The organism is Phenylobacterium sp. P4_E10 (genome assembly GCF_056401675.1).
On the sequence record NZ_JBFUIW010000016.1, the window covers coordinates 1 to 53,951 of the forward strand.

The 53,951-nt window shown below is 68.1% G+C and carries 55 protein-coding genes and 2 pseudogenes (1 of these 57 running past the window's edge); 25 read left to right on the forward strand and 32 right to left on the reverse strand.

Annotation, left to right across the window (positions count from 1 at the left end):
• Positions 1-654, reverse strand: a 654-nt coding sequence (locus AC1DQJ_RS16965) for an Ig-like domain-containing protein (RefSeq protein WP_477605405.1), incomplete at its 3' end; no start/stop codon positions are given.
• 538 nt (positions 655-1,192) lie between these two features.
• Between AC1DQJ_RS16965 and AC1DQJ_RS16970 the strand changes: the two genes are divergently transcribed.
• Positions 1,193-4,246, forward strand: a complete 3,054-nt coding sequence (locus AC1DQJ_RS16970; RefSeq protein WP_477605407.1) for a hypothetical protein — start codon at positions 1,193-1,195, stop codon at positions 4,244-4,246.
• 97 nt (positions 4,247-4,343) lie between these two features.
• On the opposite strand, the gene AC1DQJ_RS16975 is transcribed toward AC1DQJ_RS16970, so the two are convergent.
• The 3 genes and pseudogenes from AC1DQJ_RS16975 to AC1DQJ_RS16985 all read right to left on the reverse strand — a co-directional run bounded on the left by AC1DQJ_RS16975 (position 4,344) and on the right by AC1DQJ_RS16985 (position 6,343).
• Positions 4,344-4,955: a DnaJ domain-containing protein gene (locus tag AC1DQJ_RS16975; protein ID WP_477605409.1), complete on the reverse strand. Its 612-nt coding sequence runs from the start codon at positions 4,953-4,955 to the stop codon at positions 4,344-4,346.
• A gap of 199 nt (positions 4,956-5,154) precedes the next feature.
• Positions 5,155-5,253 (reverse strand): annotated as a pseudogene (locus AC1DQJ_RS16980) (PEPxxWA-CTERM sorting domain-containing protein); the annotation flags it as partial.
• 715 nt (positions 5,254-5,968) lie between these two features.
• On the reverse strand, positions 5,969-6,343 hold the full coding sequence (locus tag AC1DQJ_RS16985; protein WP_477605411.1) for a VOC family protein: 375 nt from the start codon (positions 6,341-6,343) through the stop codon (positions 5,969-5,971).
• Between the two features lie 303 nt (positions 6,344-6,646).
• Between AC1DQJ_RS16985 and AC1DQJ_RS16990 the strand changes: the two genes are divergently transcribed.
• Entirely contained in the window at positions 6,647-7,561 is a 915-nt protein-coding gene (locus AC1DQJ_RS16990; RefSeq protein WP_477605413.1) for a LysR family transcriptional regulator, read from the forward strand.
• Positions 7,562-7,573: 12 nt separating this feature from the next.
• On the opposite strand, the gene AC1DQJ_RS16995 is transcribed toward AC1DQJ_RS16990, so the two are convergent.
• Positions 7,574-8,662 (reverse strand): phosphotransferase, encoded by a 1,089-nt coding sequence (locus AC1DQJ_RS16995; RefSeq protein ID WP_477605415.1) that lies wholly within the window; start codon positions 8,660-8,662, stop codon positions 7,574-7,576.
• Positions 8,663-8,859: 197 nt separating this feature from the next.
• On the opposite strand from AC1DQJ_RS16995, the gene AC1DQJ_RS17000 reads away from it, so the two are divergent.
• A complete protein-coding gene (locus tag AC1DQJ_RS17000; RefSeq protein WP_477605417.1) occupies positions 8,860-9,750 on the forward strand; it encodes a LysR family transcriptional regulator in 891 nt (296 codons plus the stop codon).
• 10 nt (positions 9,751-9,760) lie between these two features.
• Here AC1DQJ_RS17000 and AC1DQJ_RS17005 read toward each other — a convergent pair whose 3' ends face one another.
• Entirely contained in the window at positions 9,761-10,489 is a 729-nt protein-coding gene (locus AC1DQJ_RS17005) for a sensor histidine kinase (protein ID WP_477605419.1), read from the reverse strand.
• A 266-nt stretch (positions 10,490-10,755) separates the two neighbouring features.
• On the opposite strand from AC1DQJ_RS17005, the pseudogene AC1DQJ_RS17010 reads away from it, so the two are divergent.
• A pseudogene (locus AC1DQJ_RS17010) lies at positions 10,756-11,331 on the forward strand (terminase small subunit-like protein); the annotation flags it as partial.
• Positions 11,332-11,511: 180 nt separating this feature from the next.
• On the opposite strand, the gene AC1DQJ_RS17015 reads toward AC1DQJ_RS17010, so the two are convergent.
• The 4 genes from AC1DQJ_RS17015 to AC1DQJ_RS17030 form a co-directional block, all read right to left on the reverse strand.
• Positions 11,512-12,117: a peptidylprolyl isomerase gene (locus AC1DQJ_RS17015; protein WP_477605421.1), complete on the reverse strand. Its 606-nt coding sequence runs from the start codon at positions 12,115-12,117 to the stop codon at positions 11,512-11,514.
• A 64-nt stretch (positions 12,118-12,181) separates the two neighbouring features.
• Complete coding sequence (locus tag AC1DQJ_RS17020; RefSeq protein WP_477605572.1) at positions 12,182-12,601, reverse strand: c-type cytochrome; 420 nt, start codon at positions 12,599-12,601, stop codon at positions 12,182-12,184.
• Positions 12,602-12,678: 77 nt separating this feature from the next.
• Positions 12,679-13,275 carry a CAP domain-containing protein gene (locus AC1DQJ_RS17025; protein ID WP_477605423.1) on the reverse strand — a complete coding sequence of 199 codons (597 nt, stop codon included), beginning with the start codon at positions 13,273-13,275 and terminating at the stop codon, positions 12,679-12,681.
• Positions 13,276-13,362: 87 nt separating this feature from the next.
• On the reverse strand, positions 13,363-14,733 hold the full coding sequence (locus AC1DQJ_RS17030; RefSeq protein ID WP_477605425.1) for a sensor histidine kinase: 1,371 nt from the start codon (positions 14,731-14,733) through the stop codon (positions 13,363-13,365).
• Positions 14,734-14,972: 239 nt separating this feature from the next.
• Here AC1DQJ_RS17030 and AC1DQJ_RS17035 point away from each other — a divergent pair, with 239 nt between their 5' ends.
• Together AC1DQJ_RS17035 and AC1DQJ_RS17040 are read left to right on the forward strand one after the other, a co-directional pair.
• Entirely contained in the window at positions 14,973-15,614 is a 642-nt protein-coding gene (locus AC1DQJ_RS17035; RefSeq protein WP_477605427.1) for a PEPxxWA-CTERM sorting domain-containing protein, read from the forward strand.
• Positions 15,615-15,753: 139 nt separating this feature from the next.
• Positions 15,754-16,221, forward strand: a complete 468-nt coding sequence (locus AC1DQJ_RS17040; protein WP_477605429.1) for a hypothetical protein — start codon at positions 15,754-15,756, stop codon at positions 16,219-16,221.
• Positions 16,222-16,229: 8 nt separating this feature from the next.
• Here the strand turns inward: AC1DQJ_RS17040 and AC1DQJ_RS17045 are convergent, their stop codons facing one another.
• Positions 16,230-16,661 (reverse strand): hypothetical protein, encoded by a 432-nt coding sequence (locus AC1DQJ_RS17045; RefSeq protein ID WP_477605431.1) that lies wholly within the window; start codon positions 16,659-16,661, stop codon positions 16,230-16,232.
• Between the two features lie 172 nt (positions 16,662-16,833).
• Between AC1DQJ_RS17045 and AC1DQJ_RS17050 the strand changes: the two genes are divergently transcribed.
• The 3 genes from AC1DQJ_RS17050 (at position 16,834) to AC1DQJ_RS17060 (ending at position 17,961) form a co-directional block, all read left to right on the forward strand.
• Positions 16,834-17,247, forward strand: a complete 414-nt coding sequence (locus tag AC1DQJ_RS17050) for a hypothetical protein (protein WP_477605433.1) — start codon at positions 16,834-16,836, stop codon at positions 17,245-17,247.
• A 158-nt stretch (positions 17,248-17,405) separates the two neighbouring features.
• The gene (locus AC1DQJ_RS17055) at positions 17,406-17,777 is read left to right on the forward strand and encodes a hypothetical protein (RefSeq protein ID WP_477605435.1); all 372 of its coding nucleotides are present in this window, start codon (positions 17,406-17,408) and stop codon (positions 17,775-17,777) included.
• A gap of 10 nt (positions 17,778-17,787) precedes the next feature.
• Entirely contained in the window at positions 17,788-17,961 is a 174-nt protein-coding gene (locus AC1DQJ_RS17060) for a hypothetical protein (protein WP_477605437.1), read from the forward strand.
• Positions 17,962-18,084: 123 nt separating this feature from the next.
• Here the strand turns inward: AC1DQJ_RS17060 and AC1DQJ_RS17065 are convergent, their stop codons facing one another.
• Positions 18,085-21,324, reverse strand: a complete 3,240-nt coding sequence (locus AC1DQJ_RS17065; protein WP_477605439.1) for a metallophosphoesterase — start codon at positions 21,322-21,324, stop codon at positions 18,085-18,087.
• A 361-nt stretch (positions 21,325-21,685) separates the two neighbouring features.
• Here AC1DQJ_RS17065 and AC1DQJ_RS17070 point away from each other — a divergent pair, with 361 nt between their 5' ends.
• Entirely contained in the window at positions 21,686-23,224 is a 1,539-nt protein-coding gene (locus tag AC1DQJ_RS17070) for an acyl-CoA synthetase (protein WP_477605441.1), read from the forward strand.
• 9 nt (positions 23,225-23,233) lie between these two features.
• Here the strand turns inward: AC1DQJ_RS17070 and AC1DQJ_RS17075 are convergent, their stop codons facing one another.
• The 3 genes from AC1DQJ_RS17075 to AC1DQJ_RS17085 form a co-directional block, all read right to left on the reverse strand.
• Positions 23,234-26,086, reverse strand: a complete 2,853-nt coding sequence (locus AC1DQJ_RS17075) for a cation-translocating P-type ATPase (protein WP_477605443.1) — start codon at positions 26,084-26,086, stop codon at positions 23,234-23,236.
• A gap of 103 nt (positions 26,087-26,189) precedes the next feature.
• Positions 26,190-27,032 carry a bestrophin-like domain gene (locus AC1DQJ_RS17080; RefSeq protein ID WP_477605445.1) on the reverse strand — a complete coding sequence of 281 codons (843 nt, stop codon included), beginning with the start codon at positions 27,030-27,032 and terminating at the stop codon, positions 26,190-26,192.
• A 243-nt stretch (positions 27,033-27,275) separates the two neighbouring features.
• Positions 27,276-27,671 carry a DUF1801 domain-containing protein gene (locus AC1DQJ_RS17085; protein ID WP_477605447.1) on the reverse strand — a complete coding sequence of 132 codons (396 nt, stop codon included), beginning with the start codon at positions 27,669-27,671 and terminating at the stop codon, positions 27,276-27,278.
• Between the two features lie 131 nt (positions 27,672-27,802).
• Here AC1DQJ_RS17085 and AC1DQJ_RS17090 point away from each other — a divergent pair, with 131 nt between their 5' ends.
• From AC1DQJ_RS17090 to AC1DQJ_RS17100, 3 genes are read left to right on the forward strand one after another with little or no spacing between them, the layout of a single operon-like run.
• The gene (locus tag AC1DQJ_RS17090) at positions 27,803-28,126 is read left to right on the forward strand and encodes an ArsR/SmtB family transcription factor (protein WP_477605449.1); all 324 of its coding nucleotides are present in this window, start codon (positions 27,803-27,805) and stop codon (positions 28,124-28,126) included.
• Complete coding sequence (locus AC1DQJ_RS17095) at positions 28,123-28,533, forward strand: SRPBCC family protein (protein ID WP_477605451.1); 411 nt, start codon at positions 28,123-28,125, stop codon at positions 28,531-28,533. Before AC1DQJ_RS17090 ends, AC1DQJ_RS17095 begins: the two co-directional genes overlap by 4 nt.
• Before the next feature lie 12 nt (positions 28,534-28,545).
• The gene (locus AC1DQJ_RS17100) at positions 28,546-28,947 is read left to right on the forward strand and encodes a DUF1801 domain-containing protein (protein ID WP_477605453.1); all 402 of its coding nucleotides are present in this window, start codon (positions 28,546-28,548) and stop codon (positions 28,945-28,947) included.
• 34 nt (positions 28,948-28,981) lie between these two features.
• On the opposite strand, the gene AC1DQJ_RS17105 is transcribed toward AC1DQJ_RS17100, so the two are convergent.
• The gene (locus AC1DQJ_RS17105; protein ID WP_477605455.1) at positions 28,982-29,641 is read right to left on the reverse strand and encodes a PEPxxWA-CTERM sorting domain-containing protein; all 660 of its coding nucleotides are present in this window, start codon (positions 29,639-29,641) and stop codon (positions 28,982-28,984) included.
• Positions 29,642-29,822: 181 nt separating this feature from the next.
• Positions 29,823-30,707: an aspartyl protease family protein gene (locus AC1DQJ_RS17110; protein ID WP_477605457.1), complete on the reverse strand. Its 885-nt coding sequence runs from the start codon at positions 30,705-30,707 to the stop codon at positions 29,823-29,825.
• A 230-nt stretch (positions 30,708-30,937) separates the two neighbouring features.
• Here AC1DQJ_RS17110 and AC1DQJ_RS17115 point away from each other — a divergent pair, with 230 nt between their 5' ends.
• The 3 genes from AC1DQJ_RS17115 to AC1DQJ_RS17125 are packed head-to-tail and all read left to right on the forward strand — an operon-like array spanning position 30,938 to position 33,179.
• Positions 30,938-32,050, forward strand: a complete 1,113-nt coding sequence (locus AC1DQJ_RS17115; RefSeq protein WP_477605459.1) for a sensor histidine kinase — start codon at positions 30,938-30,940, stop codon at positions 32,048-32,050.
• Between the two features lie 2 nt (positions 32,051-32,052).
• A complete protein-coding gene (locus AC1DQJ_RS17120) occupies positions 32,053-32,793 on the forward strand; it encodes a LytR/AlgR family response regulator transcription factor (protein WP_477605574.1) in 741 nt (246 codons plus the stop codon).
• A 2-nt stretch (positions 32,794-32,795) separates the two neighbouring features.
• On the forward strand, positions 32,796-33,179 hold the full coding sequence (locus AC1DQJ_RS17125) for a VOC family protein (protein WP_477605461.1): 384 nt from the start codon (positions 32,796-32,798) through the stop codon (positions 33,177-33,179).
• Here the strand turns inward: AC1DQJ_RS17125 and AC1DQJ_RS17130 are convergent.
• Both AC1DQJ_RS17130 and AC1DQJ_RS17135 read right to left on the reverse strand, forming a co-directional pair.
• Positions 33,176-33,955 (reverse strand): LytR/AlgR family response regulator transcription factor, encoded by a 780-nt coding sequence (locus AC1DQJ_RS17130; protein WP_477605463.1) that lies wholly within the window; start codon positions 33,953-33,955, stop codon positions 33,176-33,178. The two genes, AC1DQJ_RS17125 and AC1DQJ_RS17130, sit on opposite strands and share 4 nt — an antisense overlap.
• The gene (locus tag AC1DQJ_RS17135; protein ID WP_477605465.1) at positions 33,955-35,043 is read right to left on the reverse strand and encodes a sensor histidine kinase; all 1,089 of its coding nucleotides are present in this window, start codon (positions 35,041-35,043) and stop codon (positions 33,955-33,957) included. Before AC1DQJ_RS17135 ends, AC1DQJ_RS17130 begins: the two co-directional genes overlap by 1 nt.
• A 244-nt stretch (positions 35,044-35,287) precedes the next feature.
• Here AC1DQJ_RS17135 and AC1DQJ_RS17140 point away from each other — a divergent pair, with 244 nt between their 5' ends.
• A complete protein-coding gene (locus AC1DQJ_RS17140) occupies positions 35,288-37,381 on the forward strand; it encodes a catalase (protein WP_477605467.1) in 2,094 nt (697 codons plus the stop codon).
• Positions 37,382-37,387: 6 nt separating this feature from the next.
• On the opposite strand, the gene AC1DQJ_RS17145 is transcribed toward AC1DQJ_RS17140, so the two are convergent.
• The gene (locus AC1DQJ_RS17145; RefSeq protein ID WP_477605468.1) at positions 37,388-38,314 is read right to left on the reverse strand and encodes a LysR substrate-binding domain-containing protein; all 927 of its coding nucleotides are present in this window, start codon (positions 38,312-38,314) and stop codon (positions 37,388-37,390) included.
• A 98-nt stretch (positions 38,315-38,412) separates the two neighbouring features.
• On the opposite strand from AC1DQJ_RS17145, the gene AC1DQJ_RS17150 reads away from it, so the two are divergent.
• Positions 38,413-38,592: a hypothetical protein gene (locus tag AC1DQJ_RS17150; protein WP_477605470.1), complete on the forward strand. Its 180-nt coding sequence runs from the start codon at positions 38,413-38,415 to the stop codon at positions 38,590-38,592.
• Positions 38,593-38,677: 85 nt separating this feature from the next.
• Positions 38,678-39,082: a DUF6491 family protein gene (locus tag AC1DQJ_RS17155; RefSeq protein ID WP_477605472.1), complete on the forward strand. Its 405-nt coding sequence runs from the start codon at positions 38,678-38,680 to the stop codon at positions 39,080-39,082.
• Between the two features lie 10 nt (positions 39,083-39,092).
• Here the strand turns inward: AC1DQJ_RS17155 and AC1DQJ_RS17160 are convergent, their stop codons facing one another.
• Genes AC1DQJ_RS17160 through AC1DQJ_RS17170 form a run of 3 tightly spaced genes read right to left on the reverse strand, consistent with a single transcriptional unit; the run spans position 39,093 to position 40,657 of the window.
• A complete protein-coding gene (locus AC1DQJ_RS17160; RefSeq protein ID WP_477605474.1) occupies positions 39,093-39,350 on the reverse strand; it encodes a DUF3297 family protein in 258 nt (85 codons plus the stop codon).
• 56 nt (positions 39,351-39,406) lie between these two features.
• Positions 39,407-39,694, reverse strand: coding sequence for a hypothetical protein (locus AC1DQJ_RS17165; RefSeq protein ID WP_477605476.1), 288 nt, complete (start codon positions 39,692-39,694; stop codon positions 39,407-39,409).
• Positions 39,695-39,742: 48 nt separating this feature from the next.
• A complete protein-coding gene (locus AC1DQJ_RS17170; RefSeq protein WP_477605478.1) occupies positions 39,743-40,657 on the reverse strand; it encodes an HAD family hydrolase in 915 nt (304 codons plus the stop codon).
• Positions 40,658-40,818: 161 nt separating this feature from the next.
• On the opposite strand from AC1DQJ_RS17170, the gene AC1DQJ_RS17175 reads away from it, so the two are divergent.
• Positions 40,819-41,202, forward strand: a complete 384-nt coding sequence (locus AC1DQJ_RS17175; protein ID WP_477605480.1) for a hypothetical protein — start codon at positions 40,819-40,821, stop codon at positions 41,200-41,202.
• A gap of 145 nt (positions 41,203-41,347) precedes the next feature.
• Here the strand turns inward: AC1DQJ_RS17175 and AC1DQJ_RS17180 are convergent, their stop codons facing one another.
• Positions 41,348-42,709: an aminotransferase-like domain-containing protein gene (locus AC1DQJ_RS17180; protein WP_477605482.1), complete on the reverse strand. Its 1,362-nt coding sequence runs from the start codon at positions 42,707-42,709 to the stop codon at positions 41,348-41,350.
• A gap of 82 nt (positions 42,710-42,791) precedes the next feature.
• Between AC1DQJ_RS17180 and AC1DQJ_RS17185 the strand changes: the two genes are divergently transcribed.
• The gene (locus AC1DQJ_RS17185; RefSeq protein ID WP_477605484.1) at positions 42,792-43,226 is read left to right on the forward strand and encodes a DUF983 domain-containing protein; all 435 of its coding nucleotides are present in this window, start codon (positions 42,792-42,794) and stop codon (positions 43,224-43,226) included.
• 233 nt (positions 43,227-43,459) lie between these two features.
• On the opposite strand, the gene AC1DQJ_RS17190 is transcribed toward AC1DQJ_RS17185, so the two are convergent.
• Entirely contained in the window at positions 43,460-43,822 is a 363-nt protein-coding gene (locus AC1DQJ_RS17190) for an EthD domain-containing protein (RefSeq protein ID WP_477605486.1), read from the reverse strand.
• Between the two features lie 126 nt (positions 43,823-43,948).
• Here AC1DQJ_RS17190 and AC1DQJ_RS17195 point away from each other — a divergent pair, with 126 nt between their 5' ends.
• On the forward strand, positions 43,949-44,308 hold the full coding sequence (locus AC1DQJ_RS17195) for a nuclear transport factor 2 family protein (protein WP_477605488.1): 360 nt from the start codon (positions 43,949-43,951) through the stop codon (positions 44,306-44,308).
• A 189-nt stretch (positions 44,309-44,497) separates the two neighbouring features.
• Positions 44,498-44,707 carry a dodecin gene (locus AC1DQJ_RS17200; RefSeq protein ID WP_477605490.1) on the forward strand — a complete coding sequence of 70 codons (210 nt, stop codon included), beginning with the start codon at positions 44,498-44,500 and terminating at the stop codon, positions 44,705-44,707.
• Here the strand turns inward: AC1DQJ_RS17200 and AC1DQJ_RS17205 are convergent.
• Positions 44,694-45,347, reverse strand: coding sequence for a DsbA family protein (locus AC1DQJ_RS17205; RefSeq protein ID WP_477605492.1), 654 nt, complete (start codon positions 45,345-45,347; stop codon positions 44,694-44,696). The two genes, AC1DQJ_RS17200 and AC1DQJ_RS17205, sit on opposite strands and share 14 nt — an antisense overlap.
• Positions 45,348-45,415: 68 nt before the next feature.
• Between AC1DQJ_RS17205 and AC1DQJ_RS17210 the strand changes: the two genes are divergently transcribed.
• A complete protein-coding gene (locus tag AC1DQJ_RS17210; protein WP_477605494.1) occupies positions 45,416-45,916 on the forward strand; it encodes a GNAT family N-acetyltransferase in 501 nt (166 codons plus the stop codon).
• A 6-nt stretch (positions 45,917-45,922) separates the two neighbouring features.
• Here the strand turns inward: AC1DQJ_RS17210 and AC1DQJ_RS17215 are convergent, their stop codons facing one another.
• Entirely contained in the window at positions 45,923-46,456 is a 534-nt protein-coding gene (locus tag AC1DQJ_RS17215) for a 2TM domain-containing protein (RefSeq protein WP_477605496.1), read from the reverse strand.
• Positions 46,457-46,597: 141 nt separating this feature from the next.
• A complete protein-coding gene (locus AC1DQJ_RS17220) occupies positions 46,598-47,203 on the reverse strand; it encodes an FMN-dependent NADH-azoreductase (RefSeq protein WP_477605498.1) in 606 nt (201 codons plus the stop codon).
• A gap of 109 nt (positions 47,204-47,312) precedes the next feature.
• Between AC1DQJ_RS17220 and AC1DQJ_RS17225 the strand changes: the two genes are divergently transcribed.
• On the forward strand, positions 47,313-48,248 hold the full coding sequence (locus tag AC1DQJ_RS17225; protein ID WP_477605500.1) for a LysR family transcriptional regulator: 936 nt from the start codon (positions 47,313-47,315) through the stop codon (positions 48,246-48,248).
• A gap of 52 nt (positions 48,249-48,300) precedes the next feature.
• On the opposite strand, the gene AC1DQJ_RS17230 is transcribed toward AC1DQJ_RS17225, so the two are convergent.
• The 4 genes from AC1DQJ_RS17230 to AC1DQJ_RS17245 form a co-directional block, all read right to left on the reverse strand.
• Entirely contained in the window at positions 48,301-51,198 is a 2,898-nt protein-coding gene (locus tag AC1DQJ_RS17230) for a TonB-dependent receptor (protein ID WP_477605502.1), read from the reverse strand.
• A 402-nt stretch (positions 51,199-51,600) separates the two neighbouring features.
• Positions 51,601-52,284 carry a nucleotide-binding protein gene (locus AC1DQJ_RS17235; RefSeq protein ID WP_477605504.1) on the reverse strand — a complete coding sequence of 228 codons (684 nt, stop codon included), beginning with the start codon at positions 52,282-52,284 and terminating at the stop codon, positions 51,601-51,603.
• A gap of 150 nt (positions 52,285-52,434) precedes the next feature.
• Complete coding sequence (locus tag AC1DQJ_RS17240; RefSeq protein WP_477605506.1) at positions 52,435-53,049, reverse strand: hypothetical protein; 615 nt, start codon at positions 53,047-53,049, stop codon at positions 52,435-52,437.
• Positions 53,050-53,070: 21 nt separating this feature from the next.
• Positions 53,071-53,951, reverse strand: the final stretch of a protein-coding gene (locus AC1DQJ_RS17245) for a hydantoinase B/oxoprolinase family protein (RefSeq protein WP_477605508.1). Its footprint extends 2,764 nt past the window's final position; only the last 881 of its 3,645 coding nucleotides appear in the window; the start codon falls outside the window, past its right edge; its stop codon occupies positions 53,071-53,073.

Consider the following 53,951-nt stretch of genomic DNA (forward strand, 5'->3'; position numbering starts at 1 on the left):
GGTCCCCAGCGCGCCGTTCGGGGCCGTCAGGTCGGTCTTGTCGAAGTCGCTGACCGCCTCCGAGAAGGTCACGGTCACCGTCGAGGTCTCGCCGATCTTCAGCGCGCTGTCGCTGAGCAGGATCGTGGCGGTCGGCGGCGTGTAGTCCGTGTTGCCGAACTGGTTGCGGATCTCGACGCTCTCCACCTGGCCGATCTTCAGGTTTAGCGTCTGAAACTGATAGACCTCGTTCCCCGCCTGGCCCGTGTTGCGGTTCAGCTGGGCCGGCAGCCAAGTCTTCTGCACATAGGCGATTTCATCCATTATCGCCTTGTTCGCCAGTTCCGCCGGGCTGAGCCAAATCTGGACCGAGTCCTTGGCGACCGATTGCGCCACGGCGCCGGAGTCTCCGTCATAGACGTCGTAACCGGCGAAATTCTTGATGGTCGACTGAACACCGCTGAAGGTGGTCCCGGTGAGGTTCTCGAAGGCCTTGAAGATCAGGACATCGGCGCCCGAGCCGCCGGACAACTGATCGAAGCCCGCGCCGCCGTCCATCGTGTCCGCGCCGGACCCTCCCTGCAGGTTGTCCGCGCCAGCCATGCCGTTCAGGCTGTCGTCGCCAGAACCGCCCACCAAGTTGTCGATACCATTCGTGCCCGTCGTGATCGGCATTTGAATTACCCCGCCCTGATGTTTTGCCGGTCCCGGAGCGTCATGCGCCAAATCGGGACAGACACGGTCTTGTTTAGACATGCCTCATGCACAAGTTATGCCGTATCAATTGCTGATATTGGTTGTGCATTAAAGGTTGTTAAAGGTAATACTGGCAGTCTTACGATTGGTAGAACAATCTCTTCATCTGCGCGGCGACTATTCAGTCGCGCAATGCGCGAGCGTCAGGCACCGCGATGAGGGGGATTACTTGTGTTAGCTTTAAGCGCCGGGCCACTTTGGCCGGCGGCTTTCTCTGCTAGACGTTTTGGCGTCGCTCAGCATCTCTGAGGCCGCGTCGGCGAAACCCGCCTGAATCTCGCAGGGGATTGGCTAGTTGCCGCCGCCATGGCAGCGGAGCTGGACTAGCACGATGCTTCGACCGCGTAGCGAACGCGGCCGTCCTCATCCCGGCCACGACCGTCCTCGTCGCGCTCCCGTCGCGCCGCCGGCCAATGGGTGATTGACCCTCCCGCGCAGTTGCGAGGGCAGGGCCATTTTGAAGCTTATCCACATTCTCCGTCCGGTGCTCGGACTGGGGCTTGGCTTGCTGATGTGCGCGCTGGGCGCCACGCCGGCCGCCGCCTGGAAGCCGAAGACCCATATCTATCTGGCCGAGCAGGCGCGGATGGACGCGGTCGACGACGGCAAGGTGACGATCTACGAGACGGATTACGCGACAGGGAAGATCCTGGCGCCGCTCGGGACGTTCGAGGTCAATCCTGCGGTGCTGGCCGCACTGCGCCAGAAGCCGGAGCAGTTTCGCGCAGGCGTCGTCGGTCCCGACGCATACCCGGACATTCTAACCGGCCAGCAGCTCATCCACCCGGGCACCAACAAGAACCTGCTCGGTGATCCCGCGAAAGGAGAATTGCCGAGCGCCGGCGGCTCGGACGCCTGGCTGACCCACCTCTGGCGCAAGGCTTACGGCCCCAAGAGCGAAGCCCAAAGACAACTTGAGCAGAGCCAGGCCGCCGTGCTCCTGGGACTGCGCCCGAGCGACACGCCCGAGATCCGCGCATTCGTCGCAGGCTACGTCACGCACGCCGCCGGCGACATGTTCATGCACACCTTCGTGAACCACTATACGGGCGGCGACTTCGCAATCAGTCCGGATCCTCGCAACGCGCTCAAACACATCATCCTGGAAGGGTACGTCGGCAAGCGCACGCCGAGCTTCTCGGCCCGCGCCAGCATCGATGGCGTCGACGGCTTCATCTATCGCGAGATGGTGCGCGGATCGCCCGACTCGGCTCTGGACCAGCGGCTGTTGCAGGGGGCGGGCGACAAGGCGTCAATCCCGGCGATCTACTCCCAACTGCGCAATGGACTACAGCGGGATGTCGACGCCTATGAACGCGAGCGGATGTCGCGGTCGGGCCCCTCGCGGCTCACCTACGCTGCGACCAACGGGCCGGAGGCCGAGTACAAGAAGGCCTGGATCGAGGATATCGACGAGGGCCTGAGGGCCTGGCCACAGGTCTCCCACCAGATCGCCCTGGCGATCGTCTATAACGACGCCGACCCCAAGCAGGCCAAAGCGGTCGCCACGAAGTACCTGGAAGATCACCTGATCAGCATGTCCGGCGCGCCGGACTTCGCTGTGGCCACGGTCGTCTTCATCCGGAAGGTCACGGCGAGCATCCTGCCTAAGGTGCTGACTGACGCGATCAGCGAGCTCACCAAGGCCCCCCTGGATTGGATGATCAAGCAATCCACCGGCCGTTCGCTCGACGAATGGTCGGCCTACATCAATGCGCCCGAGGTGAACTTCGACCCGGTCATGAACGCGCCGGGGGGCGGCTACGGCGGCCAGCGGGAGACCCTGGTCAGCCTCGGGGACTTCAATCGCAAGGTGCTGAAGATTGATGATCCAGCCAATCAGTTTCCCGATCGACGCTTCAAGATCGATGACTTCCCGCCGGCGTTCAACACCGTCCAGATGACCAAGATTGCGTTCCTGAGCGAGCAGGGAGCCAAGGACTTGCTGGCGGCGCTAAAGGCCAAGGGCGTGAACGTGCCGGCCATGCCGACCGCGCCTGGAAAGTACGAAAGCGCGATGCTGGGCTTCCTCACGTCAATGGACGGCGGCAACCGCTGGCAGGGCGTGAGCGAGTCCGGAGCCAAGTCCGGCGCGGCCTTCTTCCTGGCGCGAGGCGACGCCGGGGGCTGGCGCCGCCTGTTTCTCAAGCAGATCGGTGAAAGCGAGAACTGGACCAAGGACGCCGCCCCTGAAAAGGACGAGACGGCGCTGTTGGACGACACCGGCTTCAACCCCGTCCAGATGTGGGCCGTGCGGTTGGACGACGTCGCCTATGGCGCGGCGGACGGCAAGAGCCGCAATGTGGTCATCACCGCGACCTTCCGAAACGACACCGCTCAGAACCTCCCGTTCAACGAGAAGACGGCGCGGGCGCTTGTCGAACGAAAGGACGGTTCCCCGATCGCTTCGCTGCGTGTTGGATATGTCCACCAGACGCAGGACGCGTTGCCGCCCTGGCATTACCTGCCCGATACGCCGATTCCGCCCAAGGGTCGGATCACGGTCCGCTATGTGTACGAGGTCGGCGACAAGGCCGCCCAGCAGCAGCTCCAGATGTGGAATGTCATCGAGCAGACGCCCAAGGTGGAGGGGCTGAAGATCAAGTTTGTCGATGGGAAGTCGATCCGGATCCCGTTGACGCCGCTGGGCAAGGACGCGCGGGGAGACGCTCCGGCGGAGGCCTTGCCGCAGACGACTGGCGGCGTCGCCAGCACCGCATTCACTCGGGCTGGGGCATTGTCCTACCGGGTCGATGCGGCCGGGCGCCGTGGCGGTCCGACGGCGCCCATCGAGGTGGCCCTGACGGCTCGCAACGACGCCGACAAACGGATGAGTCTGCAGACGGCGTACAATACCTTCGTCCTGATTGGATCCGACGGGGCCGAGTACCGCACCGACGGCAACGACTATGGTCGTTCTGGCGCCGAGCGCATGAAGTACGGCCGACGGCTACAAAAGGGAGAGCAGGCGGTTCTGACCTTGGTCTTTCCCAAGCCGCCGGCCAGCGTGAGCGCCGCTCGGCTGCTGGTGAAGAGCGACACGGGGACGGCGGAGTTCTACATCTCCGGCGCGCCACCGACCCGGCCGACCTACGCGCCCCTGCCTCAGCCGACAGGTGTGCCTGCGGGACAGCCTGTGAAGCTGAACAAGTTCAACGCCCGCCTCATCTCGATGAACCAAGGGGACGATGGGGACTGGGAAGCCGTCGTGGGCTTCAAGATCGACTCCGGCATGATGAGGCGGCTGGTGGTGGCCGATCTCGATATCTCGATCGCCGATGCGAGCGGGGAAACCCGACATGCCGCCGGCAACTTCTATCTGGCTGCCGATCTGAGCCGAAAGCCAGGTCCGGCGACCATGATGCTTATGCCGCAGCCGGAAATGCCCATCCGCTTCTGGTTTCCGGAATCGAGCGGCCTGAGGCCAGATCGCTACAGGATCTACGAGAGCTATGGGACTGCCAATGGCGGGCCGATCTCTGACGGAATCTTGAGCGGAAACGCTCGCTAGGCGGAGAAGCTGGAGCGCGGGCCTAGCTCCGCCCCGCGCGGGCCGAAGGGCGACCTTGGCAACGTCGGCTCCTCCGCAGAGGGCTCAGAGTGAGTTTTCAGCTTTGATCGACGATGAGTTTTCGGGCGTTTTCGCCTTGGTATATGAGAGCTGCGTGATCGACCCCAGCTACAGTGATGGCTAGCAGGCCGTCTTCTCCGGTGGCGATCCAACCCTTTGCTTTCAGATACCAAAGATGAAACTCGAGATGCTCGTGCGGGCACCCTGACAGGCGTTCCAGCTCGGCGTTGCCAAGTCCCGGCTCTCTAATGTTCCTTCGGCGCTGGAAATACAGCATCGTCAGAAGATTATTTTGGATAGCGACGTCTCTGTCGACGCCTATGCCGTCTATGAATTGATCGTCATCGGAAAGTGTATTTTCGTTCGCACTGTCCACCACATCCGGTCCATTCCCCGCGTCGTCGAACGAATGCGATAGCGGAGGGAGGTGATCCCGATTTTCCTCGTGGTAGCGTTCACGTTTGATCGCATCTTTGAGGATGTCGTGGGCCTCCAAGACCAACTCAAATTTAGATCGATCGCCTGTGGCCTGGTTGTCTGGGTGGTACCGACTGGCGAGGTCGCGGAATTTGCGCGCTATCGTCTTGGGGTGGGCGCTCGGGCCTAGCTCCAAGACCTGATAGTAGCTGATGAAGCTGTTGGCCTTCATTGACGCCCCCCGTTCATGCGCGCCCGTATAGTGGGAGCTGCAAGGTAAACAGTTGCGGCGACCGCCCCCCTCGTCAACCCATGCTCGTTGGCTTGGAGACAAGCTCTGGAGATCCCGGGGCGGTGAGAGCGGCGAGGCGGCAAAAAGAAAGCCGCCCCGCATGGCGGGACGGCTTCCAATATCAGAGACTGGACGTGTCTTAGGCGACCGCCAGAGCCCCGCGGCGGCGACGGATCGAAACGCCAGCCAGGCCGAAGCCGGCGATCATCATCGCCCAGGTGGCCGGTTCCGGCACGCCGCTCTGCAGACCCGGAATGTCCTGCGAGAACAGGTCGCCGACCTTGCGATCCGCGGTCCCGTCGTTGGACCACAGGATTTTCAGGTGCGGGCCGGTGTCAGCGAAATTGAAGGTCCCGCTGGTCGCGACCAGGTCAAACGTCAGGTTGGTCTTGCCCGCGGTCGCGATGTTGGGGCCGTAGTCGAAGCAGACGAAGCCCGCGCCGGCGCCGCTGCAGCCGCCGGCGGAAAGACCGCCGCTGACCGAATTCACGCTGGGGCCGCCACCGGTAAGGGTCGAGGTCAGCGCGCTGGCGCCAATACCCTTGAACGAGAAAGCGCCGAGGTACTTCGCGCCGGCCCAGTCGCCGGTCAGCGCATTGACGCCCGCGATATTGAACGTGGCGCTCGTGGAGCTGTTCTGAGTGACCGTGAAGGTCGCGCCCTGGAACGTCGTCTCAAACACAGTGGCCGCATCCGCCGCAGCGGCGGACAGGAAAAGCGCGGCGCCTGCGCAAACCGCACTAACAAACTTCTTCATACCCACTCCTTCATGGCCGTCCCGGGCGCCGAAGCTGCGCGAGAACGGCGCCTCCCACCGAATCCGTTAACTTGCGTGCAATAGTGGCGCCAACTGCAAGGAGCAATGGCGCTCAACCCGAGAGGGAACTCAATTACGTTCGCGCAGTGATCGAAAAGCTCAAAACAACTCAGTCATGCATGCGGGGAAGTTGGCCCTAGGCCCGCGTCAGGCTGAGCACGTTGCCGTCGGGGTCGGGGAACCAGGCGACCTTTATGCCGCCGCCGGGGGCGGTCCAGACGCCGTCGGGGTCCTGGCCCATGCCTTCGTAGATCGTGAAGGTGACGCCTCGGGCGCGCAGGTCGGCGAATGCGGCGGCGAAGTCCTCGACGTTCCAGCCGAACACCGGGTGTGGGTGGGGCTGGTAGTCGGGGATCACGGTGACGCGCAGCAGGGCGCCGGCGGTCTCCAGGGTGTCGCCGAAGTCATTGCTGTCGCGCAGCTTCAGGCCGAGCTGGTCGCAGTAGAAGGCCAGGGCGCGGTCGCGGTCGTGGACGTGAATGAAGGCGACGGGGGTGGAGGGCGAGGTCATTTGGGCGCGAGCTCCGGTTTCGTTGACTGAAACACGGCTTTGGACGCGCTGCGAGAGGTTCTCGCTCGGCGTGACGGTCTCCAGACCGAGGATTTGCGCAGGCGCCGGCGCTGAGACGGACGGGGGCGATGTCGGGCCTCGACGCCGGCGCCTACGCGAGCCGCAACATGGGGGGTGCGGCGCGGTCGCGCTATATAGCGAACGCTGGTATCTGGAATCGCATGGAGGGGCCCCGACCGGAATGGCCGGCTTAGTGGGTGGCGCTATACCTTCCTGGAATAGCAGTCGCCGAGAGCCGTGGGCATGGACATCCGAAGCCTCCAACAGGTGATCGCCATCCGGAAGCACGGCAGCTTCGCCAAGGCCGCCGACGCGCTCGGGGTGTCCCAGCCGAACCTTTCCAAGAGCGTGGCCCGGCTCGAGGATGAACTGAAGCTCAAGCTCTTCGACCGCACGGCCAAGGGATCGGCGCTGACGCCGATCGGGGAGCTCATCGTCGAGCGGGCGGACGCGGTCATCGCGGAGACCCGGGACCTGGCGCGCGACGCCGCCCTGCTGGCCGGCGGCGAGACGGGGATCGTCCGGATCGGCTGCACCACGGCGCTCAGTTTGCCGCTGCTGCAGCCGTTGGTGCAGAGGGTCGTCCATCGCCATCCGGGTCTTCGGGTACATGCCGAGGTCGCTGCGAGCGCCCGGCTGTTGCCGCTTCTGGAGGAGCGCGAACTCGATGTGGTGATCACCGGCCAATACCCGCCTGAAGCCCACATCCGCGACACCATCCTCGAGACGCCCGCCATTCTCGTCGCCAGCCCGTCGCATCCGCTGGCGCACGAGCAGGACATCTCCATCGCGCGACTGGCGGAATTCAGGTGCGGCGGCTCTCAATCACCGGGATCGAGCAACGCAAGGCTGCTCGGGATGGAGAGCGAGAATCTGGCGATGTATACGGCCAGCCACTACGAACTCCTGCTGCCCCTCGTGCTGAGCGGCGACACGGTTCTCCTGGCGCCGACATTCGTCGTGCAGCCCTATCTGGAGGCCCAGGAAATGGTGATCCTGGACGTCCAATGGCGATTTGACGCGAAGTACCATTTCGTCACGACGCGGGCGGCGAGCTTTTCGCCGATCGTCGCGGAACTCCGCGAGCACGCCCGCGCGATCGGCGACCAGCTTCGAGACGATTGGCGCGGCGTGGCGAGCCGGCTCACCGAGCGGTAGCCGACCGGCCGTTCAGTTCACGAACTCGCCCAGGCCGTGGTCCTGCACGGCCGCGTCCACGCGACGGACGGCGCTGTCGAACAGGGCCTCCGCGCCCGGGTGCGTGAGGTCGGCGGCGGCGCCCCCCTGGACGACATAGGTGAAGCCGATCAGCAGCCCGCGGCGATAGTCGTGGTGGAACTGGTCATAGGCGTAGTCCTCCACCCCGCCGGCCGCCAGCCGGTCGTGATAACCGTGCAACAGGTCCGCCTCATGGGCGCGCCGCAGGTCCGTCGTCAGGCTCATCGACATCAGGTAGCCGACGTCGAAGGCGCCGCGCGCCTGCAGCGGAGCCTGCCAGTCGACCGTGATCAGGCCGCCCTCGCCGGGCGCGAACATCAGGTTGTCGGCGCGAAAGTCGCCGTGGCAGAGGGTCCGCGAACCCTTGGCGATATCGACCATCATCGGCTCGACGGCGGCGGCCATTCGCTCGGCGACCCGGCGGAACTCCGGCGAGGCTCGGCTGGCGAGGAACGTCTCGAATGCGGGCCAGGCGGCGGCGTGACGCGCGCCAGCTCCGGCCCAGGGACCCTCTCCAAAGGGCTGGATGCTCGCTTCCAGGGCCGCCAACTCGGGCCGGTTCCACCAGCTCGCGTGCAAGGTGGCGATCTCGTTCAGCGCCAGGCGTGCGTGGTCCAGGGACAGTCCCGCGACCTGGTTGCCGTCGGTGGCGGGAGAAAGGTCCGCCATCACCAGCACGAACCGCTGGGTCTCCGGGTCGAACTCAGCCACGTAGGCCCTCGGCGTTCGCATGGCGACGGTCGCGGCGATGTCGCGATAGAACAGCACCTCGCGCTGATATTGGCCCCAGCCGCGGGCCATATCCCGCACCTCAGGAATGGACGAGGGCAGCTTGGCGATCAGGGTCGCTGGCCCCGGCGGCGCACCTGGCCCATAGCCGAGGCGCAGGCGATGGAGGTCCGACGCCATGCCGACGCCCTCGCCAAGCCGTTCGGCCCTGACCGTGGTCAGGCTTGCGAAGGCCGCCGCGTCCGGCGGCCGCACCGAGGCGCGCAGCCAGGCGGCGTCTATGTCGCCAGCGGAGTGCGGGATCGCAACCATGTCAGCCCCCTGGGACAATATTCGACTTTCGCGGGTCAATATAAAGCAAAGGCGGCGCGGCGACAGCGGGCGGGGGCGGCCCGCCGATCGGCTTTTCTCTAGGCAGGCAGACGGCTGGCGTGCTGTTCTTGCACAAACGCCTGTCGAAGACGCGCCTTGGTAGGCATCGACAGTATTCCGCGACAGTCGACAGGCCCATGGACATCCGTCACCTCCGGCAGATCCTCGCCATCCGCGATCACGGCAGCTTCGCCAAGGCGGCCGAGGCGTTGCACATCGCCCAGCCGGCGCTGTCGAAGAGCATGGCCAAGGTCGAGGACGAATTACGCCTGACGATCTTCACGCGCACCTCGACGGGGTCGGAACTCACACCGATGGGCGAGATGATCGCCGAGCGCGCCGAACGGGTGATGGCGGCGACGCAGGACCTGGCACGGGACGCGGCGCTAGTGGCAGGCGGCGACGCGGGCGCTGTCCGGCTGGGGGTGGGAACCCTGCTGAAGGACACGCTGCTGCCTCGGCTTCTGTTGAGGATCGTGGAGGCGCATCCTCGTTTGCGGCTCCAGATCGAGCTCGGCGCCGGCAATCGGCTGCTGCCGCTGATCCAGACCCGCGAACTCGACCTGGTGCTTTGCTCGGCCGACGCGAGCAACAGCTCGCTGGCCTATGTCGAAGCGCTGCAGGCCGAGCTGATGTTCGTGGCCTCGCCCGGCCATCCGCTGGCCTCCGAGCGGGCGATCTCGATCGAACGCCTCGCCGAATTTCCGTGCGCGGGGCCAAGCTTCGCGGGCTACACGGCCTCGACGTTCCTGGGATGGCCGTCGGCCAACCTCGACGCCTATACGGCCAACGACTTCGAGGCGCTCATGCCGCTGGTGCTCGCCGGGCACGCCGCGCTGATCGCCCCCGCCTTCTTCGTTCGGGAGGCGCTTCAGAGTGGGACGTTGGTCCGGCTGGACGTGAGGTGGACGGGCGCGATCAGCTACGGCTGCTACACCACCCAGGCGGCCAGCTTCTCGCCCATCCTGGCCAAGATCACCAACTATGTCGTCGAGCTTGGCGAGGCGATGCGGCAGGGACGCGAGTAGCCCCGGCAGCTCAGGCCAACGGCAGCGCCGCTACGACGCGGGTTCCGGACTCATCGCTCGAGATCGTCAGATGGCCGGAGAACTGCCGGGCGCGGGCGTGCATGCCGGGGATGCCGACGCCGACGCGAGGCTGGCCCTGATCGGCCTGCATGCCGCGGCCGTCATCGGCGACGGACACGGTCAGCTGTGCATGGCTCACGGTGAGCTCGACGAAGACGCGGCGCGCCCGCGCGTGCCGATGGGCGTTCATCAGCGCCTCCTGGACGATCCGCAGCGCGGCGTGCTGCAGCGAAGGGGGAAGGCCATCCACCGCGCCCTCCACCTCCAGTCTGACCTCCAGTCCGGTGCGCTGCGCGAACCCCAGCAGGAACTGGTGGACTGTCGCCGCCAGTCCATTGAGCTCGAGGTCGCGCGGCTTCATGAGATACGAAAGGACGCGCGTCTCCTTGAGGGCCTCGTTCAGCGAGATCGCGATATCGTCGATGATCGTGGTCGTGACCTGGTGCGGCGCGACCAGCCGGAGCTTGGCCAGACCCAGGCTGATGGCGACCAGATGCTGGCAGGTCGAGTCGTGCAGTTCGATGGCGATGCGCTGGCGCTCTTCGTCACGCGCGGCGAGGAGCTGCTCGGAGGTCGCCCGGAAGGCCTCGGGGACAAGATCCGGGCGTTCTGCGAAGGACCGCGGCTCGAGCGGCGCTCGGCCCGGCCGCTCATCTGGGCTGAGGCCCCTCAGATGCATCGTGCTTGCCCTCCGAACTCGATCTCGTCTCTGGCGAGGTTGTCGCCTTCACAGCTGTGGCGCGACCTCGGCGATTTGTGAAATGCGGCTAATAGGCCGCCGCTATTCCTCAAGGTTATGGCTCGTGCGGGGAGCCGTTGCGCAGGAGCCGACGATGGCGGCGAGCGGCGGCGTGGTGGATCGTCGCAATGTTCGTGATTTGTTCTTGACCGGGCGGGGTGTCAGTGAGAGTATGTTCGCTTCTCATTTGCTGATGTGGGGGCGGGATGCCCGAGGAGTTGAGTCCGGCGCTGAGCGCTGGGGGCAAGGCCGCTTGCGTGCGGTTCACGGCGGAGCTTGGGCGGGAGATCTGTGCGCGGCTGGCGGCGGGCGAGAGCGCGCATGCGCTGGCGCGCGAGCCGGGGATGCCGTCGCGGCGGACGTTCGGCGACTGGGCGGCGCGCGATCCGGTGTTCGCCGCGCAGCTGGCGGCGGCCAAGCTGCAGGGGCGGCGGGTGCGGATCGCCGCGACGCGGGCGGCTGACGAGGGCCGGATCTGGCGTGCCAGGCTGCACAAGGCCGGTGGGCGGCGGGGCGGCAGCGCCTCGATGCTGACCCCGGAGCTGGCCGAGGAGATCTGCGCGCGGATCGCGGCCGGGGAGACGGTTCTGGCGATCTGTTCGGAGCCGCATATGCCCTGCACCGGCACGCTGCATAGCTGGGTGCGGCTCGACGACGAGTTTCGCGAGCAGTACCTGCGGGCCAAGGAACTGTCCGCCGACCTGTTTCACGAACTGACCCTGGACGTGGCGTTGGATACGACCGAGGCGACGGTGCGGTCCGACCGGCTGCGCATCGCCACCCTTCAATCGCTATGCGGCGCGGATCGAGCCGAAGAAGTACGGCCTGCGGCGGCTGTTGGGGCCGATGCCCGAGAGCGGGGAGGGCGAGGGCGAGGGCGGGCCGCAGCCCTTCGCCATCGAGGTGGTCAACTTCGTGACCGGCGACCAGGCGGCGGCCATCGCGCGGCTGACCGGCGGCGACTAGGCGCGGCGCATGGTGACGATCGGGACCGGAGGCTTCAGCCACTGGCCGCGCTGGTCCTTGAACTTGGTGTCGCCGTTGGTCGGCAAGGAGAGGATCTTCTCGACCACGGCCATGCCCTCGACCACCTGGCCGAAGGCGGCGTAGCCGAGGTTGTCGCCCTTGGCGGCGGGGTTGGCGTCCAGATAGGGCTGGTCGCCGACGCAGATGAAGAAGTTGCTGGTCGCGGTGCCGGTGGCGAAGCGGCCGAGCGAGATCGTGCCGTTGAGGTGCTTGAGGCCCGTCTTGGCCGTGCTCTCGTGGGCGATCGGCGGGAACGGGCGGACCTTGGCGTCCGGGGCGCCGACAATGGTGCCGTCCTTGGCCACGCCCGGCGTGCGGGCGGCGCGGAAGAATGTCCCGCCGTCATAGGACTTGGCGTCGACATAGCGCAGGAAGTTGGCGGTGGTGATCGGGGCGCGGCGCGGCTCGAGCTCGACGATGATCGACCCGCGGCCGGTCTTGATGACCACGCGCGGCTTGCCGGGCGCGGCCATGGCCAGGCGCGGCGCGGCGAGGGCGAGGCCTGCGCCGACGATCAGGCTCCGACGTTCGAGGTGGCTCATCTGCGGGTCTCCGTCCGGGCTGCTGGCGAGATCGTCTGCTTTCGCCGCGTACGCAAGTGCTGAGTCAGCCGTTCGGCCAGGCCTTGGTCACGCCGGATTCGCGCACCGGGCCGCGGCCGTCGGAGCCGTGCCAGATCTGCATGCGGATGTCCTCGGGCCCGGCGACATAGCGGAACTGGCGGCGGGAGAGGTCGGGGGTTCCGAGCATGTCTGCGCCTTCTCCGCCGAGGCCGTGGCAGGACGCGCAGTGGATCTGGTAGAGCGGCACGGCGCGGATCACGGCGGCCGGGTCGCGCGGGGTCCCGGCTAGGGCCAGGACGTACTCGGTGAGGTCGGCGATCTCCGAGGGGCCGAGCTCGGCCTTGTCGCCGAAGGCCGGCATGTTCCCGGGTTGCGGCCAGATGGTGAGGCGGGCCTGGTCCTGAGGCGGCGGGGCGCTGCAGGCGGCGAGGACGAGGGCAAGCAGTACTGAGAGGCGAAGCATCGCCACGCAGTCTAGGGCGCTCGATCGGGCCGCGCCTAGACGGGCGTCAAATGTAGGGGCGAGGGGCGCTGGTTTGCTCAGCGCTGCACCATCGCCCCGGCGAAGTCGATGACGCACATGGCGCCATAGGCGCTGTGCGGGCCGCAGGCGACGCCGGCCGCCTGCCAGGCGCGGCCGAACAGGGTCTTGCGATGGCCGCGGCCTGCGACCCGGCTGTCGACGATCAGCTGAGCGACCACCTCGCGCGGGTCGGCGTAGCCGTAGGAGATCGCCTCGGCGGTGAGGCCGGCGTAGACGCTCTGGCCCTGCAGCCGGGCCGAGAGCCCGCCGCCGCCGCCGCCGTGGCCCTCCAGGCCGCGGCGCGACTGGGCGCGGACATGGGCGCCGGCCGAGGCGGCCAGGCCCTGGTGCGGGGCGAGCTTGGGCAGCGGCGGCTGGCCGCGGAGGAAGTCGATGGCTTCGGCGACCACCCGCGGGTCCTCGTCGCGCAGCAGGCCGTAGCGGCCGTCCTGGGCGGCGCTGGCCAGTTCGCGGGCGTAGCGGGCGGGGTTGGCGCGGGCGTAGTTGAGCTCGGCCAGCACATGGTCCTCCAGCGCGCCGGCGTGGGCGGCGGCGGGGCTGAGCAGGGCGAGGACGAGAGTTGCGGCAAGCGCGCGCAGGGGCGAGGCGGCCATGTGGCCTCCGTGATGACGCGTCCCCTCGGGCCAAGCTTTAGCGGCGAGTCGGGCGTGGCGGCGCTGCGACAAATTCGGCGGGGCCGCTCAGCCTTCGAACAGCGGCGCGTCCTCGGGCGGCGGCAGATGGGCGGTCATCACGCAGACGAAGCCGGCCGGGGCGTAGGTCATCGCCGCCGTCCCGCGCAGCTCGCCGCGCAGGCCGCGCTCGATCAGCCGGGTGCCGAAGCCCTTGCGGGTCGGCGGGGCGACCGGGGGGCCGCCGCTTTCGGCCCAGGTCAGGGTCAGGGTCTCGTCGGCCTCGCCCAGGGTCCAGGAGATGTCGACGCGGCCGGTCTCGGCCGACAGCGCGCCGTACTTCACGGCGTTGGTGGCCAACTCGTGGAAGATCAGCGCCATCGACAGCGCCGCACCGGGCGCGAGCCAGACGGTCGGGCCGGTCATCGCCACCTGCCCGGAGGCGGCGCTGGTGAACGGGCCGAGCGCGCGCTCGGCCACCTCGCACAGGTCCGCGCCGTGCCAGCGCTCGCGGGTCAGGACGTCGTGGGCCAGGGACAGGCCCAGCAACCGGGCCTCGAACTTTTCGTAGACCACGCTGGGATCGGGCTCGCCGCGCAGGGTCTGGGAGGCCATCGACTGCACGGTGGCCAGGGTGTTTTTCACCCTGTGGTTCAGCTCGTTGATCATCAGCCGCAGCTGGCCCTGGTAGCGCTTCTGCTCGACCTCGGCCTGCTTGCGCGAGCCGATGTCGTCGATGATCGAGACGAAGTAGTCGGGCGCGCCGTCGGCGTCGCGGACCAGCGAGACGGTGAGGTTGTTCCAGATCTCGCCGCCGGCCTTGGTGATGTAGCGCTTCTCCAGCGAATAGGTCTCGATCTCGCCGGCGAGCAGGGCCTGGGTGAGCACCAGGTTGTTGCCCAGGTCGTCGGGGTGGGTGATTTGCTGGAAGGTCATCTGGCTCAGCTCGTCGGGCCCGTAGCCGAGCATGGCGCAGAAGCGGTCGTTGACCTCCAGGAAGCGGCCCTCGGGCGAGACGCGGGCCACGCCCATCGCCGCCTGGTCGAACACCGCGCGGTAGCGGGCCTCGGCGGCGACCAGCCGGGCCCTGGCCTCGACGCTGGGGGTGACGAACTCGGTGTAGAGCACCAGGCCGCCGATCTCGCCGGCGTCGTCGCGCCAGGGCTTCAGCGACCAGCGGATCCAGTCGATCGTGCCATCGGCGCGGGGGAAGGGGTCGGCGTCGTGGCTGAGCTCGGCCCCCTGCTCGAGCGACTGGGCGTGCAGCTCGCGCCAGCGCGCCGGCACCTCGGGGAAGACGTCGTAGTGCAGCCGCCCGACCAGCGGCAGGTCGCCCGGCAGCCCCTGCTCGGTCAGGTAGCGGCTGGACGCGGCCAGGTAGCGCATCTGGCGGTCGAAGATGGCGATGCCGAGCGGCGCCTGCTTGAGCGCGGTGAGCACCGGCCCCGCCGTCCGCCACGCCGCCTCGGCCTCACGCGCTGATGTCTGCGGTCCCGTCACAATCCTTCAGCCACGCTGCGCCCGACACAACCGAGAGGATAGGGCCGCGGCTGGCGGGTCAAGCGACTTAGGCCCGGGTTGGCCCGCAGATTGCGCGCCAGGCCAGGGTGTACCTCGAGTTGTGTGATTTTGACACAGGTTCTAACGCGGCCTTAGCGGGCCAATGGAGGGGTAAGCTTATGAACACCACTATTAAGGCGACCTTGGTCGCCGCCCTGGCCGCGCTCGCCACCGCTGGCGCCGCCCAGGCGGCCGTCTCGGTCAGCGCGAGCAACGACGACCTGCCGCTTCCGGCGGGCCAGACCCTGGTCTGGGACTTCGACGGCCTTCAGGCCTCGGGCTACGGCCTGACCCTGTCGGGCGGCGCGGGCATCTATGACGGCGCGGACGGCCTGATTTCGGGCATCTCGGCGCCGCCGCCCGGCACCACCAGCAACTACCTGGCCGTCCTCGGCGGCGGCAAGGCGGTCCTGACCACCCCGGAAATCGAAAAGCTGAGCATCTTCATGGGCTCGCCGGACGACTACAACCAGATCCGGTTCAACTACGTCGGCGGCGGCTTCGACATCCTCAGCGGTGTCCAGCTGGCGCAGGGCGCGTTCAACGGCAACCAATCGGTCGGCCGTCGGATGACCTATTACTTCAACGGCGCGCGCGTCTCGTCGGTGGAGTTCACCTCGTCGCAGAACTCGTTCGAGCTCGACAACATCGCCACCGGCGTGCCGGAACCGGCGACCTGGGCGATGATGATCGTGGGCTTTGGCCTGGCCGGTTCGTCCGTGCGCAGCAGCCGTCGCAAGGCGGCGCTCGCGCTCGCCTAAGGCCTGATCGCTGACTGAAGGCGCCGTCGGCCCCGGCCGGCGGCGCTTTTCTTTGGCTAGCGCCGCTCCTGAACCATCCTCGGGATGAGGGCGTTTAGTGTCCCACTACGACGGGTCCAGCTCGCCGGAGGGCTGTGGGATGAAGTCCAAGATGATGCGAGCGGCCGCACTGGCCGCCGTAATGATCTGGGCGGCGGAAGAGGCGCACGGCGCGCCGTTCGAACCGATCAGCTTCAAGAAGGGCGAGAGCGCCCTGGTCTATGACGTCGGCAGCGTGACCCGGAAGGGGATCGACGCGCAGGCCTGGGTCTATCTGATCGTCGCCCATCCGATGGACGGGGCGACCATGGTCGCCACCTACCGCGAGTTCGGCTGCGGCATGGGCCGCACCCGCGACCTCTCCCGCCGCTTCGTCTCGGCCCAGGGCGCGACCCTGCGCGCCGTCGAGAACCCCGGCCCCTGGCAGCAGGTCAATCCGGGCGACGAGCGCTTCGAGCTGCTGGAGCGCGTCTGCGCCGGCAAGCCGTTGCGCGTCTCCGGCCAGCAGATGTCGGTCTTCGACTTCCAGGCGGTGGTGCGCGAGGCCCTGACCTCAGGACCCCGCTAGCACCCGCCTCAGCAAGCGTACTGGCGCTGAACGACCACGCGGCGGCCGCTATAGGGATCGTAGACCGGCTGGCTCGTGGTGCACACCCGCGGCTGGGCGTAGCCGTAGGCCGGGGCGTAGGCTTGCGCCGCGGGGTAGTAGTCATTCCCGTAATAGGGCTGCGCGGCGTAGGGCTGCGCGGCGTAGGGCTGGGAGGCGTAGTAGCCGCCTCCACTATAGGGTTGGCCGCCATAGTAGGGCTGGGAGTAGTTGTTGCCGAGGTAGCGGCTGCCCAGGGCGCCGAGAGCGAGGCCGACCACGCCGCCGACGATCGCCGCGACGACCTCGTCGTCATCGTCGTCGTCGTAGCCGTAGACTTGGGCCTGGGCCGGGGTGGTCGCGGAGGCCATGGCGCCGGCGAGCGTCAAAGCCGCCACGGCTGCTGTGAAGATCTTACGCATTTTGCGCCTCCTTCCGGCCTTTTGGCCGGTCTGAGCAGCACATTCCCAGAACGCGGCTGAATGCAGGCTGAATGGCGCAAAACCCGTCGTCACGCGGGCGCCATGTTCATGGTCATAAGGCTTGCGTCCCTGCGCCCGCAGGTTCCCGGGCGCGCGTTGAACGGAGCAGACGGTGACGAAACTTCCCATGGCGATGCTGGTCGCGGCGCTAGGTCTGGCGGCCTGCCAGGGCGGCGAAAAGGCCGCTGGCGCGCAAGGAGGCGACAAGTACGCCGGTCTCGACGGCGCGATCCGCGGCTGGCACGCCCAGATCAAGGACGGCGACGCGCAGTGCAAGGGCAGGGCGGAGGGCCAGCAGTGCCGGGCCTTCGAGATCGCTTGCAAGGGCGAGCGCGACATCGCCCCGGACGAAGCGGCCAAGGGCGTCTCGGCCAAGGTGGCGGTGGCCATGGGCTGGGAAGGCTGGGACGCAGGCCGCGCCGAATACCGCCCGGCCTCGGCCACGGCCGAGTTCCAGAAAGTCGGCGGCGAGTGGAAGCGGCTGCCGACCGGCCCGGTGAACCTGTCGACCTGCGTGGCGTCTTAGGGAGCGGGGGTCCGGCCGGGCGCAGGTCTGCTCTGCAGGAGCAGCTCTCCGGCGGCTGCGCCCGCCCCCATCGGGGTTTTGCCCGATCGAACACCGCGTGGCGCAGTCGTAGAGCGGTGGTGGCAAGCACGCGCCATCGCTCGAAGAAGGAACCGCGTATGGGTCGCCGCTTCCCCCTGATCGTCGCCGTCGCACTCCTGGCGGCCTGGCCCGCCGCCGCGCAGCCGATCCTCACCCACCTCGCCGACGGTAACGACTGGAACCGCTCCTCGATCGAACAGCAACGGGCCTATTTGGCCGGCGTCTCCAACATGATCTCCGTCGGCGCCGCCTGGGACGCCAAGAACCTGCCGGGCTCCGAGAATACGTTCTCGCGGACCGCGCAGCGCGCCCTCAAGCATTCCGATGTCGAGGAAGCCATCCGTCTGGTCGATGGCTGGTACCGCGCCAACCCGACCCAGTTGAACAAGCCCGTACTGTCCGTGGTCTGGCGAGAGATCGCCAAGCCCCAACTTCCTCCGGCCAAGTAGGACCGCCGACATGAAGAAGATCGGTTTCACCTTCGCCGCGATCGCATTGAGCGCCCTACTCGTCGCCTGCGCCACCGCCACGGGCGTCGTTGTCGGGGCCGGAATTGGAAGCCTGTCAGGCAACGCCGGAAAGGGCGCGGCCATCGGCGGCGCGGTCGGCGCTGTCGTCGATATCGTCGACTAGTCTGTCGAGGAGGCCCGCATCGGGGCGCCGAATTGCGGTGGCGACGTCTGGCCGCATGCTCCCGGGCTGCTAGTCAGGAGCACTGCCTGCCGGGGGGCAGCCGTCTGCGCGGCCTGGGCAAGCTCAGGCGTTCACCACCACTCCGCCGCCAGCGCCGCCGCCGAACTCCGGCAAAGCGCGGCGATATTTCAGGACGATCTCGATGATCTGGTTGTCGCGCGACCGGTAGACGACGTGCCTTGTGTTCGAGGACGCCACGAAGAACGCCGCGGGCCGGCCCGACGCAAGCGGGGCGTTCGCTTGGGCCGTGAGATCCAGATGCTCCGGCGGCTGCCCAGGCGTCCAGCGGACTTCGTGAACATGGCCGTCAGCCGACGCGTAGACGACGTGCTTCTTCTGGCTCTCGGAGTTGTAGTAGGCGGCCGGGTCACTGGCGGCCGGTGGCGCGCCGATGGAGCCGTTGACGCTCCACCCCTGGACAGGCGCCGCTCCGACCCACCAGAGCTCGATGACCTGACCGTCCACCGCGCGGTAGGTGACTTGGTTCACGGAGTCCGCGCCCGAAGCGTAGTGGTAGGCGACCGGATCGCCCGCGGCGTGAGGCATCTGGGCCACGGCCGACAGTGCGTCGTGCGCGGCTGCCCCGGCGCCGCTCCAGTACAGGCTGTGAATCTCTCCGTCCGCGCCGCGGTAGGCGATGATGTTGGCGCCGCCGCCGGAATAGGGGGCCGGATCGCCGGTCGCCGGCGGGAAGCTGGACCAGAACAGGTCCTCGTGGGCGGCGGCGTTGTTTCCCTGCCAGTAAATGGCGTGCAGGTGCCCGTCGCTGGTCCGGTAGATGACGTGGTGCAGGTCGGTTTCAGCCGTGTAGAAGCCCACCGGATCGCCCGCGGCCTTGGGCGCGTTGGCGACGCCGCCCAGGTCGTCATGCCCGGTCCCGCCCGGGACTGAGTAGACGGAATGAAGTCCGCCGTCGGCGGCGCGATAGGGCACGATCAGCTGGTTGGCGTTGGTGTTCATGTACGGGATCGGCGAGCCGATCGCGGGCGGGGCCTGCGCGACTTCGGTCAGGTTTCCGGCTCCGGAAGCGCCGTTCTTCGTGTCCTTCCAGAGCTCGAGCAGGCGATTTCGATCGTCCCGATAGATGATGTCGTACACGCCCTCGGCCATCACGCAGGCGGTGGGATCGCCAGCCGCCGCAGGCAGGCCGTACTGTTCGGATCGCCCGACGAAGGCCTGGGAGCTTGGCGGGTCGGTCTTGACCGCATCTTCCCATGTCAGCTGATAGTTCGCCTGCTGCAGGCGGTCAGACGAGATGAAGTTGATCTTGGCGATGACGTTGTTCTCGACCGTGACGATCCGGAAGCCGCTGAAGCTGACGCTGGAATTCTCGTTCGGTCCGAGCGCGCCGGTCTGCAGGATCAGGGGGCGGTGGAGCGCCCACCAGTCGGCGGCGTTGGGGCTGTCGTTCAGCGGGGTAGGGTAGGGCGGCGTCTCCAGGACCTTGGCGTATGCGCGGCCTGTCGGCGCGCTCCAGGGCCTGAACTCCGGCGAACTCCCCGGGACGACCTCGACATAGGTGACGTCAGTGGCGGGGGCCTCGCCGTTCTTCCAAGATTTCATGTAGCGCGTCGGATAATAGGCCCCCGGATTCTGGGTGTAGAAATCCATGTAGAAGGCCAACTGGCCGCCCTCGTCATGTCGGACGACGAACTCGTTGTGGCGGTGCGTGTGGCCGGCGAGGACGAGGTTGGCCGGCCGTGGCGCGTCAACCCCCGCCAGCAGTTTGATCAGGTCTTCGCCGCGTCCACGCGCAACGCCGAAATCCAGCTTGTCGGCGGCGTCCACGCGCTTCACCCACCGGGTGTCACGATGATCGTTCGGCGGGCGGAACCAGGTCGGATGCGAGGATCGGATATCGTCCCGCTCGGCATCGTCTTCCCCCGCCAGGAACGCTTCGGTCTGATCGGGCTGAGACGGCCGCATCGTCTCGCGCAGGAAGTACGGATATGCGGTCGGATTGAGCAGCGGCGCATGCAGGCCGACGATGAACAGCGCGTCGTTCGAGACCTGGCCCAGCGCAGCGCGCGTAAGGTCGTACTCGGCGTCCTCGATCCCATGCGAGTTCGGTGATCCGCCGATGAAGGTTCGCTCGTCCTCGCTGGTCTGGCCCAGGACGTGCCGGATGCCGTCGCTGAGGCTTTCCATGACGCCCTCGTCCCACTCGGTGTCGAGCATCGCGATCTTGTGGGGGCCCAGCGCCACGACATATGAGCCCCTTGGCCCCAGGTGCGCCTCGTACGCGGGGTTCTCGTGGTCGATCGCCACCATCCGGCCGGCGTCGCTGGCGGAGTAGTTCGGGATGTCGGTTCCGGCGCCGCCTTCCAGGCGGTTGGCCAACTCCTGCGCTTCGTCGCTTCGAAGCAGGTATCCCGAGTAGTTCCTGACGCGCTCGATGTCCTTCAGTCCAATGTCTGTGAATTGAAGCACGAGGCTGAGGTCGAAGATCAGACGGTAGGGATGCTTGCGGTAGTCGTGATTGCCGGGAACGCCATAGATGGGAACCCGGAGCGGCTCGACGTCAGGGAAGTCGGGACCCGGCGCGCTGCCCAGGATCAGCTGGCGCAGGAACTCGGCGTTGCCGCCCCCGGCCGGGTCGTCGTCATCCTCGTGGATGTAGTCGAAGAGGTCGCCGGTCGCGAGGATCAGGTCCAGCTTGCCCTGGTCGTGGAGAGAGTTCGCGAATTTGACGAAGCCGCGGAAGCGGTCGTTCCAGTTGAGCATCCGGTCGGCGGCCTCATCCAGGCCGGCCTGCCTCAACAGCCCCCGGAACCGGTCGATGCGCCGCGCCACATGCATGTCGGTGATGTGCGCGATGGCGAAGTTCGACCAGTCGTCGCGGTAGTACAGGGCGTTGGGCGCCACGACCTGGTCGATCCCGTCGTCCGTGCGGATCACGACGTCGTAGATTTGCCTGTGCGCCAGGATTCCGTCGCCTTCGACCTGGAAGGCCGAGCCTCCTCCCGCCTGCAAGGGCGCGGCGTCGGCCAATCTCAGCGCAGCCGCCGGGGAGGTCTGGCCTTTCTGGCGGAGGAACATGCGGCCCTCGAGCAGGCCAGTGAGCGCCGGCCTCAATGGGTCGAGCTGGCCGGCCGCATGCCTCACATGAACGCCGGACCGGAAGACCGGCGGCCGGTCGCCCCCGGTGTGGATCATGGGCCGGAGCAAGCTCGGAAAATTGTAGAGGAGCGTCGTCTCGCCGAGCGAGCTTGTGAGCGAGATTCCCCGCTCGAACATCCGGGCTTCAGCGCCAGCGACAGCGATCGCGCCGGGACGTGCAGCGCCAAGCAACGAGTCAGGCATTTCGAGCCTCCCGCCAAATTTTCAAGTTGGATCCGGACGCAATCGGTCGCTCTGCGTACGCGTGCAGCCGCAACGCAGCGCAGAGGCGCTGCAACTCAAACGTCGTGGGAACGAGCAGAACTTGGGACGTGACCCGGCCCCACCTTGGGGACCGCAGCACGCTCACTGAACAGCGCAGATATACTACTTAAAAATGAGCATTCTTGGAATAACGCCATATGGCGAATCACATGGCTGTGAAATCTGTGCTGGCCGTCCCTGCGGGCGAGGCGACGCCTCAAGCGCTTTACGGCCCGCCGGCTTGCGATAACGTGTTCTCCAAGCACAGACGGCCTTGAAGGGCCGCTAGGGAGGGGAAGCAATGTATCTCGCCGATCATGCGCGGCTGACGCCCGACAAGCCGGCCATCGTTTCGGCCGACACCGGCCAGGCTGTGACCTATGCCGAGCTGGACGCGCGGTCGAACCGGTTCGCGCAGTACCTCTACGCCCAGGGCCTGCGGCGCGGGGACCACATCGCGGTGCTGATGGAGAACAACCTCTCCTTCATGGAGCCGGTCTGGGCGGCGTTCCGCTCGGGCCTCTATGTCACGACGATCAACCGCTACCTGCCGCCGGACGAGGCGGCCTATATCGCCAGCGATTGCGGGGCCAAGGCGCTGGTCACCTCCTATGCCAAGCGCGAAACGGCCGCGGCGCTGGCGGACCTGATCCCCGACTGCCCGATCCGCCTGATGGTCGGCGGGACGATCCCCGGCTGGGCGTCCTACGAGGAGGCGGTGGCGTCGGGCTCGCCGGAGCCGCTGGCGCAGGAGTGGATGGGCGACTCCATGCTCTATTCGTCGGGGACCACCGGTCGGCCCAAGGGCATCCTGCGGCCGCTGCCGGAGATCACGCCTTCGGTCGGGTTCGACACCCGCCAGGCGGTCAACCGCTACGGCCTGACGCCGCAATCCGTCTATCTGTCGCCGGCGCCGCTCTATCACGCCGCCCCGCTGGCCTACGTGCTGTCGGTCCAGTCGTTCGGCGGAACGGTGGTGATGATGGAGCGGTTCGACGCCGAGCAGGCGCTGCAGCTGATCGAAAAATACGGCGTCACCCACAGCCAGTGGGTGCCGACCATGTTCGTGCGGATGATGAAGCTGCCGGAAGAGGTGCGAGCCCGCTACGACCTTTCCAACCACCAGGTCGCCATCCACGCCGCCGCCCCGTGCCCGGTGGAGGTGAAGCGCCAGATGATCGAGTGGTGGGGGCCGATCCTCTATGAATACTACGCCGGGACGGAAGGCTCGGGCTCGACGTTCATCACCAGCGAGGACTGGCTGGAGCATCCCGGCTCGGTGGGGCGCGCGGCGCTGGGGGTGCTGCACATCTGTGACGAGGACGGGAACGAGCTGCCGGTCGGCGAGACCGGTCTGGTCTATTTCGAGCGCGAGGTCCCGACCTTCGAGTACCACAACGACCCGGCCAAGACGGCTGCGGCGCGCCACCCGCAGCACCCGAGCTGGAATGCGCTGGGCGACGTCGGCTACCTGGACCAGGACGGCTATCTCTACCTGACCGACCGCAAGGCGTTCATGATCATCTCCGGCGGGGTGAACATCTATCCGCAGGCCATCGAGGACGCGCTGGTCACCCATCCGAAGGTTGCCGACGTGGCGGTGTTCGGCATTCCGGACGCTGAGATGGGCGAGGCGGTGAAGGCAGTGATCGAGCCGGCGCCCGGCCAGGCCCCTAGCGACGCGCTGGCCGCCGAGCTGATGGCCTACGCCCGCGAGAAGGTGGCCCACTACATGGCGCCTCGGTCGATCGACTTCATCGCCGAGATGCCGCGGCTGCCGACCGGCAAGCTCTACAAGCGGGTGCTGCGCGACGCCTACTGGCAGGACCGCAAAATCTGACGGCGGCGATCAACGTCTCCACATGCGGGGCGCGAGGATCTCGGTCCTTGGCGGCCTGGCGGCGTGGAAGCCGCCGCCGCTGCCCCCGTCGTCGCGCAGGAACTTGCTGAGCTCGCGCAGCCACAGGACCGAACTGGCCGCGGCCACGCAGACCAGCCAGTCGGAGAGGTCGAGGCTGACCGTCGAGAAGGCCGCCTGCAGGAAGGGGACATGGACAACGGCGACCTGCAGGCCGAGCGACAGGGCAATGGCCGCCCACAGCCAGCGGTTGGCGAAGAGGCCGTCGAAGGCGCTGCGATCGTCGGACCGCGCGTTGAGGGCGTTGAACAGCTGGAACAGGGTGAGGGTGGTGAAGGCCATGGTCTGGCCGTAGGCGACCGTTCCGCTGCCTTCGATCAGCCCGCCCGGAAGCGCGGCGTCGAACACCAGCAGGGTCCCGGCCGCCATGATCAGGCCGACGAAGACGATGCCGGCCCACATCCGCCCTGTGATCACGCCCTCGCCGGTCGGCCGCGGCGGCGCCTGCATGGTCCCGTCGTCGGCGGGGTCGACGCCGAGCGCCAGGGCCGGCGCGCCATCGGTGACCAGGTTGATCCAGAGAATCTGGGTCGCCAGCAGCGGCAGCACCAGTTCTCCGCCCCCGCCGAGCCCGATGACGTCGGCCAGCACCACGCCGAGGAACATGGTCAGCACCTCGCCGATGTTCGACGAGAGCAGGTAGCGCAGGAACTTGCGGATGTTGGCGAAGATCGCCCGGCCTTCCTCGACGGCGGCGACGATGGTGGCGAAGTTGTCGTCGGCCAGGATCATGTCGGCGGCCTGCTTGGACACGTCGGTGCCGGTGATCCCCATGGCCACGCCGATGTCGGCGGTCTTGAGGGCGGGCGCGTCATTGACCCCGTCGCCGGTCATGGCGACGATCAGGCCGTCCTTCTGCAGCGCCTGCACGATCCGCAGCTTGTGGTCGGGATTGACGCGGGCATAGACCGAGACCTCGCGCACGGTCTGTTCCAGCTCCGCCTGGGAGAGCTGCGCCAGCTCCGTCCCGGTGACGACGCGACCATCGGCGGTGATCTGAAGCTCGGAGGCGATGACGGCGGCGGTGCGCGGGTGGTCGCCGGTGATCATCATCACCCGGATGCCCGCGGCCCGCGCCTGCGCGATGGCGATACGGGCCTCGGCGCGGGGCGGATCGATCATGCCGATCAGCCCGAGGAACACCAGCTCGTGCTCGACACCCTCGTCGACCGCTGCGGCCGAGCCTTGCGGCAGCGGGCGGAACGCGACGCCGAGCGTGCGCAGGGCCTGGCCGGCGAGCTCCTCATTGGCGGCGAGGATGGCGGCGCGGCGCGCGGCGTCCAGCGGCCGGAAGGCGTCGCCGACCTGCTCTTGGGTGCAGCGGCTGAGCAGGACGTCGGGCGCGCCCTTGGTGCAGACCAGCAGCCGCCCGCCTCGCTCGGCGTCGGCGTCGACGGTGCTCATCAGCTTGCGGTCGGAGGAGAACGGCACCTCGGCCACGCGCTCGAACCGCGCCTCCAGCGCCTCCTCCTCCAGCCCGGCCTTATGCGCGGCCACGATCAGCGCGCCCTCGGTCGGATCGCCCTGCACCGACCAGCCCCCGTCGTGGGACTGCAGGACGGCGTTGTTGGCGCGGTCGGCGGCGGCGAGGGCGCGGACCAGCTCGCTGCGCAAAGGGCCTTCGATCTGCCCGCCGCCGCGCCGGGTGACGGCTCCTTGCGGCGAATAGCCGGCGCCTTCCAGGTCGACGACGCCGCTGGCGGTGACGATGTGGCGGACCGTCATCTCGTTGCGGGTGAGCGTGCCGGTCTTGTCCGAGGCGATGACGTCGGCCGAGCCAAGGGTCTCGACGGCGGCCAGGTGGCGGATGATGGCCTTGCGCGCAGCCATGCGCTGGACGCCGAGCGACAGCACTGCGGTGACCACTGCCGGCAGCCCCTCGGGCACCGCCGCGACCGCCAGGGCCACACCGAGGATCAGCACTTCGAAGATCGCGCCCAGGCCCTGCACGTCCTTGAAGATCAGGATCGCGCCGATCATCAGCACGGCGATGATCACCACGACCAGGCCGAGCCGGCGTCCCGTGCGATCGAGCTCTTCCTGCAGCGGCGTAGTCTCGGCGCCCGTGGTCTTCAGAGCGCCGGCGATGCGCCCCATCGCCGTTTCCATGCCGGTGGCGGTGACCACCGCGGTGGCGCGCCCGTAGGTCGCCGCAGTTCCGCTGAAGACCATGTTGTGGCGGTCGCCCAGCATGGCCTCGCCGGGCAGCACGGCGGCGTCCTTGGAGACGGGCAGGCTCTCGCCGGTGAGGGCGGCCTCGGCGGTCTGCAGCGAGGCCGAGCGGATGATCCGCGCGTCGGCCGGCACTGTGTCGCCTTCCTCGATCAAAATGACGTCGCCCAGCACGATCTCCGACGCGGGGACCTTCTGCCGCTCGGCGTCGCGCAGGACGCTGGCGTGCGCGGCCGACATGCGCCGCAGGGCGGCCACCGCCTGCTCGGCGCGCGCCTGCTGGAAGTAGCCGAGGATGGCGTTGAGGACGACGATGGCCAGGATGGCGGTGGCCTCGTAGGGCCACGGGGTCTCGCGCTCGATCGCCCACAGGCCGGCCGACAACAGGGCCGCGGCGATCAGCAGGACCACAAGGACGTCGGTGAACTGGTCCAGGAACTTGCGCCAGGCCGGTTCCGGGGGCTCCGCGGTCAGCTCGTTGGCGCCGTATTGCGCCCGGCGCGAGGCGGCCTCGGCGGACGTCAGGCCTTGCTCGGGATCGACGCCCAGCGCCTGGGCGACGTCGGCGGCGGCGCGCCGGTAGGGGGCGTCGATCGGCGCTGCGTCAGACATGGCTCGCGCACATCGGTCTGCTCCGCCAGGCGCGCGCCATCGAGCGCCCGGCTTTACAGCCTAGGGACGGCTCGGCGGGCGGGACATCAGGTGGAACCCCAGTTCAACTCGGCGGCGGCTTGGCGTCCTGGATCCGGTAGCGGTCGTAGTCCGAGATCGGCAGGTCCTTCATCGATTTGAGCAGGAGTTCGATCGGCGCCTGGCTCTCGCGGATCCCGCCGCGGTTCGGGCGATCGATGTCCAGGATGAGCATCAGGCACAGCACCAGCAGGCCCAGCATGAACATCGCTCCGGCCCGCCCGCGCGGGGCGACAAAGAGATAGCCGAGCACGCTGGCGGTCACGACCATGTAGATGATCAAGACCACGAACACCTCGGTCGGCACGTGCACCCGCCGCGCCGCCTTCCGGGAGGCGTCCAGGTCGATGAGGTTGTTCATCGTCTCGAGATAGGCGCTGGAGAAGTCCAGATGCTTGACCGTCTGGAACGCCGATGACGTGGCGGCCCAGAGCTCGGTGAGCAGCCTGTCGTTCTCGGCGAGCAGCGGCGGGATCTTCTCCGCTGGCGCGGTCGCCAGGGCGAGACGATTGCCGGTGTAGTCGGTCAGCAGGCCGCTGATCCGGGTCCGATGCGGTTCTTCCAGCAGCTGGGTGCGCAGGTAGGTGGTGCCGATGGCGTTGGCTTCTTCCAGCACAAGCGCGCGGCGGGTCTCGAACCGATCGACGGCCAGGGCGAAGGTGAAGCCGAGCAGCAGGGCGAGCAGACCCAGCACCGCCGAGGAGATGAAGCCGTCGAGCTCGTCGGAGCGCTCGGCGTCGCCCCGGCCGCGATCGTGCCGTCGGCGCAGCGCGGCGCCGAGGACGACGCCCAGCGTCATCAGGGCCAAGACAGCGGCGCCGACCACGAGGATCGGGGCGCTGTAGACCCAGTTCGTCAGGACATCCACGGCCACCTCCAGCTCTGCTTGAGGATCGGCCGGGAACGCTGAGCCGCAAATCGGTGAAAACCCGGAGACGGCGCCGACCGCGCGCGGCGTGCTTAGGGTTTAGCCTGATAGCCGGGCGGCGGCCGCTACGGCAAAGGTATGCGGGTCGAACAGCGGGGCCTAGGTCATCGGGTCCCTTGCCGCCAACCGGCGGCTGGCCAGGCCAGGAACGTCATCCCCCGGCGTTCCTGGCCGCGGCCTGAATCAGCGCTTGGCCTTCTTTGATTTGTTCAGGTCCGCGGCGTCGCGGATGAGGGTCTTCAGGGCCTCGGCGTCGATCCCCTCGCCTTGGCGGAAGTCGATGGCGCGGCGGGTGTTTCCCTCGAGGCTGGAGTTGAACAGGCCCTTGGGGTCGTTGAGCGAGGCCCCCTTGGCGAAGGTCATCTTGACGACCTCCTTGTAGGTTTCGCCGGTGCAGATGATGCCGTGGTCCGACCAGACCGGCACGCCGCGCCACTTCCACTCCTCGACGACGTCGGGATCGGCTTCCTGGACCAGGGCGCGGAGCTTGCCGAGCAGCTCGCCGCGCCAGTCGCCGAGGTCCTTGATGCGCTGATCGATCAGCGCGGAGGGGCTGCCCTGTGCTGCGACGTCATCCATGCCCGAACCTCCAGTTGCCGAGTTGATAGCGAATGCGGTGCGGGCCGGATTGATCCCGTCGCAAAGCTGCTTGCCACATATATCTCATCGGTTATAGGTACGATCAATAGCCTGCGAGTTATAGATCTCAGATGACGCCCTCCCACGACGTGCTTTTCCGGACTCTGGCCGACCCGACCCGCCGGGCGCTGTTCGAACGGCTGTGCCGCGAGGGCGAGCAGACGGTCGGGGCGCTGACTGCGCAGGCCGGTGTCTCGCAGCCGGCGGTCTCGAAGCATCTTGGGGTGCTCAAGCAGGCCGGACTGGTGAGCGACCGCCATCAGGGCCGCCAGACTCATTACAGCGCGCAGCTCGGCGCCTTGGCCCCGCTGCTCGACTGGACGCATCACATGGCCGGGTTCTGGGAGACCCGGTTCGACAAGCTGGAAGATCTGCTCAGGAGGATGGATCAATGACCGATGCCGACACCAAGACCCGCGCCGTCGTGGTCGAGCGGGAGGTGCCGTTTCCGCTGGAGCGGATCTGGCGGGCGCTGACCCAGCCGCACCTGATCGCAGAGTGGCTGATGAACAACGACTTCGAGCCGAAGGTGGGACACGGGTTCAGCCTGCGAGCCGACTGGGGCTCGGTCGACTGCAAGGTGCTGGCGGTGGAGCCGAACAAGACCCTGGCCTACACGTGGGAGGCCCACGGCCTGGAGAGCGTGGTCACCTGGACCTTGACCCCGACCGGCGCGGGGACCCATCTGCGCATGGAGCAGGCCGGCTTCCGGCCCGACCAGAAGCAGGCCTATGGCGGCGCCCTGCAGGGCTGGCCGCGGTTCTTCGACAGCCTGGAGCAGGTCCTGGCGCGAACCGACTGAGGGACAGGGGCGATGGTCAACCTGCTTTCCGGCGGCAATCCGCAGATTTCGAAGGGCTACGGCGACGAGCCGGTGCAGGCCTACATCGCCGCCATGCCCGGCTGGAAAAGCGAACTGGGGCGGAGGCTGGACGCGCTCATCGTCCAGGCCGTGCCGGGGGTCAGCAAGGCGGTGAAGTGGAACTCGCCGTTCTATGGCCTGGAGGGCGAGGGCTGGTTCCTCAGCTACCATTGCTTCGACAAGTACGTGAAGGTGGCGTTCTTCAAGGGCGCGGCGCTGGCACCGCTCCCGCCCGGCGCGTCCAAGCAGAAGGACGTGCGCTACCTCGACATCCGCGAAGATGACGCGCTGGACGAGGCCCAGTTCGTGGACTGGGTGAAGCAGGCCAGCCGACTGCCGGGCGAGCGCATGTGAGCGAAGGGAGGCCGGCGGCCTCCCTCGCCCGAGTTTAGGCGAAAGCGGCCGAGCGGCGGCGGGCGCTGCGCACCGAAGCGCCGGCCAGGCCAAACCCGGTGATCATCATCGCCCAGGTCGCCGGCTCAGGAACCGGGCTGGCGATCGCCCCGTCGGTGACGGTCACGTTGTCGAACCAGACGCCGCGCTTGAAGGCGAATTGGTCGGACTGGAACTGGAACCGCAGGTTCACGGTCTCGCCGGCGAACTGGCTGAGGTCGATCTCCATCGTCCCGTCGATGTCGCCCGAGGCCCCGACATTGCCGAGCCGCACGAAGCCGCCCTTCATCGGGCCGTAGACGCCGGCGGAGGTCGGGGGCAGCAGGTCGGTGGCGGCGTTGAAAGTGCTGGCGGTCGAGCCGAGCACGTTGAAGCCGTCGAACCCCAGCTCCGAGATCAGGTCGAAGTCGAAGGACAGGATGGCCTTGGTGACGCCGGTCAGGTCGAGCGCAAGCTGGTAGTAGGAATAGTCGTTGTTGACGTAGTTGTTTACGTGACCGACGTGGCCGTCGCTAAGCGCGAACCGGCCGCCGAGGGACTCGTTCGCGCCCAGGGCGCCATCGAAGGTCTGCTTGAATATCACCGCCGCCGAGGCTGGGGTGGCGGACGCCAGGGCGGCGCCGAGCAAGGTCGCAAGGACCACGCGGGTTCTCATCGTCGATCTCCATAGGACGTTTGTCGGCCCGAAGATCGCGCGAGGGCGGGGGCGGCGTCCGGAGCTCTTAGCCGAGGGCCTGGCGGCGAAAGGTCGAGCGGCGGAAGGCGGGATCGGATCGATCAGGGCGTTGGGCGAAACGGCTCCACGCGACGAAAGCGCAGGGCCGCGCGATGAAGAGTCAGCCCGCGACTGCGCCCAGATAGATGCGGCGGTTCGGGTAGTCGATGACCAGCCGGCGGTCGGCGAACTGGTCCATGCCGACGATGATGGCCGGACCCTCGCCGAAGCCTAGCGCGCCAAAAACCGGCAGGTCGGCGATCCGCAATTCGGCGTCGCGCCGGGACTGCCCGGCCAACTCGAGGTTCTTGAAGGTATGGCGCACGACGCTGGTCGCAGCGGCGCCGACGCCGCTCGCCGAGCCGCCGTGCTGGAGGCCGGGATCGGCCTGATCGACGCCCAGCGCCTGGGCCGCGGCCCAGTTCATGATCGTGCGGGCCGCGCCGGTGTCGACGATGGCGGGGATGGCCTGGCCGTCGATCATCACCGTGAGGCGAGGCGTCTGCCCGTCGTCGAGCGTGAACGGCGCGCCGGAGTTGGCCACGTCCGCATCGGCGAGCTTCGTCTCGAGGCGCCAGTCGCGGCGCGGAGCGTCGAGCACCAGAACATGGCGGCTGAGCACGTCGGCGCCGAGGATGCCCTGGACGCCGAGCTGGTCAACCGGGCTGGCCGGCAGGGCGTAGCCCTCAAGCCGTTCCACCGTGCGGCCGGCGACGGCGAGGTCGCTGAGCGCGATCAGGTCGATGCTGGCCGCGCCGCCGACGCCCTGGACGGTCTGGCCGCCGACCACGGTCGGGCTCTTGCCAAGCGCGGCGAAGTAGCCGGGCAGGATGGCGGTGCGGGTGGCCGCGGTGTCGATGACGAACCTGTGCGGTCCGCGGCCATCGATGCGCAGCTCGGTGACCGGCAGGCCGTTCGCCAGCAGCTGCAGAGGTTCGGCCACGGCGGGCGCGGCGGCGAGGCAGGCGGCTGCGGCGATCGCCGCGCGCAGGTGAGGGAAGGACATGCGGTCTCCATCGAACGTTCGCCCACCCTCCGCCGCGCGCGGCCGCACGTCTGCGAGCGTTCGATCACGGCGTCCTGGCCTTCGGTCGGGAGACGAAAACGCTGGCCTGCGGGGCCGGAGCGATCGGCGAGGGGCCAGCGACACGATGAAAGCGCTCCGCGACGCGACGAGATTGCGTGCGAGCCGGTAAGCATCGTTATAGTTTTTGCAGAAGTTTGAAGGGGGTGCGGATGTTCAAGACGCAAGAGTTTCGCCAGATCGCGTTGCTGGCGGCCGTGCTCTGGACAGTGGACGTGCTCCTGTTCTTCGCGCCGAATGTTCTCCTGGGAGAGTCCATAAGCGCGGCGGCGACCGCCCGCATTGTGCTGATCGGGCTGGAGGGGATGGCGCTGAGCGCCCTGATCTTCGCGGTGGTCCGCGGCGTCGCCGGCTGGAGCGGACCTGCGCGCTACGCCTCGGTGATCGCCGTCTCGATCCTTTGCGGCGGCGTGGTCTCAGGTCTGGATCTGCTTGCCAAGGATCCGCTACGCGAATTGCTGTCGCCGGCCGAGACGCCGTTGAGTCCGGACACGGTGCTGATCCATGCCCTGGTCAACTGGATCGGGCTGGCCTGGATCTTCTGGCTGACAGGGGTGATCTTCCTGCTGCTGAGATCCAACCGCATGGTCCAGCAGCGGGACCGCGACCTGGCCGCCGCGCAGGCCGCGGCGCTCAAGGCGGAGAACGCCGCGACCGCCGCACGGCTGGCGGCGCTGCGTTATCAGCTCAATCCGCACTTCCTGTTCAATACGCTGAACGCGGTGTCCTCGGCAGTGGTCAACCTGCGCATCGAGGAGGCCGAGACCATGCTCTCGCGGCTGGCGGAATTCCTCCGCGTGACCCTGGCCGCCGATCCTGAGGCGATGGTGCTTCTCGAGGAGGAGCTAGAAGCGCTGCACGCCTATCTGGCCATCGAGGGCGAACGCTTCCGCGAGCGGCTGGGCGTGCGGTTCGTCTGTCCCTCGGACCTGGAGCGCGCCGAGATCCCGAACTTCCTGCTGCAGCCGCTGGTCGAGAACTCGATCAAGCATGCGGTGTCCCGTACGACGCGGCCGGTGACCTTGCTGGTCGAGGCGCGGCGGGAGGGCGAGCAGCTGGTCATCGTGGTCGAGGATGACGGCGAGGCGGCGCCGGCGGAGCAACGCAGCGGCGGCGGGGTCGGCGTCGCCAATGTGCGCCAGCGGCTGGAGGCGCTTTATGGCGACCGCAGCAGCCTGGAGTCCGGCGCCAAGCCGGGCGGCGGCTACCGCACCCTGATCCGCATGCCGCTGCGGCTGCGTGAAGAGCAGGCCCTGGCGGCGTGACGATGCGGGTCCTGCTGGTCGACGATGAGCCCGCGGCGCTGGAGCGGCTGAAGGCCCTGCTGGCCCAGATCGGCGATGTAACGATCGTCGGCGCCGCGCCTGACGGCCCGGCGGCGCTGGCGGCGATCGCCGAGGAGAAGCCGGATCTGGTCCTGCTCGACATCCAGATGCCGGAGCTGAACGGGCTGAGCGTCGCCGCGCAGATCCCGCCGGCGCATCGGCCGGAGATCGTCTTCGTCACCGCCTTCGAGATGTACGCGCCCGACGCCTTCGAGGTGGAGGCCGCGGACTATCTGCTGAAGCCGGTGCGCTTCGACCGTCTGCGCCAGGCGATCGAGCGGGCCCGCCGGCGGCAGAGCCTGCGCAGCCAGCTGACCTTGTCGACTCCGGCGGACGCCGAGGACGGCGATGGCATCTGGGTGCAGACCCGGAACGGCCATGTCCGTGTGCTGCTGCGCGAGATCGACTGGATCGAGGCGGCTGGCGACTACGTGCTGCTGCACACCGCCACGCGCAGCAACATGCACCGCGCCACCATGTCGGCGCTGGAGCGCAAGCTGGACGGCAGCCGGCTGATGCGGGTGCACCGTTCGGCCTTCGTCGCCCCCGACCGCGTCCGCGAGGTGCGTCGGACGGGGCGCGGGCTCTCCTCGCTGGTGCTGATGGACGGCGTGGTCGTCCAGGTCGGCCCGACCTATCATCCCGCGGTGATGGAGCGTCTTGGCTTCCAGGAGGCGGACTGAGCATGGCCCGCATCCGCGAGATCGTCGTCGATTGCGCCCGGCCGGCGGCGCTGGCGCGGTTCTGGGCGGGGGCGTTGGAGGGCTACGATGTGCGCGTCTATGACGAAGCCGAGATCGCGCGGTTGGCGGGGCTGGGGCTGACGCCGGAGACCGACCCCGCGGTGATGGTCGATGGGCCGGGACCGACGCTCTGCTTCCAGCTGTCGGTGCGGGCGGGTGAAGGGCGGCTGCATCTGGACGTCGTCGGCGGGCCGCGGGAGGCGGAGGTGGCGCGGTTGATCGGCCTGGGCGCGCAGGTGCGCGAGGCGCGCGAGGGCTACACGGTGATGCTGGACCCCGAGGGCAACCGGTTCTGCGTTCAGGACCCGCGGGCGGAAGGCGCCTAGTCCGGCCGCGCGCTCAGCAGGGCGCGGATGGAGTCTTCGTAGGAGCGGCCGACCTTCAGTTCCTCGCCGGACTCCAGTCGCACGCGCAGGTTCCGATCGCCGGCGCGCCAGATCGAGCCGACGCGGTCGCGGCGGACCAGGGACGAGCGGTGGACCCGCATGAACTCCGGGCCCAGTTCCTTTTCCATCGAGCTGATGGTCTTGCGCTGCAGCAGCGAGCCGTCCTGCAGGTGGATGCGGACATAGTCGCCTTCGGCCTGCACCCAGTTGATCGTGCGCAGCGAGACGCGGACGCGCTCTCCGCGGCGTTCGGCCCAGATCGCCGAGCGGACCAGCTCGCCGGCCTGCTCGCGGCCGATCTTCTCCACCGTGGCGCGCAGATGGCTGAGCTGGGCGCCTGCGGCGGCGATTTCCCGTTCGCGCCGCGCGCGGGTCAGGGCCTCGCGCAGCCGCTCGGCCCGCACCGGCTTGAGCACATAATCGACGGCATTCAGGTCGAAGGCCTTCACCGCGTAGTGGTCGTAGGCGGTGACGAACACCACGGCGGGGGGATCTGCGTCGGGCAGCGAGTCCAGCATCTCCAACCCGCTTACCGGTCCCATCTTGATGTCGAGCAGCAGGACATCGGGGGTGAGCTCGGCGATCAGGGGCAGGGCGGCCTCGGCGGAGCGGGCCTTGCCGACCAGCTCGACGTCGGGCCAGTCGCGCAGCAGCAGTTCGATGCGGCGCAGGGCGAGCAACTCGTCGTCGACGGCCAGGATACGCAACCGAGCCATCAGGCGAACACCAGCGGAAGGGTGATGCGGGCCGTAAAGCCGCCGGCGTCGCCCGAAGCTTCGAAGCTGCCGGCCGAACCAAAGCGGGCGGCGATCCGGCGTTCGACATTGCCGAGCCCGACGCCCGCGCCGCCCAGGCCGGCGGCGGCGCCGATCCCGTCATCGCACACTTCCAGGATCAGCCGCTGGTCGGCGCGGCGGGCGCTGATGCGCAGGGTGGTGACGAAGCCGGGGCCGCGGAGGGCGTGTTTCACGGAGTTCTCCACAAGGGGCTGGAGGATGAGGCTGGGAACGCGGGCGTCCTCGATGGTGACGGGCACGTCGATCTCGACCACGAACATGTCGCCGAGGCGGACCTCCTCGACGGCCAGATAGAGGCGCTGGAGGGCGAGTTCCTCGACCAGGCGGACATCGGCGAGCGGATCGTTGGCGAGGCCGGCGCGCAGGAATTCCGACAGCCGCAGGACCATCTCTTCGGCGAGGTCCACGCGGCGGTCGAGGATGAGCGTCGCGATCGAGTTGAGCGCGTTGTAGAGAAAGTGCGGATTGACCTGGTAGCGGAGGGCGAGGATCTGGGCCTCCTGGGCCTGGACGCGGGCCTCGGCGAGACGCCGCTCGCGCCGCCTGGCCTCGGCGTCGTGCAGCAGGGCCAGGTTCACCGCCGCCCAGAGCCCGAGCGGGGCGAGCCAGAAAACGGCGCCGCCGAGCACCTTCACCGGCGTGAAGTCCGGCGGGCCGCTGTCGCGCACCACCGCGTTGAGCGCCCGGAAACCGGCCTCGAAGACCGGGGCGCAGGCGATGAGGACCAAGGCCGTGATCATCAGCTGTCCCCAGAAGGGCTGGCCGGTCAGCCGCTCCAGGAGCGCGCGGATGAGCACCGAGAACAGAGCGCCCTGCAGGACCAGCGCCGCGTCCCAGCCCAGGTTCTGCGGCTGATAGCTATAGCCCCCCACCAGGATTGCGGAGGTCGAAGCCAAGGCGACGAACAGCACCCAGAAGCCCGCGGCCGCCATATAGACGGCGATCGCGTGGTTCAGGGTGAAGCGGCCGCTCCCCCCGGTCGAACCGGACCATATCGATGCGTTCACGGTCTCACCTTGCGGGGGGCTCCCTCCCGACCCGGTCGCTGGCGCGCGGCGCGCCGACGTTATGGGCGGCGAGCTACGCCGTCATGCGACAGATGGCATGATTTACGCGACGAACTGTCGTGATGATGCGGTGAACGGACGCCACGGCCCAAAAAGGGCCGACTCTGCTTCTTTTGAAGCGGCCTGCGACCGAAGCGTGAGGCCCGCGTTTCTGCTGCACCCCACACAGCAGGAACGAGAAGTCATGGCGAAGCCCAATGACGACAAGCAGCCGATCGCCACTACGGTCGGCGCGGGCGGCGAGACCCACCAGAGCGCCTCGGCGCCCGACGCGCGGATCACCACGAACCATGGCGTTCCGGTCAGCGACAACCAGAACAGCCTGAAGGGCGGCCGGCGTGGGCCGACCCTGCTCGAAGACTTCGTGCTTCGCGAGAAGATCCAGCACTTCGACCACGAACGTATTCCGGAACGTATCGTCCATGCGCGCGGATCAGCGGCGCACGGGTACTTCGAGCTGACGGAGTCGCTGGCCGACGTGACGCGGGCCAAGGTGCTGACGGAGGTCGGGGAGAAGACCGAAGTGTTCGTCCGCTTCTCGACCGTGGCCGGCGGCGCCGGGTCGGTGGACACCCCGCGCGACGTGCGCGGCTTTGCGGTGAAGCTCTACACCAAGGAGGGCAACTGGGACCTTGTCGGCAACAACATCCCGGTGTTCTTCATCCAGGATGCGATCAAGTTTCCGGACCTGGTGCATTCGGTGAAGATGGAGGCCGACAAGGGATATCCGCAGTCCGCCAGCGCCCACGACACCTTCTGGGACTTCGTCGGACTGATGCCGGAAACCACCCATATGATCATGTGGGCGATGTCCGACCGCGCCATTCCCCGGTCATTCCGGACGATGGAGGGGTTCGGGGTCAATACATTCCGGCTGCTGGACGAGAACGACAACCCGACCTTCGTGAAGTTCCACTGGCGGCCGAAGCTTGGCCTGCAGTCGACCTGCTGGGACGAGGCGGTGAAGATCGCCGGCGCCGATCCCGACTATCACCGCCGCGACCTGTTCGAGGCGATCTCGCACGGCGACTTCCCCGAGTGGGAGTTCGGCGTGCAGCTGCTGACCCAGGCGCAGGCCGACGCCTTGCCGTTCGACATCCTCGACGCCACCAAGGTCATTCCGGAAGAAATGGTCCCGATCCGGGTGGTCGGGCGCCTGGTGCTGGACCGCAACCCGGACAACTTCTTCGCCGAAACCGAGCAGGCGGCGTTCCTGCCGACCAACGTGCCGCCCGGCGTGGACTTCTCGGAGGACCCGCTGCTGCAGGGGCGACTGTTCTCCTACCAGGACACCCAGCTGTCGCGGCTGGGGACGGTCAATTTCCACCAGATCCCGATCAACAGCGCCAAGGGATGCCCGTTCCAGAACCTGCAGCGCGACGGCAAGATGCAGACGCAGGTTCCCAAGGGCCGGGCCAACTACGAGCCCAACAGCCTGGCCGAGCATGGCGAGACCGGCGGCCCGCGGGAAGACCCGCAGGGCGGCTTCCGAAGCTTCGCCCTGCCGTTGACGGAGACCAAGGTGCGGCTGCGCGCCGAGACCTTCGCCGACCACTACAGCCACGCACGGCTGTTCTTCCGCTCGCAGAGCCCGATCGAGCAGGCGCACCTGGCCAGCGCCCTGGTCTTCGAATTGTCGAAGGTAATGATCGAAGCCATCCGCCTGCGGGTGCTAGCCAACCTGCGCAATGTCGACGAGGACCTGGCCAAGCGGGTTGCCGCGGGCCTGGCCATGGAGTTGCCGGCGAAGTCCAAGGCGGCCGCCGAGCCGCAGGACATGAAGCCCTCGCCCGGCCTGCGCATCATCGGGAAGTACCCCGACAGCCTGACCGGCCGCACGGTCGGCGTGCTCGTGACGGACGGGGCCGACGGGGCGGTGATCGCGGGCCTGCGCAAGGCGGTAGAGGCCGCCGGCGGCGCGGTGAAGATCATCGCGCCGAAGATCGGCGGCGTGACCCTGAAGGACGGCAAGCCGCTGAAGGCCGACGGCCAGCTCGCCGGTTCGCCCTCGGTGCTGTTCGACGCGGCCGCCATGGTGGTGTCGGCCGAGGGATGCGCGGCGCTGCTGAAGGAGAGCGCGGCGTGCGACTTCGCCAGCAACGCCTTCGTCCACCTCAAGGCCATCGGCTTCACCGCCGAGGCCAAGCCGTTGCTCGATAAGGCCGGCGTACAGCCAGACGCCGGGATCGTTGATCTGGCCGGCGGCGCGGACGGCTTCATCGCTCCGGCCAGCACCCGGCAGTGGGAGCGTGAACCGAAGGTGCGGACCCTGGCCTAGCCCGGCTCAGGACCCGCGGCGCGGGTAGCGCTTGAGCACTTGGTCGTCGGCGATGCAGGCCAGCAGCCAGTCGCGGAAGGCGCGGATCTTCGGCGCGCGCTTGCGGTCGGCTGGATAGGCCAGCCAGTAGCCTTCGCCATAGTGGGCGTAGGCCTCGAACGGGCAGACCAGGCGACCGGAGGCGATGTCGCCGGCGAACAGGATCGGGGAGGCGAGGGCGACGCCCTGGCCGCCCAGCGCCGCCCCGACCTCGAGCGTTTGGCTGTCGCCGGCCAGCCGGGGCGGGGCGACCGCCTGGCCCTGGGGCCCGACGCCGGCGGCGGCGAACCACACCGCCCACTCCTCGGGCGCGCCGATCAGCGGGGCGCTCAGCAGGTCCTCGGGCCGCGACAGGCCGCCCAACTGGTCGCGCAGCTGCGGCGTGCAGAGCGGCGCGTGGATGTGCGGCAGCAGGTAGTCGGCCTCGAGCCCTGGCCAGCGGCCGCCGCCGCTGCGGATGGCGACGTCGATGTTCTCGCGGGTCAGGTCGATCAGCTGGCCTGACGTGTCGAGCCGCACCGCGATCTTCGGATGCGAGAGCTGGAAGCCGCCGATGCGCGGGGCCAGCCACTGGGTGGCGACCGTGTGGACGGTGGTGATGGCCAGCACGCCTTCGCCGGTCTCGGTCAGGTCGGAGAGGGCGGTGCGCAGGGCGCTCATCGCCTCGCTGGCCGCGCGCGACAACCGTTCGCCGGAGGCGGTGAGGGCGACTTCGCGGGGCAGGCGCAGGAACAGCGCCTGGTCGAGCCGACGCTCCAACGCCTTCACCTGCCAGCTGACCGCCGCCTGGCTGACGCCCAGCTCCTCGGCGGCGCGGGTGAAGCTCTTCAGCCGCGCGGCGGATTCGAACACACGGATGGCGCTGAGGGGGATGGAGGCGAGAATGTCAGACATAAGGCAGACTTATGCATAGAGCAGGAGGACGCGTTTGTCATCTATCGTCGTTCGTTCGATGATCCGTTCCAAGACAAGAGAAATGGACGGGTATTGTCATGGAAGAACTTCACAGGTTGCATAAGGACGTTCCGTTCGGCTGGCTGCTGTGGGCGCAGGAGCTGTTCGGCCAGGCTGCCCGCAAGGCCGCGGTTCGCAGGCTGCAGGCCGGCGGGCGCAAGAGCTACGGCTCGGCCTATGTGGCCGACGACCTGCACTGCCTCTCAGGGCCGCACTAAACGATCTGCCGAGCTGTGCTGAACCAGCAGGGGAGCAGTCGCGTTAATCGAGCGAACGTGACTGTGGTCATGCAGGAGTTGATCGATGCCTCGGGCAGTGGGCTGGCTGACCGTTCTCGGCGCAACGCTGTTGGCGGGCTGCGCGAGCAGCAGCGACGAGCCGCCCGAGAGCACGGCGAACACAAATCGGCGGTGCTTCTTCGCTTCGAGCGTCAGCTCGTTCGCCCCGGTCGACACCCGAACCGTGAACATCCGCGTGGGGGTCAACGAGTTCTTCCGGATCGACCTGATGTCGCCCTGCCGGGACGCGACCTGGACCAGCGGCATGGCGCTGGTCACCCGCGGCAGCTCCACCATCTGCGCCGGCTCCGGGCTGGGCACGACGCTGGTGACCCGCGGCCCCTCGGGGCGGCAGCGCTGTACGGTCTCGGGCATCACGGCGCTGACGCCGGAAGAGGTGCAGGCGCTGTCGGGTCGTCAGCGCCCGTAGCGAGCGCGAGCTACTCGGCGGTGTCCTGGAAGTAGGGCTCGACGTCGCCCTGCAGCTTCACGGTCATGGCGTTGCCCTTGCGGTCGACCGTCTTGCCGACGCTGAGCCGCACCCAGCCTTCGCTGACGCAGTATTCGTCGACATTGGTCTTTTCGACGCCCTTGAAGCGGACGCCGACGCCGCGCTCCAACGCGTCGGCGTCGTAGTGCGGGCTGTTCGGGTTGACGGACAGGCGGTCGGGCGGCGTGGTCGGGCGGGTGTCGCTCATGGCGGCCACTTAACCTTCCACGCCGTCCTTGCCAACCGCAGAGCGGGCGGCGACCGCTACTTCTTCTCGATCGCCTCGGCCTTGGCGTCGGCCTTCTGTTCGACCACGTCGGCCTTCTGTTCCATGGCGTCGGCCTTTGCGTCGGCGGCGGCTTCGACCGCGGCGCCTTGGCCTTGGGCGGCGTCACGGGTGGCGTCGGCCTGGGTTTCCAGAGCGTCGGCCTTCATTTCGCCCTGCGCCTCGACCGAATCGGCCTTGGCGTCGGCGGCCTTGTCGGCCGGGCTGCCGCAGGCAGTGAGGCCCAGAGCGGCGAAGGCGGAGAGAGCGAGCATCGTGTTGCGCATCGGTGTGATCCCTTCAATGTGAAGGAACCTAAGCGCCCGAGAGCGGAATCAGTTCGCCGGGAAGACCTGGCCCCAGTCGTTCTTGACGCTGACCACCTGGATGCCGAACTCGGCGGCGCGGTCGAGGGTGTCGGTCAGCGGACTGAGCCGGAAGTCGCGGTCGTAGGCGGTCTCGCGCTCATTGTCGTCGTGATGCACCAGCAGCGCCAGGCGGCGGCCGGGACCGGCGAGGCTATAGCGCAGCATGGCCTGGTCGCCGTCGGAATTGCCGACGGCCAGGATCGGGCGGCGGCCGATGTGCAGCCAGATATTCTGGGGCTTCACCGCCCGGTCGTCGAAGCTGCCGAGCGCCGGCTGCTTGATCAGCTCGCGGCCATCGTCGGAGAGTTTGGTCTGGACGCTCGAGCCGATCACCTGTTCGGGCGGGATGCCATAGACCGCCTCGGCGAAGGCCCGCATGAAGTCGATGCCGCCGCCGGAGACGATGAAGGTCTTGAAGCCATTGGCGCGCAGATAGGCCAGCAGCTCGATCTGCGGCTGATAGACGACCTGGGTGTAGGGCCGGTCGAGCTTGGGGTGGCTGGCGCTGGCCAGCCAGTCGCGCACGGTGTCCTGGAAGGCGTCGACGGCCATGCCGGCGTGAACGGCGAAGGCGAACTCGAAGACGCCCTGCTTGCCGAGCTCCTTGATGGCCGCCAGGTCGTGGGTGAGGAAGGCCTTGAAGGCCGGCTTCTCCAGCAGCGTCGGATCGGCCTTGGCCATGGCGGCGGCGCGGTCGTGGCTGAACAGCACCTGGACCTGCAGCGGCTGCTCGCACCAGAGGGTGCCGTCGTTGTCGAACACCGCGATGCGCTCGGCCGGCGGGCGATAGTCGGGGCCGCCCTCGGCGGTGACGGCGGCGACGAAGTCGAGAATGGCGCGGCGGGCGGCGCCGTCCTTCCAGGAGGGCAGGGGCTCGGTCATGGGGCTAGCCTCGCGCCAGGCGAGGGCGCGGCCAATCGGGTGTTCGTGGGACGGGGGGGAGGAAAACGCCCCATCGGGCGGCGTCAACGCGCCCTTAAGTCGTCGGCCGACAGACTGGACGGGCCCTCCATCCCCGAGGGTCATTGCGACCGGAGGTCGGCATGTCGGTGACGCGGACGTCGAGCGTGCGGCGGACCAACGACCACTTCGAGCCCGAGGCGGCGCTCGATCCCCAGGCGCAGCGCCGGCTGCGCGGCCATATCGAACAGATCGACTACACGGCCTACGCTTCCAACCGCGAGGTGATCGGCCAGGTGCTGGGCCAGGCCGACGCCGGCAAGTTCCAGAAGCTGGCTGTGGCTGCAGCCTTGGCGCGCAGCCAGTGGGTGGCCGAGGCCTTGGCCCTGACCGGAACCCCGCACCCGCTCACCCCTGAGCAGATCGCCAAGCTGGCCCGGCTGCGCAGCGCCTTCGAGGAGCTCACCGAAGCCTACGAGGCCATGCGGCGCATGGTCGAGCGGGGATACCTGACGTTTCCGGGGTGAGGCGCGGCTTCTCTTAGTTGCTCCCCCGCCGGGGGAGCTGTCAGCTGAACGGCTGACTGAGGGGGACTATCGAGTCGGCTGACCCCCTCCGTCTCGATGCCATGCATCGAGCCACCTCCCCCAGCGGGAGAGGAACTGCGCCGGTTCACACCACCAGCCGCCGGTCCGGCGCGCCGTTCAGCAGTTCGGCGACGCCTCGCAGGGCCCTTTCCAGCACCGCCTGTTTGCCGGGGCCGCCGAGCGACAGGCGCAGGCCTTCGCGGTGGGGGCGGCCGACGGCGAAGGCTTCGGCGCTGACCAGCGAGAGGCCGCGGGCCTGGGCGGCGTCGTTGAGGCGCGGGCCGGCCTGCGGCAGGTCGAGCCATAGGTGGATGCCCTCGGCCCCGCCGCTGGCCCCGGGCAGGATGCGGCGGGCGATGGCCTGACGTTCGGCGGCCTCGGCGCGCACGCCGGCCAACACCTTCTCGGCGGTCCCGTCGCGGATCCAGGCGGTGACGATGGCGGCGCTGAGGGGGGCGGCCATCAGGGTGGTGGCGCGCAGGGCCTGGGCCAGCATCTGCGCGCGGGCTGCGTCCGGGGCGACGGCGTAGGCGATGCGCAGGCCCGGCGTCAGCGCCTTGGCCGTTGTGGCGACATGCCAGGTGACCTCGGGCGCGAAGCTGGCGAGAGCGGGCAGCGGCGCGGCCGGCAGCCGGCCATAGGCGTCGTCCTCGAGGATGGCGACCCCGGCCGTTCGGGCGACTTGCGCGACTTCCCGGCGGCGCTCGACGCCCATGGTGGTGGCGACCGGGTTCTGCAGGGTGGGAATGCAGTAGATCAGCTTGGGTGCGAATTGCGCGCACAGCCTGGCCAAGGCGTCCGGCTCGAAACCCTCGGCGTCGACCGGGCAGGGGACCAGCCGCAGGTCCATGTGCGCGGCCAGGGCGCGCATGCCGGGAAAGGTCAGGGGCTCGCAGATCACCGCGTCGCCCGGCCTGGCCAGCAGGCCGAGGATGGCGGCCAGGGCCGGCTGGGCGCCCGGCGTCACCAGGATGCGGGCCGGATCGACCTCGCCCAGGCAGGGCGCGAGCCAGGTCGCGCCGGCGCTGCGCTGGCCCAGCGAGCCGCCGGCCGGGTGGTAGGCCATCAGCGCCTGGGCGTCGGTGCGCTCCAGAACCTGCTGGGCGGCGTCCTTCAGCAGCTTGCCGAGCGACAGGCCCCTGGGCGGCGGGGGCAGGTTCATCGAGAGGTCGACCAGCCCGGCCTCGTCCTCCGCCGCGCGGCCGGCGACGAAGGTGCCGCGGCCCACCGCGCCCTCGACAAGGCCGCGGGCTCGGGCGGCGGTGTAGGCGCGGGTGACGGTGGTGAAGTCGACGCCGAGCTCGGCGGCGACCGCCCGCTGCGGCGGCAACTGGTCGCCGGCCTGCAGTTCGCCTTCGGCGATGGCCGCCTCCAGCGCGCGCAGCAGGGCCAGGTAGATCGGACCGTCGGTGCGATCGACGCGGCGCAGCCAGGGCGTGGTGGTCATGCTTGCGTTCCAGGGCTCATATGCATACATTTATTGCAGATTGTAGGCATCAATACAACAATTGTATGCAGGACAGATCGCCATGCCCGCCCCCATCTACACCCCGCCGCCGCCGATCGTCGCCGGACTGCGCTGCCGCTGCCCGCGCTGCGGCGAGGGGCGCCTGTTCAGCGGCTTCCTGAAGGTCGCGGACAACTGCGAGGTCTGCGGCCTCGACTTTTCATTCGCCGATCCTGCAGACGGCCCGGCTTTCTTCGTGATGAGCGGTGTCGGCATGCTGGTGATCGCCGTCTTCACCTGGGTGGAGATCGTCTATCACCCGCCAATGTGGGTCCACGCGGTGACGGTGTTCCCGGCGCTGATCGCCGGTTGCCTGGGCGGTCTGCGCCCGGTCAAGGCCTGGCTGGTCGCCTCGCAATACTTCCACAAGGCCGAGGAGGCGCGGTTCTCAAGCCTTGGCGGTCACGGCGAGGGCGGCTTCGGCCATCGCGGGAAGGCGCGCGACCGCGCGGCGTAAAGCGCCGAAGCTCTACCAAGAGTAGGGTGTTGTTGGCGCCACGCGCGGTGGCAATTCCGCGTGCGGAACAACTGCGACAAGAATGATAATTGGAACGACTCAGAGGGTCGGCCATAAAGGCGCCACGAGTTATCGACGCGGCGCCGAATCGGCGACGAGGTCAGCCTGTGGGGACAGGCCAAGAGAGGCGCTTCCGGTTTCGCACCGGGAGCGCCTCTTCTTTTCCAAACGCATCAAAAGATAACCCGTTCAGTTCCCCACCACAGGGGCGAGCGGGAAAGGTCGATAAATCGCTTCTCGTCCTCGAGCAGCAGGGCGCCCGCCGTGCGCGCGGCCTCGTCGCTGGTCCCGGCCATATCCTCGAAACTGTCCCACCAGAGCTGGGCGACGCCGTCGAAACCTTCGGGTCCGCGGCGCGCCTGGCGCAGGGTTTCGGAGACCTCGGCCGGCAGGCTATGCAACTGCACATAGCGGCGGATGCGCAGCGCCTCGCGCACGCTGGCGACCAGTGGGGCGTGGGTGTTCAGCCAATAGTCCTGGAACTGCTCGCGGCTGAGGTGCGGCAAGCGCACCAGGGCGAAGGTCAGCTTGATCATCGATGGCGCTCCCTGTCCTGCGCCTGACGCTAGGCGCCCGCCGAGAGGCGGGCAAGTTACCTGGCGGGTAATCGCGGAGCGGCCGCGGGGGCGGCAAGGTCGGGGCGTCAACAACGGAGACCCCCGATGAGCATCCCCTTCGACATCGCCGAAACCTATATCGCCGCTTGGAACGAGACCGACGCCGCCGCGCGCCGGGCGATGATCGCCGACACCTGGACTGCGGATGCGACCTATGTCGACCCGCTGGCCGCGGTGGCCGGGCATGCAGGCGTCGACGCCCTGATCGCCGGCGTCCAGGAGCGGTTCCCCGAGTTCCGCTTTGCGCTGCTCGGCCGGCCGGACGGCCATGGCGAGCACGTCCGCTTCTCCTGGGGTCTGGGCCCGGACGGCGCCGAGGCGCCGATCAAGGGCACCGACTACGTCCGCGTCGAGGACGGGCGGCTGAAGTCGGTGACGGGCTTCCTGGACCAGGTTCCGGGTTAGAGGAGACAATTGCTCCCCCGCTGGGGGAGCTGTCAGCCGAATGGCTGACTGAGGGGGATTGCTGACTCAGCAGGCCCCCTCCGTCTGGGCGCTACGCGCCGAGCCACCTCCCCCAAAGAGGGAGGAATTGGTGGCCTAGCAACTCTCCCACAGCGCGGCTCGTTCTCCCTGGAAACAGGGAGAACGGCCATGGCCGACGACAACGTCTACAAGATCCTGGAACTGGCCGGCTCGTCGGCGAGCGGCGTCGAGGACGCGATCTCGACCGCGATCGGCAAGGCCAGCGCTACGGTGCGCAACATCCGCTGGTTCGAGGTCGAGCAGGTCCGTGGACACGTGGAGGACGGCAAGGTCGCCCACTACCAGGTGCTGCTGAAGGTCGGCTTTACCCTGGAGTAGTCGGTTCGGGCGCCGTCCCCAGCCAGGCGTGCAGCACGTTCATCACCGGGGCGGCCGGCTGGAAGCCGCGGGTCACGATGCCGTAGTGGCCTTCCTCGTTCGGGCCGCCGACCAGGGTCGGGAAGCCGGTGACGCCGGCTCGCTGGCTGGTCGCGTAGTCGTTCCAGGTCTCGTGCTTGAGGTCGTCGGTGTCGAAGTCGGCGAGGAAGGCGTCGCGCTCGACTCCGAACTCAGCGGCAAGGTCGGCCAGCACCTCCGGCTTCGTGACGTCCTTGTTCTCGGCATAGAAGGCGTGGTGCAGGCGGCGCAGGAACAGCAGCGCCTTCTCGCCGTCGTGGCGGCGGACGCGGACCACCGCGCGGGCGGCTGGATCGGTGTCATAGAGGAACCCCGGCCGGTCGAGGACCGCGTCGTCGAACGGCAGGCCGGTGGCCTCGTGGACGTGCTCCCAGTGGACCTTCAGCTCAGTCTTGGCCTGTTCGGAGGTCGGCTTGTCGTTGCCGGGCCGCAGGCCGCCCATCACCACCTCGATCGGCAGGGCGCGGCCGAAGGTCTGCCGGATCTGGGCGATGACCGGCGAGAAGCCGTAGCACCACGAGCACATCGGATCGGCGAAGTAGATCAGGCGGGGGGTCTGCATGGCGGCTTCCTCTTTCCCGGCCTATGTAGTGCGAGCCGAGCCGATCGGCGAGCCGAACGCGTTCCCACATGACCCAAATCCGTCCTGCGCGCGCCGCCGAGATCGAGGCTGTCCGCGAGATCGAGCGCACTTCCGCCACCCGGTTTGTCGGGACCGCGCGGGCCGAGCTGGCCGAGGACGAGCCGACCGACGCCGCGACTTTGCGCGAGCGGATCGAGGCCGACGGGCTGCTGGTCGCCGACGATGTCGGGGCGCCGGTCGCCTTCGTGATGTTCCGCGAGGCGGAGGGCTGCGCCTATGTTGAACAGATCGACGTGCTGCCCAGCCACGCGCGGCGCGGGATCGGGGCTGGCCTGCTGGATGCGGTGGCGGACATCGCCCGCGGGCGGGGGCTGGCGGCCCTGACCCTGTCGACCTTCAAGGATGTTCCGTTCAACGCGCCGTACTATGCGCGGCTGGGCTTCGACGTGGTCGAGAGCCTGACGCCCGGCATGTCGCAGATCCGGGCGGAACACGAAGCGCGCGGCCTGGACGAGACCGCGCGCGTGTTCATGCGACGTGGAGTCTGACGCGGCCTAGAGGTCGCGGCCGAGGTACTTCTCGACCTGACGCTTTTCCCAGGCGCCGTCGAACACTCTGGCCCCGCTGAACACGGTCAGGCCGTGGGCGGCGACGCCCATGCCCCAGCCGAGCGCCGGCCAGACGAACCACAGGTACTCGCGATAGGTCAGCAGGTTGATGGCGGCCAGGATCGGGATGACGATCAGGTACTGGGTCAGGTGGATGTAGAAGGCCTTCACCTTGCGCACGTGGGCGAGGGCGAGGGCTTCGTCGGGGCGGACATCGCGCGGCAAGTCGGGTCGAGTGGCGTCCATGGCGGGCTCCTGGAGACGGTTGAGGTCGATCTCGAAGACCACCGCGAGGGCTTTCAGCGTTTCAAGGCTGCCGGGCTGGCCGCGCTCGAGCCGCTGAATGGTGCGCACGCTGACGCCGGACACCTCGGCCAACTGCTCTTGGGACCAGCCGCGTTGCAGCCGCAGTTTCTGGATCAGCATGTTCACGTCCTCGTCGGAGATCACCCCGACCTTGCCGGGCCGCCACGCCGCCACGCCACGCCAGCAACCCGCCAACAGCCTGCCAGAAGCCCGCCAATAAGGCGACATCCGGCCGACACCAGACGGAGAAACGCCGCCAACCGTGAGGCTGACGGCGTTGGCTTTCCTCCCCCTGAAGGGGGGAGAAAAGAAGCCTTAGGCGGCGATCTTCGCCAGGACGGCGCGGCTGTCGGCGACCGCCTGATCACGGGCGTCGGGGCCATAGCCGATCTTTTCGGCGCGGACGAAGGTGACGTCGCTCAGACCGACGAAGCCCAGCAACTGGCGCAGGTAGGGCTCCTGGAAGTCCAGGCCCACGGCCGGACCTTCGCTGTAGAGACCGCCGCGGCTCTCGACCACGATCACCCGCTTGCCGGTCAGCAGGCCCTCAGGGCCGGCTTCGGAGTAGCGGAAGGTCTCGCCGGCCCGGAGCACGTGGTCGAACCAGGTGCGCAGGGTGGTCGGGACGCTGAAATTGTACATCGGCGCCCCGATGACGATGGTGTCGGCGGCGCGCAGCTCGGCGATCAGCTTGTCCGACAGGGCGCGGGCTTCCAGCTCGGGCGGCGTGACCGCCTGGCCGCGGACGCCGTTGATGGTGGACGGCAGCAGGTGCGGCACCGGATCGGCGGCGAGATCGCGGAACACGACCTTGGCGGCCGGATCGCGATCGGTGAGTTCGGCGACGGCGTCGGCGACCAGAAGGCGCGAGACCGAGGCTTCGCCGGCGGAGCTGCTGTTGAGGACCAGAATGTTCGACATGACACCCTCCAGGGCGTTGGTGAAGTTGACGCCGACAGAGATGCCGTCTTGAATGCCGCAACAGTAGCCGCCATTTTTGCGCTAATCTGTTGCAAAAAATGGAACGCCAATGTTCGACATCGAAGACATCCAGGCCTTTGTCGAGGTGGCCGAGGCCGGCGGCTTCGGCCGCGCCGGCCAGCGGCTGGGGGTGTCGAAGTCGATCGTCAGCCGTCGCGTGGCGCGGCTGGAGGGACAGCTCGGCGCGCAGCTGCTCAGCCGCACCACTCGCGGAGTCGCGGTGACCGAGGCGGGCCTGGCGTTCAAGGACCGGGCCGAGCGGGTGCTGGCCGAGCTGGAGGCGGCGCGCGACGACCTGGCCCAGCAGGGCGAGGACCTGATCGGATCGCTACGGATCTCAGCGCCGCTGTCGTTCGGGATCACCCACTTGGCCGCGGTGCTGGCCGAGCTGGCGGTGCGGCATCCAAAGCTGTCGCTGGACGTGGCCTATAGCGACCGGTTCGTCGACATGATCGGCGAGCGCTTCGATGCGGCGATCCGGATCGGATCGCTGCAGGACTCCAGCCTGATCGCCCGCAAGATCGCGCCGATCAAGACGGTGATGTTCGCCAGCCCCGCCTACCTGGCCGAACACGGCGCGCCGCGCCGGCCCGAGGATCTGAACAACCACGAGGCGGTGATCTACGGCGCCGAGACCTGGCGATTTCTCGAGGGCCGCAAGGGCATCTCGATCCGGCCGGAGGGCCGGGTGCGCATCGACAACGGCCACGCCATCGTCGAGGCGGTGAAGGCCGGGCTGGGGATCGGCATGGCCCCCACCTTCCTGGTGGGGCCGGCGATCGATTCCGGCGCGGTCGTGCCGCTTCTGCTGGACTTTCCGATGCCGGAGGCCGGGCTCTACGTGGTGCGGCCGCCGCCGGCCGGGCACATGCCGGCCAAGGTGCGGGCCCTGACCGAACTGCTGCTCGAACGGTTTGGCGGTGAGCCCTACTGGGACGCCTGCTACGCGCGGCGGGCGACGGAGATGGGCGGCGCAAAAAAATAGGGCGGCTCCCTCAGGAGCCGCCCCAGTCATCGTTCTCGAGGGGGAAGAACCTCTAGAACTTCTTGGTGACGCCCAGCTTGTAGTACCGGCCCAGCGGGTTCGCCGTGAACGGGTCGTAGCTGAGGTCAAGACGCGCGAACGGCGGGTCTTGGTCGAACACGTTGATCACCGAGGCGGTCAGCGTCGTGTCCCAGGGCAGGAAGACGCGGTAGGCCACATCGTTGGTGATGAAGGCGTCGATCTTGCGGCCGTTCTGGTTGGTCGCGAAGGTCGAGGTGCCGCCACGGGTGTCGAGCATGTCGTCGATGTACCGGACGGTCCAACGGACGTTGTGTTCGCCACGGCTGTATTCGGCGAAGGCGCTGCCCTTCCACTGCGGCTGCGAGCCGTAGCCGAGGTAGTCCATCGTGCCGACGTAGTCGGTTTCCTTGGCGGTGACGATGCCCTCGATCTTGGTCTCGGCGACCAGGAATTCGAGGACGTAGGTCAGTTCGGCGCCGAAGTTCAGGTCGCCACCCCAGACGTCGCGCTGGGTGTAGTTCGCCGAGAAGTCGAGGCCGCTGGTCTTAATGTCCGAGCCGTTGACGTAGTAGTGCTTGATCCGGTTGATCGTGTTCGGGGCGCAGGCGCCCGTGAACGTCATTCGGGCCTGCAGCGCGGCGTAGGCCGGGTTGCCGCAGTTGTTCGGCAGGGTCAGCGAGGCGCCGTTCGGGAAGATCGCGTTGACGATCTGCGAGCCGCTCTCGTTGTTGATCGGGCCGGTGAAGTCGAAGCTCCAGTAGTCGAGGGTGGCGCGGAAGTCGCCCACTTCGAACAGAGCGCCGAGGTTGATGGTGGTGGCCTCTTCCGGCTCCAGGTTCGCGTTGCCCCACAGGTCGAAGGCGCGATAGCCGCCGGCCGCCGTGGTGTAGGAGAGGTTGGTCACCGCGGTGTTGGCGATCTGGGTTTGCGGCGGGGCGCGGAAGGTCGTGCCGGCCGAGGCGCGGAACGCCAGCCAGTCAGTCGCTTGCCACTTCAGAGCCGCCTTCGGGTTGGTGGTGGCGCCGATGTTGCCGCCGTAGTCCTCGTAGCGGATCGCCAGGGTGCCGGTCAGGCTGTCGGTGAACGGCATTTGGAATTCGGCGAAGGCCGCGCCGACCGAGTAGTCGAGGTCGAAGTCAGCCAGGGCGCCGAAGAAGCTGAAGGGGCCGTTCTGCGCGATGCAGGTGGCGCCCGGGTTCACCGACGAGTCGGGGCAGGGGCTCGACGCGATGTTGGTGTCGTCGTTGTTCTGACGCTCCACGCCGCTCCAGCGGTATTGACCACCGGCGGCCCAGGCCAGCGGGCCGGCGCCGAAGTCGACAGCAGCGACTTCACCGTTGAAGACCAGGTCGGCGTTGAAGATCCGCGAGCGGTTCGTGTAGCCGTAGTCGGCGAAGATGTAGTCGAGAACTTCGCGGCCGTTGGCCGTCGAGGCGACGTAGCCCGGGTTGACGCGGCCATCGACCACGTTGCCGGAGGCGCCGGTCGAGAACGGGTTGAACCAGAGGCAGCCGTTCTGACCCGGGGTGTTGCCGGTGCAGTTGTCACCGCCCAGACCGACCAGGGCCCGTTGCAGCTTGGCGACCAGGATGTCCGGGGTGGCGACCTCGGAGGTCGAGTCCATGTAGGTCAGGGCCGCGTCCCAGCCGATCCCGCCGGCGAGGTCGAACTCGCCCTTCAGGCCGGCCGAAACCCGGTAGGTCTCGAAGTAGCGCTTGTCGTGCTTGGCGGCGCCGCCGAACAGGTCGTTGCCGCCCGCGCCGATCGGACGCCAGGCGATGGTGGTGAACAGGCCGTTGGCGCCGGCCGAGGCGGCTTGAGCGCCGGTCAGCTGGCCGGTCGAGATCAGCGCCTGCAGGCCGGGGTTGGCGCCGGCGACGAAGAAGCCGTTGCCCTGCACCTTGCCGGTGACGGCCGAGGACGGGAAGTTGTTCGGCGGATAGGACGGCGAGGAGTGCTCGGCCTGCACGTCGTGGGCCGCGTACAGCAGCTCGGCGTGGAACTTGGTCTTCTCGGTGAGGTCGAAGTTGATCTCGCCGTACAGTTGGTAGTGCTCTTCGTCTTCAATCAGGTTGTTGAAGCCGATGAACTGGAACTGGCAGCCGCTGGTGGTGGGCGGGCCCGAGATGACCGAGCAAGCCGGGTCCATCAACGGGTTGGTGTAGGACAGGCCGCCGTTGGTGCTGGACAGATAGAGGCCCGGGTTGCCGAAGGTCGACCAGCCGCCTTGCGGGTTGTCGGTCAGTTCACGGATCGCGAAGTCGCGTTCGGTCACCGGCAGCTGGGTGCGCTTGCGGTAGCCGGCGCTCAGCAGGATGTCGCCACGCTCGCCCTGCCAGCCGTAGACGGCGCTCAGGGTGTAGTCGCCGTCGGTGCCGTCGATGTACGAGTAGTTGCCCGAGACTTCGAGGCCCGAGAAGTTCTTGCGGGTGATGAAGTTCACGACGCCGCCGACGGCGTCCGAGCCGTAGGTGGCGGCCGCGCCGTCCTTCAGCACTTCCACGCGGCCGATCGCGGCCGACGGGATCATGTTGGTGTCGACATAGATCGCGCCGGGCGAGGTCGACATGCGGCGGCCGTTCATCAGCACCAGGGTGCGCTGGGCGCCCAGGCCGCGGAGGTTGACGTTGCCCGAACCGGTCGACTGGGCGGCGGCGAATTGGTTGGCTTCACCCAGGACGCCCGAGACGGCCGGGATGGACTTCAGCAGGTCGACCGTGCTCGGCGAGCCTTGCTTCTGCATTTCGTCGGAGCCGATCACGTTGACCGGCAGGGCGGCGTCTTCAGGCGTGCCGGCGATGAAGGAGCCGGTGACGACGACTTCTTCGACCGCGGTCGCATCCTCTTGAGCATTGGCCGGGGCGGCGACGCCCATCACGGCCAGGAGCGCAAGTGAGGAGGCTCCGGCGAGGTATCTACAATGCAGCATACGTTTCCCCAAATATAACTACGTTATCTGCCGGGTTGGAGCGGCAGATTGCGGCCGGCAAAAAGCGCTCTGCACTCCGCAACGCAAGTTGCATTTCTGTCATCGCAAGAAAAACGCCGGTATATTGTCGAAATTCCGCTTCCGTAACGGAAAAACGGCGTTCGAAATTTTGCCGGGATTGTAAAAACGTACTGGAAATTCGAAAATATGGGCAAATTTGCTAAATAATTCAGTCCGCAGATTTGGCGCACCTGTCGAATTGACAGTCACGCTCATTAGTGTCGCTTCGGCGCCACAGCCCTGCGAGTAAATTTTGTAGGATTAGGTATGTTGGCTGGGCCGTACAAAAACGGCGTTCGGTAACGAATCCCTAGTAGCCGCCAGGGTTCTTTTGCGAGTCGATTAGTTTGAGGCAGCGGTAGGTAGAGCCAGCAGTTCCAGGATCGACGCCAGGTAGGCGTCGGCGTTGGCGCGGGCGGCGGGGACGCCGCTGACGCCGCTGGCCTCCAGCTGGGCGAAGCCGCCGCCGACCGCGAACAGGGTGCGGAAGGCTTCCTTCTCGATCAGCGGCGTCGGCAGGATTTCGATTTCGCAGTTGCGCAGCTGCTCGACCACTTCGCGCAGGGAGCGCGGGCGCAGGGCGGCCGGCACGCGGGTCAGCAGGGCGCGGTGGGGCAGGGGCCGTCCGGCCCGTTTGCCGAACTGGCTGACCATCTCGGCGGCCTTGATGGCCTGGATAGCTTCCAGTTGCGAGGCGGCCAGCGGCGTCACCACCAGGTCGAGCCGCATGGTGGTGAAGGCCATGGCCCCGCGGATCGAGCCCTCGGTGTCGAGGATCAGCCAGTCGGGCTGCTTGCGCTGGGCCTCGCGCAGGGCGTCGCGCATGTCCTCCATGGTCGGCGCCGGGTGGACGCTGACCTTGTCGGGCCGACCCGGTAGCGAGGCCCAGTGGACCAGCGGCTTGTTGGGGTCGGAATCGATCATCGCCACGCGCTTGCCCAGTTGGGACAAGCCGAGCGCAAGCAGGAGCGCGGCGGTTGTTTTACCCGCGCCACCCTTCGGGTTCACAAAGGCGACTGTCGGCAAGCAGAGTTCTCTTTGAGACGCCCCCCGCCGGGACGAGCTCTTAACCATAGCGGTCCGCGCCCGAACTATCGAGCCGCTATGGGGCGTTAGATTGTCCTAGGGCGCGCTTTCTTCCCAAGCTCCACCATGGGGTGGACCCGCGGCGGCCGCTCAGCGGATGACGCTGTCGTCCGTAGCGGGGCTCTGCGGCGCCTGGGCGACGGGCGCCTCGGGTGGTGGCGCGTCGATGCCGGCGGTAGGATCGAAGGCCGCGCCCATCAGCTTGGCGCTCTTCTCCAGCCGCGTGGCCGTAGGCGCGCAGCGCACCGGCAGCGACCAGCTCATCCACTCCTGGGCGATGCGGGCCTGGGGCAGGTTGGCCGCGCCGGCCCAGACCGACTGGCCGCGCTTGATCTGCTCGGCGCCGATCGGGCCCAGCGGCCTGACCGAGGCGCGTTCAGCCGCGCCGATCGCGCGTTCGAACAGCTTCAGGTCCTTGCGGGCCTGCTTCTGCAGGTCGTCATAGACCTTCATGTCCGAGGCCAGGCTGCGGCCCGGCGGCCGGTAGGTGGTCTCGATCCGCGTCACCTCGGGCATGACCTGGTCGTGCAGGCCGAGGTAGCCGGTCAGCGCCCCGTGGCACCAGGAGACCAGGCCGTAGTCGTCGCGCGGCGCGCCGACCGGCCAGGGCAACTCGTCGGCCGCGGTCACAGCCGAGGGATCGGCGGGCGCGGCGGCCTGGTCGGCGGTGGCCATCAGGGCCAGGGCGATGAGAAGCGCGGACATGGAACCTCGTTGGAAGGTGGATCAGACGGCGGGCCCAAAACCCCCGCCCCCCGGGGTCTCGATCTCGATGACATCGCCGGCGGCGACATTAATTGAAAAACAGCCAGGCAGTTCCTTTACCGCGCCGTTCGCGCTGATCAAACGCTGAGCACCAGGCAAGGCGGGCCCGCCACCGGCGATTCCCTGGGGCGCATGCTCGCGCCGTGTGGAGAGCAGGGCCGCTTCCATCGGCGCCAGGAAGCGCACTCTGCGCCGCGCGCCTTCGCCGCCGGCCATGGCTCCCGCGCCAGCTGAGCCCTTGCGCATGGCGAACACTTCCATCCGCACCGGGAAGCGGCGCTCGAGGATCTCCGGGTCGGTCAGGCGCGAATTGGTCATATGGGTGTGGACCGCGCTGGTCCCGGCCCGGGCGGCCGTCGCTCCCGCCCCGCCGCAGATCGTCTCGTAGTATTGCCGCTGCTCGTCGCCGAAGGTGAAGTTGTTCATCGAGCCCTGGGCGTTGGCCATCACCCCCAGCGCCGCATAGAGCGCGTCGACCACGTGCTGGCTGGTCTCGACATTGCCGGCGACCACGGCCGCCGGATAGCGCGGGGCCAGCATCGAACCCTCACGGGTCAGGATCTTCAGCGGCTCCAGGCAGCCGGCGTTCAGCGGGATGTCGTCGTCGACCAGGCTGCGGAACACATAGAGGGCGGCGGCGTCGACGATGGCCGAGGGGGCGTTGAAGTTGGAGCCGAGCTGATCGGCGGACTCGCGGAAGTCCAGCACCGCCTCGCCGGCCGCGGCGTCCACCGTGGTGCGCACGACGATCTCGCCGCCGCCGTCCATCGGCACGCGGGCCTCGCCGTTGGTGAGCCTGCCGACTGCGCGACGCACCGAGGCCGCGGCGTTGGCCTGGACGA

Excerpts from the sequence above, each read along its gene's own strand:
- AC1DQJ_RS17170 (WP_477605478.1), bottom strand. The coding sequence starts at position 40,657 with ATGACCGAGCCCCTGCCCTCCTGGAAGGACGGCGCCGCCCGCCGCGCC.
- AC1DQJ_RS16985 (WP_477605411.1), bottom strand. The coding sequence starts at position 6,343 with ATGACCTCGCCCTCCACCCCCGTCGCCTTCATTCACGTCCACGACCGC.
- AC1DQJ_RS17060 (WP_477605437.1), top strand. The coding sequence starts at position 17,788 with ATGAAGAAGATCGGTTTCACCTTCGCCGCGATCGCATTGAGCGCCCTA.
- AC1DQJ_RS16995 (WP_477605415.1), bottom strand. The coding sequence starts at position 8,662 with ATGGTTGCGATCCCGCACTCCGCTGGCGACATAGACGCCGCCTGGCTG.
- AC1DQJ_RS17140 (WP_477605467.1), top strand. The coding sequence starts at position 35,288 with ATGGCGAAGCCCAATGACGACAAGCAGCCGATCGCCACTACGGTCGGC.
- AC1DQJ_RS17145 (WP_477605468.1), bottom strand. The coding sequence starts at position 38,314 with ATGTCTGACATTCTCGCCTCCATCCCCCTCAGCGCCATCCGTGTGTTC.
- AC1DQJ_RS17130 (WP_477605463.1), bottom strand. The coding sequence starts at position 33,955 with ATGGCTCGGTTGCGTATCCTGGCCGTCGACGACGAGTTGCTCGCCCTG.
- AC1DQJ_RS17005 (WP_477605419.1), bottom strand. The coding sequence starts at position 10,489 with ATGCATCTGAGGGGCCTCAGCCCAGATGAGCGGCCGGGCCGAGCGCCG.
- AC1DQJ_RS17120 (WP_477605574.1), top strand. The coding sequence starts at position 32,053 with ATGCGGGTCCTGCTGGTCGACGATGAGCCCGCGGCGCTGGAGCGGCTG.
- AC1DQJ_RS17200 (WP_477605490.1), top strand. The coding sequence starts at position 44,498 with ATGGCCGACGACAACGTCTACAAGATCCTGGAACTGGCCGGCTCGTCG.
- AC1DQJ_RS17085 (WP_477605447.1), bottom strand. The coding sequence starts at position 27,671 with ATGGATGACGTCGCAGCACAGGGCAGCCCCTCCGCGCTGATCGATCAG.
- AC1DQJ_RS17125 (WP_477605461.1), top strand. The coding sequence starts at position 32,796 with ATGGCCCGCATCCGCGAGATCGTCGTCGATTGCGCCCGGCCGGCGGCG.
- AC1DQJ_RS16975 (WP_477605409.1), bottom strand. The coding sequence starts at position 4,955 with ATGAAGGCCAACAGCTTCATCAGCTACTATCAGGTCTTGGAGCTAGGC.
- AC1DQJ_RS16990 (WP_477605413.1), top strand. The coding sequence starts at position 6,647 with ATGGACATCCGAAGCCTCCAACAGGTGATCGCCATCCGGAAGCACGGC.
- AC1DQJ_RS17220 (WP_477605498.1), bottom strand. The coding sequence starts at position 47,203 with ATGTCGAACATTCTGGTCCTCAACAGCAGCTCCGCCGGCGAAGCCTCG.
- AC1DQJ_RS17180 (WP_477605482.1), bottom strand. The coding sequence starts at position 42,709 with ATGACCACCACGCCCTGGCTGCGCCGCGTCGATCGCACCGACGGTCCG.
- AC1DQJ_RS17160 (WP_477605474.1), bottom strand. The coding sequence starts at position 39,350 with ATGAGCGACACCCGCCCGACCACGCCGCCCGACCGCCTGTCCGTCAAC.
- AC1DQJ_RS17090 (WP_477605449.1), top strand. The coding sequence starts at position 27,803 with ATGACGCCCTCCCACGACGTGCTTTTCCGGACTCTGGCCGACCCGACC.
- AC1DQJ_RS17175 (WP_477605480.1), top strand. The coding sequence starts at position 40,819 with ATGTCGGTGACGCGGACGTCGAGCGTGCGGCGGACCAACGACCACTTC.
- AC1DQJ_RS17210 (WP_477605494.1), top strand. The coding sequence starts at position 45,416 with ATGACCCAAATCCGTCCTGCGCGCGCCGCCGAGATCGAGGCTGTCCGC.
- AC1DQJ_RS17055 (WP_477605435.1), top strand. The coding sequence starts at position 17,406 with ATGGGTCGCCGCTTCCCCCTGATCGTCGCCGTCGCACTCCTGGCGGCC.
- AC1DQJ_RS17155 (WP_477605472.1), top strand. The coding sequence starts at position 38,678 with ATGCCTCGGGCAGTGGGCTGGCTGACCGTTCTCGGCGCAACGCTGTTG.
- AC1DQJ_RS17240 (WP_477605506.1), bottom strand. The coding sequence starts at position 53,049 with ATGTCCGCGCTTCTCATCGCCCTGGCCCTGATGGCCACCGCCGACCAG.
- AC1DQJ_RS17115 (WP_477605459.1), top strand. The coding sequence starts at position 30,938 with ATGTTCAAGACGCAAGAGTTTCGCCAGATCGCGTTGCTGGCGGCCGTG.
- AC1DQJ_RS17165 (WP_477605476.1), bottom strand. The coding sequence starts at position 39,694 with ATGCGCAACACGATGCTCGCTCTCTCCGCCTTCGCCGCTCTGGGCCTC.
- AC1DQJ_RS17040 (WP_477605429.1), top strand. The coding sequence starts at position 15,754 with ATGAAGTCCAAGATGATGCGAGCGGCCGCACTGGCCGCCGTAATGATC.
- AC1DQJ_RS17100 (WP_477605453.1), top strand. The coding sequence starts at position 28,546 with ATGGTCAACCTGCTTTCCGGCGGCAATCCGCAGATTTCGAAGGGCTAC.
- AC1DQJ_RS17185 (WP_477605484.1), top strand. The coding sequence starts at position 42,792 with ATGCCCGCCCCCATCTACACCCCGCCGCCGCCGATCGTCGCCGGACTG.
- AC1DQJ_RS17225 (WP_477605500.1), top strand. The coding sequence starts at position 47,313 with ATGTTCGACATCGAAGACATCCAGGCCTTTGTCGAGGTGGCCGAGGCC.
- AC1DQJ_RS17230 (WP_477605502.1), bottom strand. The coding sequence starts at position 51,198 with ATGCTGCATTGTAGATACCTCGCCGGAGCCTCCTCACTTGCGCTCCTG.
- AC1DQJ_RS17095 (WP_477605451.1), top strand. The coding sequence starts at position 28,123 with ATGACCGATGCCGACACCAAGACCCGCGCCGTCGTGGTCGAGCGGGAG.
- AC1DQJ_RS17000 (WP_477605417.1), top strand. The coding sequence starts at position 8,860 with ATGGACATCCGTCACCTCCGGCAGATCCTCGCCATCCGCGATCACGGC.
- AC1DQJ_RS17020 (WP_477605572.1), bottom strand. The coding sequence starts at position 12,601 with ATGCTTCGCCTCTCAGTACTGCTTGCCCTCGTCCTCGCCGCCTGCAGC.
- AC1DQJ_RS17075 (WP_477605443.1), bottom strand. The coding sequence starts at position 26,086 with ATGTCTGACGCAGCGCCGATCGACGCCCCCTACCGGCGCGCCGCCGCC.
- AC1DQJ_RS17015 (WP_477605421.1), bottom strand. The coding sequence starts at position 12,117 with ATGAGCCACCTCGAACGTCGGAGCCTGATCGTCGGCGCAGGCCTCGCC.
- AC1DQJ_RS17190 (WP_477605486.1), bottom strand. The coding sequence starts at position 43,822 with ATGATCAAGCTGACCTTCGCCCTGGTGCGCTTGCCGCACCTCAGCCGC.
- AC1DQJ_RS17110 (WP_477605457.1), bottom strand. The coding sequence starts at position 30,707 with ATGTCCTTCCCTCACCTGCGCGCGGCGATCGCCGCAGCCGCCTGCCTC.
- AC1DQJ_RS17070 (WP_477605441.1), top strand. The coding sequence starts at position 21,686 with ATGTATCTCGCCGATCATGCGCGGCTGACGCCCGACAAGCCGGCCATC.
- AC1DQJ_RS17150 (WP_477605470.1), top strand. The coding sequence starts at position 38,413 with ATGGAAGAACTTCACAGGTTGCATAAGGACGTTCCGTTCGGCTGGCTG.
- AC1DQJ_RS17195 (WP_477605488.1), top strand. The coding sequence starts at position 43,949 with ATGAGCATCCCCTTCGACATCGCCGAAACCTATATCGCCGCTTGGAAC.
- AC1DQJ_RS17045 (WP_477605431.1), bottom strand. The coding sequence starts at position 16,661 with ATGCGTAAGATCTTCACAGCAGCCGTGGCGGCTTTGACGCTCGCCGGC.
- AC1DQJ_RS17205 (WP_477605492.1), bottom strand. The coding sequence starts at position 45,347 with ATGCAGACCCCCCGCCTGATCTACTTCGCCGATCCGATGTGCTCGTGG.
- AC1DQJ_RS17065 (WP_477605439.1), bottom strand. The coding sequence starts at position 21,324 with ATGCCTGACTCGTTGCTTGGCGCTGCACGTCCCGGCGCGATCGCTGTC.
- AC1DQJ_RS17025 (WP_477605423.1), bottom strand. The coding sequence starts at position 13,275 with ATGGCCGCCTCGCCCCTGCGCGCGCTTGCCGCAACTCTCGTCCTCGCC.
- AC1DQJ_RS17105 (WP_477605455.1), bottom strand. The coding sequence starts at position 29,641 with ATGAGAACCCGCGTGGTCCTTGCGACCTTGCTCGGCGCCGCCCTGGCG.
- AC1DQJ_RS17035 (WP_477605427.1), top strand. The coding sequence starts at position 14,973 with ATGAACACCACTATTAAGGCGACCTTGGTCGCCGCCCTGGCCGCGCTC.